We start from the raw sequence: 56,368 nt of genomic DNA, 5'->3' as shown, positions 1-56,368 counted from the left end.
CGTGCACTGCGCCCCGCCGTACTGACGCCCTCGGACGCGGCGCCAGCCCGGCTGGGTGCGGTGCTGCTGACCGCCGCCGCGCTGACGTTCTTGAACCCGCACGTATACCTGGACACCGTGGTGCTCCTCGGCGCGCTCGCCAATCAGCAGGGTGGTGGGCGGTGGCTGTTCGGGATCGGCGCGATGACGGCGAGCGCCGTCTGGTTCGTCACGCTCGGCTTCGGGGCCCGACGACTGGCCGGCGTCTTCGCGACGCCGAGGACGTGGCGCATCCTCGACGGCGTGATAGCCGCGACGATGGTCGTGCTCGGCGTCTCGCTCGCGCTCACCTGATGGCGTGCGTGTTGTCCAACTCGTGCTTGCCCTTGCGGGTGCGGCGCTCGAGGAAACCGGACGCCTTGGCGAGCGCCCTCGACACCTTGGTGTGCTGACCGTCGTTGCGACGCTGCAGGAATCGACTCAGGCGCGAGAGCACGAACGCCAGGACGGGAACCAGCAGGACGGTCAGGAGCCAACGCCGAACCGGGGAACTCAGGAGTGCGAGCACGTGCGGGTCACCGGCCGATCTTGGACGAGTTGCGCTTGCCGGTGATCCCCAGGTACCCGGCGATCATTATGATCGCCACGATGATTCCGACGAGGAACGGAATGATCTTGAAGCCGCCGTTCTGGTTCGAGTATCCGAGCTTGTACGCCACCCAGGTGCCCAGGAACGAACCGATCGCACCGAGGAGCACCGTCATGACGACGCCGATGTTCTGCTTGCCCGGCATGATCAGCCGTGCCAATCCGCCCACGATGAGGCCGACGACGATGGCGCCGATGATTGTTCCGATCATGATGTGTCCTTTGTTCACTCGGTCTGAAGCTGCGGCACGTATGTACCCGAAACGGCGACCCTCAATCCGCGTCTGCATCCGATTCACGGGTTAGCGACGACGCGCACCTGGGTAGCCGGGGTCGACGCGGACGTCACTCACGGCAGCGGCACCGCAGGCCTCAGGTGTCGAGCAGGCGCACCCCAGGACCGCGCGGGGTTGCCAACGTCCCGTCCCACCCACCACCGAAGGAGTACGACAGATGACCCGCACCACCCTCGTGTCCGCCCTCGGCGGGCTGGTCGCCGCGACGATCGCCATGGCGCCCGGCGCCTCGGCGCAACCCGATCCGTGCAGCCCCGACGCCATCAGGGGCACCGTCGACTCGGCCACCAGCCAGGCTCAGGGCTACCTCGACACCCATCCCGGCGCCGACCAGGCGGTGACTGCGGCCAAGGGCCAACCGCGGCCGGTCGCCGAGGCGAACCTGCGCGGATACTTCACCGCCAATCCCCAGGAGTACTACGACCTACGCGGGATCCTGGCGCCCATCGGCGACACGCAGCGGCAGTGCAACGTGACGGTGCTGCCTCCCGAGCTGGCGTCGGCCTACGACACGTTCATGGCGGGCTGACCGCAGCAATCCCGATCGCCGACTTCGACCTCGGTTAGCCATTACGCTCGGCCGCGTGCCCCACATCTGGTCGCGCAGGGCGTTCCTGGGCCGGTCACTGGTCCTGTCCGCCGGTGCCGCGGCGTTCGCCGCCGGTTGCAGTCCCGACAAACCAGGCGCCGTCGCCGATGACGGCTCGGTGACCGTCACCCACGTGTTCGGCGAGACCAAGATCCCCGGCCCGCCCACGCGGGTCGTCAGCGCCGGGTTCACCGAGCAGGACGACCTCCTCGCGCTCGGGGTCGTACCCATCGCCGTGACGGAGTGGTTCGGCGGCCAACCCTTCGCCACCTGGCCGTGGGCGCAGCCCAAGCTCGGGCCCGCCCAGCCCGTGGTGCTCAGCCTCGCCGACGGCATTCAGGTGGACCAGATCGCCTCGCTCAAGCCGGATCTCATCGTCGCGGTCAACGCCGGCCTGGACGCCGACACCTACACCCGGCTCTCCGCGATCGCACCCACCATCGCGCAGTCCGGCGCGGACGCCTTCTTCGAACCGTGGAAGACCCAGGCCGAGGTCATCGGCCAGGCGACGTTCAAGGTCGACGACATGCGCGCGCTCGTCACCGGCGTCGACGACGGCCTCGCGAAGGCGAAGACCGACAACCCCTCGCTTGCCGACAAGTCGGTGTACGTGGTGGGCGGCACGCTGTCCAGGGACCGCGCCGTCGTCACCCCGGCGGGCCCGCGGACCGAATACCTCACCCAGATGGGTCTGAAGATCCCCGACGGCCTCGGCGAGTACGTCGACGGCAGCAGCGCCTACCTTCCGCGCGACCGCTGGGCAGCCGTGCTCGATCAGGCCGACGCGCTGATCTGGACGACCGAGAACGACGCCGAGACCGCGGCACTGCTCGCCGACCCGACGTTCGCGGAACTCAAGGCGACCAGGACCAACCGCAACGTCCTCACCGACAGGGAGCTGGCGGGCGCCATCGCCTTCGGCACCGTGCTGTCCTACCCGGTGGTCGCGGACAGGTTGCCGCCGATGCTGGCCAAAGTGCTCGCCTGACACAATGTCCGGGTGACAGACGCCCTCGCGGACACCGACGAGCCCAGTTTCGCCAAGGTGGGCTCGGCCTACTACCCGGTGCTCGTCGCCGTGTTCACTGCGCTCGTCATCATCTCCAACGTCACCGCCACCAAGGGCGTCGCGTTCGGTCCGATCCTCACCGACGGCGGGTTCATCGTGTTCCCGCTGACCTACGTCATCGGCGACGTGCTGTCGGAGGTGTACGGCTTCAAGGCGGCCCGGCGGGCGATCATCCTCGGCTTCTCGATGAACGTGCTGGCGGCGCTGGCGTTCTGGGTGACGGTCTACCTGCCGGCCGCGGACTTCTACGAGAACCAGGCGGCGCTCGAGAACGTCGTGGGGGCCTACACCCAGCTCATCGTGGCGGGTCTCGCGGGCTTCATCGTCGGCCAGACGCTCAACGCGTGGGTCGTCGTGGCGATCAAGCAGCGCACCAAGGAGAAGCACCTGTGGGCACGGCTGGTCGGGTCGACGTTCGCCGGCCAACTCGGTGACACGCTGGTGTTCTGCGCCATCGCCGCGAGCGCCATCGGCATCACGACGTTCCGGGACTTCGCCGTCTACACCGCGCTCGGCTGGCTGTACAAGACCGCGATCGAGGTGGTGATGCTGCCGATCACCTACCGCGTCATCGGCCACATCAAGCAACGCGAACCGACCTACCAGCCCGCGGTCTGACGATGTCGGCCCTCGGCACCGTGCACGACTACGGGGAGCGCGCGCTGCTCCTGGAGTTCGACGGCATCGCCGAGGTGTTGGCGTGGACCGCCGCCGTGCGCCGGGCCGATCTGCCCGGTGTCCTCGACGTCGTGCCCGCCGCGCGAACCGTGCTCGTCGAACTGGCCTCGACCGCCGACGTCGAGCCCCTCCGGCGGCGACTGGCGACGCTGCCCGTCGACCCCGCCGACGCACGGTCGGGCGGCGACGGTGCCGACGTGGTGCTCGACGTCGTCTACGACGGACCCGACCTCGACGAGGTGGCCCGGCTGACCGGCCTCTCCGTCGACGACGTCGTCACGGCCCACACCGCCACGACGATGCGCGTCGGCTTCGGGGGCTTCGCGCCGGGGTTCGCCTACCTCGTCGGGGGCGACACCCGCCTGCACGTGCCCCGCCGGGCAGAGCCGCGCACCAGGGTCCCGGCGGGCTCGGTGGGGCTGGCCGGCGAGTTCAGCGGCGTCTACCCGCGTGAGACGCCGGGCGGGTGGCAGCTGATCGGACGATGCGACGCGACCCTCTGGGACGTCGACCGCTCGCCGCCCGCGCTGCTCGAGCCGGGTGCGCGGGTCCGGTTCCAGGCGATCGGCTAGAGCGGTGGTCACGCTGGAGATCCTCGCGACCGGGCCGTTGGCCCTGGTGCAGGACCTCGGCCGGCCGGGCTACGCGCACCTCGGCGTCACCCGGTCCGGCGCCGCCGACCGGCGCTCACACGCCCTGGCCAATCGGCTCGTCGCGAACCCCGATGACCGGGCCACCGTCGAGGTCACCCTCGGAGGGTTCGCCGTCCGCGTCCGCGGAGGTGACGCCACCATCGCCGTCACCGGGGCCGACGCGCGTCCATCGGTCGACGGAACGCCGTTCGGCAACAACGGTGTTCAGCATGTGCACGACGGGCAGGTGGTGACGCTCGACGTGCCGGTGACCGGACTGCGCACCTACGTCGCCGTACGGGGTGGCGTCGACGTCGCTCCGGTCCTCGGGTCGCGCAGTCACGACGTCCTGTCCGCCATCGGGCCCCGACCACTGCACGCCGGTGACGAACTTCCGGTCGGCGAGCACACCGCCGACTACCCCGAACTCGACCAGGCGCCCGTCGCCCCGATCGGCTCGGGCGTCCTCGACCTGCACGTGGTCCCCGGGCCCCGTGACGACTGGTTGGCCGATCCCGACCTGCTCGTCGCCACCGAGTGGACCGTCTCGGATCGGAGCGACCGCGTCGGGATGCGTATGACCGGCGAGCCGATGCCCGCACGGTGGCCCGACCGTCAACTGCCCAGCGAAGGCGCCGTCCGCGGAGCAATCCAGATGCCACCCAACGGGTTACCCGTGATCCTCGGTCCCGACCATCCCGTGACTGGCGGCTATCCGGTGATCGGTGCGCTGACCGAGTCGGCCGTCGACGACGCCGCCCAGCTGCGACCCGGCCGGCGCGTCCGCTTCCACTGGGCGCGGGCGCGCACCCGGTAGGTCCGTCACTTCGGTAGCCCGCCGGTGATAGAACAGGGTGTGCACACCGCGCGCCTGGTTCATACGTCCGACCTCGACGCCGAGACCCGTGACGGCGCCCGCCGGATGATCGTCGAGGCGTTCGCCGGCGACTTCACCGACGCCGACTGGCAGCACGCCCTCGGCGGCATGCACGCGCTGATCTTCGATCACGGCGCGCTGATCGCCCATGGGGCCGTTGTCCAGCGGCAGATGCTGCATGGCGACTCGACGCTGCGCTGCGGCTACCTCGAGGCCGTGGCGGTCCGGGAGGACTGTCGGGGGCGCGGCCTCGCGACGGCCGTCATGGACGCACTGGAGCAGGTGGTGCGCGGCGCGTATCACCTGGGCGCGCTGAGCGCCTCGGAGGACGGCAAGCCCCTCTACGCGGGACGCGGCTGGCTGCCATGGGGCGGCACCACGTCGACGCTGAGCCCGACCGGCGTCACCCGCACCCCCGAGGACGACGGCGCCATCTTCGTCCTTCCCGTCACCGTCGACCTCGACACCTCGGGTGAACTCACCTGCGATTGGCGCGACGGCGACGTGTGGTGAGCCGCAACGACGTTCGCGTCACCGCTACGGCCGAGCCGTCACGGGTGCGACGTCGAACTCGACGCCGTACTGGTTGAACGTCATCGGCAGCGGCCGACCGGGATACGGCCGCATGGACGAACGAAGCGTCAACCGCAGGCGCGACATCAAGTTCGCCAGCATGGTGCTGGTCGTCAGCATCACGACGTCACGCCCCGGGCACTCCCCCGGGCCGTCGCTGAACGGGATCAGCTGCGGGTACTCCTGCGCCCGCCCGTCGACCCAGACCTGCGGTTCGAATTCGTCGGCGAACGGCACGAGGTCGGCGTCGCGGTGGAACGCCGGCGCGGCGATCAAGACGGCGGCGCCACTTTCGACGCGGAAGCGCTCTGCGCCAGTGCCCCATTCGGTGTCGGCGATCATGTCCCGCAGCACTGCGGGCGTCGTCGGCCACAGGCGGATCGACTCCAGCACGCAGCCGCGCAGGTACGGGCGCACGGCGGGGGCGGAGGGGTCGCCGATCTCGGCAGTCGCCGCGGCGCGCTGCTCGGGATGAGTGGTCAGGAGTGCCAGCGCACGGATCGTGGCCATGCCCGCGGCGTCGTAGGCGAACAGCCACTGCGGCACCTGGCCGACGGGGTCGACGCCCGCCCGCGCCGGGATCTCGGCGAGCGCGCCGAGCAGGCTGTTCGGGTCGGGCGCCTCTGCGTACGCGTGCAGACGCTCCGTGAACCGGTCCCGTCGCCACGGGTGCGGCAGGCCCGCGAAGGACCAGTTCCCGGACGCCCGGAGCCGGCGCAGCTGGTCGGTGATCGCGGAGTCGTCGCGTGCGGCGTCACCGAGCACGACGCGCCTCACGACGCGCCACCACGCGGTCTCGAACTCCGCGGCCGTCAGGCGCCGGCCGGCCAGTGCCGACTCGGCGAGAGCTTCTGCCTCCTCGGCGACCACCTCCGTGATCGCGGGGGCGATCCGGTTCAGGGCCAGTCCGGTGTCGAGCGCCGCCTCGTTCAGTGCCCGTCGTTCCGCCCTGATCGCGCCGCGGCTGATCAGCACGCCACGCGGCTGGAACGGCCGCAGCGCCTGACGCTTCTCGCGGTTCGCGGGGTGGAAGGGGTCGGGCGTCTCGGCCAGGACGCGACCGACGTCCTCGGGATCGGTGATCACCAGCACGCGCCGGACCGGCAGCACCAGCTCGACGGGGCCGCGGCCGAACTCCGCCCGCAACGCCCGCATCCGTCGCAGCGCGCGACCATCGGCCTGCACCTTCTCGAGCACCGCCACCACGGGCTTGCGCCGCAGGATCACTCCCGCGGCCACCGACGCCAGGCCGAGATCGGCCAGGGTCGCGAGCGCCCGCGCCCCGGTGAGCTGGGGTCGCCGTACCGTCACTTCCGTCGTCGTCGCCACGGTCGAACCCGGTACCCGCGGGCGAGGCGGACAAACAACCGTCACGCGGTGGGGGTGATGCCCAACCGATCCGCGAGGAACAGCAGCGCCGCCGCGAAGTCGTTGTCCTTCGTCACCTCGCGCAGCCGCGGCCAGTCGACCTGTTCGCGGACGGCGCGCAACCGCGGCAGCAGCGGCTCGAAGTCGCAGTGGTGCTCGGTGAGTGCCAGCAACTTCTGCGTGAGCGCGGTCGTCGGAGAAAGCACCCGCATCGGAATCGCGAGCACGTCGTAGGTCTGCGACCCCTCTATCAGCGCGGCGTCGACGGGGACGCCGTTCACGCGGTGCAGGACGTCGACCAGTGCCCCGTTCCAGTAGGCCTTGAGCAGCCAGGACTCCAGCGGCCGCTCCACCGTGAACCCGGCACGGGTCAGGGTCTCGGCCACCGCATCGGCGTCGGACCCCTCGACCACCAGGTCGACGTCGTGCAGCGGTTCCGGGGCGCCGTGCACCCAGAGCGCGTAGCTGCCCGCCAGCGCGAACGGTCTGCCCTCCGCGGCCAGCGCGGACGCCGCCCGACGGAGCGCCTCCCGTAGTCCGGACCACGGATCCTGCTCGGGAGTTGGCTCGATGTGCGTCATGGTGGGTATCAAGTACCCATGCGGATGGCGACCTTCAACATTCTGCACGGCCGAAACCTCGACGACGGAGTGGACGTGGCCCGGTTCGCCCGGGTGATCGAAGACCTCGACGTCGACGTGCTGGCCCTGCAGGAGGTCGACCGCGAGCAGCCCCGGTCGGGCATGGCGGACCTCACCGCGGTCGCCGCCGAGGCGATGGGTGCCCGGTCGCACCGCTTCGTCGCCGCCATGTCCGGCGTTCCGGGAGCGACGTGGATGGCCGCCACGGGTGGGGAGAGTCCGGACTCCGCCGCCTACGGAATCGCCCTGCTGTCGCGGTATCCGGCCACGACCTGGCAGACCGCCCGGTTGCCCCGCATCCCCATCAAGGTTCCGGTGTACATCCCGGGAACCCGCAGGATCATCATCGTCGACGAGGAACCGCGATCGGTGATCATCGGCGCGTTCGAGACTCCTCTCGGCCCGCTCGTGGTCGGCAACGCCCACCTGTCCTTCGTGCCCGGCTGGAACCGCCGGCAACTGCGGCGGGTGATCGACGACATGCGGCGCTGCCCCGGCCCGCACGTGCTCACCGGCGACCTCAACATGACGCCGGCCGCGGTGCGCCGCTGGTCGCGGCTGCGCCCGCTGGCCGATGCGCTGACGTTCCCCGCCCACGGGCCCACCCGCCAGCTCGATCACATGCTGACCGACGATCCGGGCCTCGTCGTCACCGGAGTCCATGCTCCCGAGGTGCCGCTCTCGGACCACCGTCCCCTGGTCGTCGACCTGGAGCGTCGGTCGTGACCGCACCTCACACCCGCCCGGCGCATGCGGTGAGCCCATGTTCACGGCCGGGTCACCGGCTCCCGGTGGTGACATGCCACGGCAACGGCTGCGTAACAGCTCCGCAACACGATGTCTCTTCACTTGGGTCATGACTGAGCCGGGCGGGGCGCCACTGACGGGTTTCCGCGTGGCCGTGACCTCGGCACGACGTTCCGAGGAGCTGGCGACGCTGCTGCGCCGCCGCGGTGCCGCCGTGACCTGCGCCGCAGCGATCGCCATGGTGCCACTGCCCGACGACGACGAGCTGCGCCGGCACACGGAGGCGCTCATCGCGTCGGCCCCGGACATCGTGATCGCGACCACCGGCATCGGCCTCCGTGGCTGGATGGCCGCAGCCGACGGGTGGGGTCTGGCCGCCGACCTCACCGAGGCGCTGTCTGGTGCGCGGATCGTCTCGAGGGGACCCAAGGCCACCGGCGCGCTGCGGGCGGCCGGCTTGCCCGAGGAGTGGTCGCCGGATTCGGAGTCGTCGCGCGAGGTACTGCAGTACCTGCTCGAGGGCGGCATCTCCGGCCTCCGGATCGCCGTCCAGCTGCACGGCGCCACCGACGACTGGGATCCGTTCCCGGAGTTCATCGACGAGTTGCGTGCCGCGGGCGCCGACGTCGTCCCGATCCGCGTGTACCGCTGGCATCCCGCGCCGCACGGCGGTGCGTTCGACCAGCTGGTGCTCGACATCGGCGATCGCAAGTTCGACGCGGTGAGCTTCACCGCCGCACCTGCCGTCGCGTCGGTCCTGATGCGGGCCGCCGAACTCGGCGTCGAGGCAGACGTGCTGTCCGCGCTGCGCAGCGAGGTGCACGCGATGTGCGTCGGCCCGGTCACCGCGCGCCCCCTCGTCCGCCTCGGCGTGCCGACGTCGTCTCCCGAGCGGATGCGGCTCGGCGCCCTGGCCCGACACATCACCGACGAACTCCCGATCCTGCAGTCCCGCATGGTTCAGGTCGCCGGGCACACCCTCGAGATCCGCGGCACCTGCGTCCTCGTCGACGGCGTGGTCAAGGAACTGTCGCCCGCGTCCATGGCGACCGTCCGCGCGCTCGCCACCCGGCCGGGCGCCGTCGTCTCGCGCGTCGACCTGCTGCGGGCGCTACCCGGTAGCGGCAGCGACACCCATGCCGTCGAGACCGCGGTGCTGCGACTGCGAACGGCGCTGGGAGACAGGCAGATCGTCTCGACCGTCGTGAAGCGCGGCTACCGCCTGGCCGTCGACGACCCGGGCGCGGCATGATCCCCATCCTGGTGGCACACGGCACCCGCAAGCCCGGCGGCGTCGCGATGATCGCCGACCTCGCCGAGCGCGTCGGCCCGCTGCTCGGGACCCCCGTCCGCACGGCGTTCGTCGACGTCGTCGGGCCGACGCCGTCGGACGTACTGGCCGACGTCGCCGGTACCCCAGCGGTCCTGGTGCCCGCGTTCCTGGCGCGCGGCTATCACGTCCGCGTCGACATCCCCGCACACGTCGAGGCCTGCGGGCATGCCGACGTCACCGTCACCGAGGCGCTCGGACCCGCACCGCAGCTGATCCACGTGCTGTCCGACCGGCTGCTCGAGTGCGGTTGGCGGCCGGGCGATTCCGTCGTCCTGGCGGCCGCCGGCACCTCCGACGCCGGCGCGCTGCGGGATCTGCGCATCACCGCGGCGATGCTCTCGGCCGCACTCGGCGATCGGGTGGAGTTGGCGTACGCGGCGACCGGCGAACCGCGCGTGGCCGAGGCGGTGACCGCCCTGCGCGACGCCGGCGCGCGCCGGGTCGTCGTCGCGTCCTACCTGCTGGCGGACGGGCTGTTCCAGGACCGGCTGCGGGAGTCGGGTGCCGACGCCGTCGCCGATCCGCTCGGTGCGCATCCCGGCGTTCTGCGCCTGATCGCCAACCGGTTTCGCCGGGCGCAGGTGGCGACTGCGGCGTAGTGCTGGGGTCGCGCCGCGACTGTGGGCCCTATGTACGTGTTTCGGCGAATTTGCGTACGTAAGCCCCACACTCGTCGAGGAGCGTGGGCTAGGCGCTGATCTCGACCACGCCGGCCGCCGTCACGCGGGTGCGGTACACCGGCAGCGCCACGTCCGGCGCGTCGAGGCACTGCCCGTCCGCCAGCGCGAACGCCTGCTTCTTGATGGGCGTCTGCACGCAGGGCCGGCCCGACCGGTCGCCGACGATGCCGCGCGACATCACCGCCGCGCCGGAGAACGGGTCGACGTTGCCGACGGCGTGCAGCGTGCCGTCGTCGAGACGGAACAGCGCCACCTGTCGACCGTCCGGCAGCAGCACGCCTACCCCGCGGCACGGGATCAGACGGTCGTACGGGCAGGCGGCGATCCAGACGTCGACGCGGTGGTCGTCTAGCAGTGTCACGAGAACTCCTGTCAGCTCGGCAGTTTGGGCATGCCGATGGGTACCTTGCGGCCGGATCGCCGTTCGAACTCGATGGTGGGGTCGGCCTCCTCGGGCGCGTTGACGAACGACACGAACCGCGACAGCTTGTCCGGATCGTCGAGGACGCCCTTCCACTCGCATGCGTAGCCGTCGACGTGTCGCTCGACGGCCGCCTCGAACTCGGTCGCTAGGCCCAGGGAGTCGTGCACCACGACGTCGCGCAGGTGGTCCATGCCGCCGTCCAGCGCCTCGACCCACGGGGCGGTGCGTTGCAGTCGGTCCGCCGTGCGCAGGTAGAACATCAGGAACCGGTCGACGTAGCGGACCAGCGTCTCGTCGTCGAGGTCACCGGCCAGCAGTTCGGCGTGCCGTGGCGTCATGCCGCCGTTGCCGCCGACGTAGAGGTTCCAGCCGGTCTCGGTGGCGATCACCCCGACGTCCTTGCCGCGGGCCTCGGCGCACTCACGGGCACATCCGGAGACGCCCATCTTGATCTTGTGGGGCGCGCGCAGGCCGCGGTAGCGCAGCTCCAGGTCGATCGCCATCTGCACGGAGTCCTGCTGCCCGTAGCGGCACCAGTCGCTGCCCACGCAGCTCTTCACCGTCCGCAGCGACTTGCCGTACGCCTGACCGGATTCCATGCCGCCGTCGACGAGTCGGCGCCAGATCTCGGGCAGCTGGTCGACGGTCGCGCCGAACATGTCGATGCGCTGACCGCCGGTGATCTTGGTGTAGAGGCCGAAGTCCCGTGCCACCTCGCCGATCAGGATGAGCTGCTCGGCGGTGATGTCGCCACCGGGCACCCGCGGCACCACCGAGTAGCTGCCGTTCTTCTGGATGTTGGCCAAGAAGTGGTCGTTGCTGTCCTGCAGCGACGCCTGCTCACCGTCGAGGACGTGCTCCGAACTGGTGGATGCCAGGATCGAAGCGACGGTGGGTTTGCAGATGTCGCAACCCTTCCCGGTGCCGAACTTCTCGATCAGCCCTGAGAACGTGCGGATCTCGGTGGCGGCGACGATCTCGAACATCTCCGCGCGCGACTGACTGAAGTGTTCGCAGAGTGACGTCGACTGCTCGACCCCCTCCGCCTCCAGCAGCTGCTTCAGCAGCGGGACGCACGATCCACACGAGGTACCGGCGAGAGTGCACTTCTTGAGGTCGGCCACGTCGGTGCAGCCACCGCAGATGGCGTCCTTGAGATCGCCCTTCGTGACGTTGTTGCACGAGCAGATCTGGGCGATGTCCGGCAGTGATCCGACGCCGAGGCCGGACGAACCACCCTCTGCGGCAGGCGCGATCAGCGACAGCGGATCACCCGGCAGTTCGCTGGCCACCATCGGGCGCAGCACGCCGTACGCCGACGCGTCGCCGACGAGGATTCCGCCGAGCAGCGTCTTGGCGTCGTCGGAGAGCACCAGCTTCGCGTAGGTCTGCTTGACCGGGTCGTTGACGACGACGTCGAGGCAGTTGGGGGTCCGCCCGTGGGCGTCACCGAAGCTGGCGACGTCGACGCCGAACAGCTTGAGCTTGGTGGACATGTCGGCCTCGCCGAACTCCGCCTCACCGCCGAGCAGCCGGTCCGCGACGACCTCGGCGCTGGTGTAGCCGGGCCCGACCAGCCCGTAGCACCGGCCGTCGATGGCCGCCACCTCACCGATCGCGTAGACGTTCGGATCGCTGGTGACGCATGACCTGTCGGTGAGCACGCCGCCGCGCTGGGCCACGTCGAGACCGGCGTGGCGGGCCAGTTCGTCGCGGGGACGCACCCCGGCGGCGAAGACGACCAGGCCGGCGTCGATGGTGCTGCCGTCGTTCAGCGTCACCCGGACGGAATCGTCGTCCTGGGACTTGCGCAGCGGCTTGTTCTTCTGGATCGGCTGGATGCTCTCGGTGCTGACGCCGGTGTGCACCTCGATGCCGAGGCCGCGGACCATCCGGTTCAGCAGTGCCCCGCCCGCGCCGTCGAGCTGGGCGGCCATCAGGTGCGGTGACATCTCGAGCACCTGCGTCGACAAACCGAAGGCGCGCAACGCGTTCGCCGCCTCGAGACCGAGGAGCCCGCCGCCGATCACGACGCCGACCGGTGACTTCGACCCGCCGGCGGCCACCGCTGCCGCGCGGATCGCATCGAGGTCGTCGAGCGTGCGGTAGACGTGACACTGCGGCAGGTCGTGTCCGGGCACCGGTGGGACGAAGGCGTAGGAGCCGGTAGCGAGGACCAGCGCGTCATAGGGGACGCGACGACCCAGCGCCGTGGTGACGGTGCGTCCGGCCCGGTCGATGCGGGTGACGGCGTCGCGCAGGATCAGCTCGACGTGGTCGTCGCCGGCGTAGCCGTTGCCGGGCAGCGCCAACCGGGACCGGTCCCAGTGCTCGGTGTACCCGGTGAGTCCCACGCGGTCGTAGGCGGCGTCGGCCTCCTCGGCCAGGACGACGACGTGCCACTGGTCTGCGTCGTCGCGCGCCCGCAGAGCCTCGACGAAGCGGTGTCCGACCATGCCGTGGCCGATGACCACGACGCGTTTCGATGCGCGCATGACCAGAACGTAGGGACCCGACGTTGCAGCCATGTCGCGTCGTGTGACACGACCATCACGGTGTCCTCACCGCCCACGGCCGGTACTCGTGAGCCGTCCCGGCGCCTCAGCGGTAACAGCGGTCCCGTCGTGATCGATGACAACTGCAGACACCACACGCCTCGCTAGACCCATGGAGAACACATGCGCTGGAAGTCCGCAGCGGCCGCCGCCGTCCTCGCCGTCGCGACGCTGTTCGCCGGCGCAGCCCCCGCAGGCGCGCCCGCCACGGCCGCCGCCCAGCCGGCGGGCAAGGACTTCAGCAAGCCGGCCATCGTGATCCTCGGGTACGGCCTGACCCCGCAGGGCGCGATGCGGCCCATCCTCTACACCCGCGTCCTCACGGGCCTCGCCGTCGCCCAGAGCTATCCGCAGGCACCGGTGATCGTCACCGGCGGCAACGCACGCAACGGCCAGACCGAGGCGGGGGCCATGGCGAACACGCTGATGATGCTGGGCATGCCCGCCAGCCGGATCATCGTCGAGGACCGCGCGAACAGCACCGTGCAGAACGCCCAGTTCTCCGTCCCGCTGGCCAAGAAGGCCGGCGCCACCGGCATCATCCTGGTGACCTCGTCGACCCACCAGGGCCGGGCCGATCAGAACTTCGCGGACGCCGGCGGCAACGTGCTGGCCACGGTCAGCTTCCCCGACGGCGATCCGGGCACCAACATCACCCAGCTGGTGCGCGACGTGATGAGCCCGATGACCTGAGGCGCGCCGGCTGCTACTGCCAGCGACCGAGGATCTCCTTCGCGCGGACGGCGAGTGCGCCCTGCCAGAACGGCCCGAAGCTGATGCGGCCCACGCCGAGCGGCCCGAACGACGCGGGATCGTCCTGATCGGGCTGTGCGATCGCGTTGACCGGGAGCGGCAGCTCGGCCACCAGCCGCCGGTACGTCTCGTCGTCGTGCCGACCCACCGGGTAGAGGCTGTCGGCGCCGGCGTCGGCCGCCAGCTTGAGTCGGGACACCGCGCGGTCGAAGCGGTCGGCCTCGTCGCCGTCCTGACGTAGGAAGAGGTCCGTGCGGGCGTTGAGCACCACGTGCACGTCGGCGGCGTCGGCCGCCCTGCGGAGGTCGCCGATGAGTGCCGCGTGCTCCTCGGCCGAGCGGATGCGCTTGCCCTCCTTGTGCACGGTGTCCTCCACGTTGAGCCCCACCGCGCCCACCGAGAGCAACCCCTCGATGATCCGCTGAGCCGGCTCGCCGTACCCGGACTCGACGTCGACCGACAGCGGGACGTCGACCGCACCGGTGATCTGCGCGACGCGCGCGAGGAGGTCGTCGAACGACATGCCCTCGCCGTCCTCCTTGCCGATCGAGTCGGCCACGGGATGACTGCCGACCGTCAGCGCGCTGAAGCCGGCGTCGACCGCGAGCTTCGCCGACCAGGCGTCCCACACCGTCGGCAGCACCACCGGCGTGCCCGGCACGTGCAGGGCCAGCAACGTGGCCGCGCGGTCCTTCAAGGCTGGCGTGAATTGCTGCTCCGGCACCTTGTCTCCTTCGATCAGTAACGTGACTCGTGTCACTCCGAACGGGGTGATGTGGCTAGCATCGCTTGCGTAATGTGATTCAAGACACCCTTCAGCCCAAGGAGGTCATCTCGTTGTCCACGACCACTGAACTCGACCAGCTCCACGAACTGATCAGCGGCATGCGCCGCTGCGTCACCTCGCTCGCATCACGCTACGGGGATACGCCGGCGATGCGCCGCATCGTCAACGACGCGGAGCGCATCCTCAACGACATCGATCGGCTCGACATCGATGCCGAGGAGTTGGATCTATCTCGCGGGGTAGTACACACCCATCATCACGTCGGCGAGAAGATCGGCATCCCGGATACGCAGTACGCCAGCGACTTCTGGCAGGACGTGGACGACGAGGGGCCCCTCACGTCACCCTTCGACTGACACCCAAGGTCCCCCGGGACGCATTCGAACTACAGTGAGGCACAGCACGTGAGCGCACCCACCGATGACCGCAAGGGCACCGGCGTCTTCTCCTCGACGCGCGCGCAGATCCCGGAGCGCACGCTTCGCACCGACCAGTGGTGGCGCTCGCCGATCGTCACCGACCTCGGGTTCGCCGCATTCGTCATCTACGCGACGGTGCGGGCGTTCATGCGCGACGACTTCTTCGTCGAGAAGTACCACTACCTGACGCCGTTCTACTCTCCCTGTCTGAGCAAGGCGTGCGGCGAGGCCAGTGAGTTCTGGCCGCAATTCCTCCCGACCTCGGGCCCGTTCTCGCTGCTGCCGTACGCGCTGCTGTCATTGCCCTTCCTGCTGCTGTTCCGGATCACCTGCTACTACTACCGGGGCGCCTACTACCGCTCCGTGTGGCAGTCGCCGACGGCCTGCGGCGTAGCCGAGCCGCGTGCCCACTACACCGGCGAGACACGCTTCCCGCTGATCCTGCAGAACCTGCACCGCTACTTCTTCTACATCGCGGCGATCATCTCGCTGATCAACACCTGGGACGCGATCAAGGCGTTCCACTCCGAGGACGGCCCCGGCGGTTTCGGCTTCGGTCTCGGCAACGTCATCCTGGTCGTCAACGTCGTGATGCTGTGGGTGTACACGCTGTCCTGCCACACCTGCCGCCACGTCGTGGGCGGGCGGATGAAGCACTTCTCCAAGCATCCGATCCGGTACTGGTTCTGGACCAAGGTGAGTGTCCTGAACACCCGGCACAAGCTGTACGCGTGGATCACCCTCGGCACGTTGATGCTGACCGACTTCTACGTGATGCTGGTTGCCAGCGGCACGATTTCCGACCTCAGATTCATTGGCTGACAACTCAATACAAGATCAAGCGAGGATGTAACAGATGGCTTCGGATGAAGCTCAGGTGGAGCGGCACTCCTACGACGTCGTCGTGATCGGCGCCGGCGGTGCGGGTCTTCGTGCGGTGATCGAGGCGCGCGAGCGCGGACTCCGCGTCGCGGTGGTCACCAAGTCGCTGTTCGGCAAGGCCCACACCGTGATGGCCGAGGGCGGCTGCGCGGCGGCGATGCGCAACGTCAACACGAAGGACTCCTGGCAGGTCCACTTCGGCGACACCATGCGCGGCGGCAAGTTCCTCAACAACTGGCGGATGGCGGAACTGCACGCGCAGGAAGCTCCGGACCGGGTCTGGGAACTCGAGACCTACGGCGCGCTATTCGACCGCACCAAGGACGGCAAGATCAGCCAGCGCAACTTCGGCGGGCACACCTACCCCCGCCTCGCGCACGTCGGCGACCGCACCGGACTCGAGATCATCCGCACCCTGCAGCAGAAGATCGTCTCGCTGCAGCAGGAGGACTTCAAGGAACTCGGGGACTACGACGCCCGCATCCGGGTGTTCCACGAGTGCTCGGTCACCGACCTGATCAAGGACGGCGACCGCATCGCCGGCGCCTTCGGCTACTACCGCGAGACCGGCAAGTTCGTCGTGTTCGAGGCGCCCGCGATCGTGCTGGCCACCGGCGGCATCGGCAAGTCCTTCAAGGTGTCGTCGAACTCGTGGGAGTACACCGGCGACGGCCACGCGCTCGCGCTGCGCGCTGGCTCGGGTCTGATCAACATGGAGTTCATCCAGTTCCACCCGACCGGCATGGTCTGGCCGCTGTCCGTGAAGGGCATCCTGGTCACCGAGGGCGTGCGCGGTGACGGTGGCGTGTTGAAGAACTCCGAGGGCAAGCGGTTCATGTTCGACTACATCCCCGACGTCTTCAAGGGGCAGTACGCCGAGACGCCCGAGGAAGCCGATCAGTGGCTCAGGGACAACGACTCCGCACGTCGCACGCCCGACCTGCTGCCCCGTGACGAGGTGGCGCGCGCCATCAACACCGAGGTGAAGGAAGGCCGCGGCACCCCACACGGCGGCGTCTACCTCGACATCGCCTCACGCATGCCCGCCGAGGAGATCAAGCGCCGTCTGCCGTCGATGTACCACCAGTTCATCGAGCTGGCGGAGGTCGACATCACGAAGGACGAGATGGAGGTCGGGCCGACCTGCCACTACGTCATGGGCGGCATCGAGGTCGACCCCGACAGCGGCGGCGCGGCCACCCCCGGCCTGTTCGCCGCAGGCGAGTGCTCGGGCGGCATGCACGGTTCCAACCGCCTCGGCGGCAACTCGCTGTCGGACCTCCTCGTCTTCGGCCGACGCGCCGGGATGGGCGCCGCGGACTACGTGCGGTCGCTGTCGTCGGACCGGCCCACGGTCACCGACGACCACATCGAGGCTGCGACGACGCTGGCGCTGGTGCCGTTCGAGCGCAAGGAGAACCCCGAGAACCCGTACACGCTGCACGCGGAACTCCAGCAGTCGATGAACGACCTCGCGGGCATCATCCGCAAGGAGGACGAACTGCAGGAAGTCCTCGCCAAGATCGACGAACTCAAGCAGCGCTACCTGAACGTCACCGTCGAGGGCGGCCGGGTCTTCAACCCCGGCTGGCACCTCGCGATCGACATGCGAAACATGCTGCTGGTCAGCGAGTGCGTCGCCAAGGCGGCGCTGCAACGCACCGAGAGCCGCGGCGGCCACACCCGCGACGACTTCCCGCAGATGGACAACAAGTGGCGCAACGCGCTGCTGGTCTGCAAGACGGTCAACGACGGCGTGGGAACCGAAGCGGTCGCACCCGAGGTGACCGTCACCCGCGAGGAGCAGACGCCCATGCGGCCGGACCTGCTCGAGGTCTTCGAGCTGTCCGAACTCGAGAAGTACTACACCGACGAAGAACTGCACGACCATCCGCAACGGAAGGGCTGAACCATGGCGGCATACGACGCGAGCCTGCGAGTCTGGCGCGGAGACGACACCGGCGGCGAACTGAAGGACTACACCGTCGAGGTGAACGACGGCGAGGTGGTGCTCGACATCATCCACCGCCTGCAGGCCACCCAGGCGGGCGACCTCGCCGTGCGGTGGAACTGCAAGGCGGGCAAGTGCGGATCATGCTCGGCGGAGATCAACGGTCGGCCGCGCCTGCTGTGCATGACGCGGATGTCGACGTTCGGCGAGGACGAAACCGTGACGGTGACGCCGCTGCGGACATTCCCCGTCATGCGCGACCTCGTCACCGACGTCTCGTTCAACTACGAGAAGGCGCGCGAGATCCCGTCGTTCACACCACCCAAGGACCTGCAGCCCGGTGAGTACCGGATGCAGCAGGAGGACGTGAACCGCAGCCAGGAGTTCCGGAAGTGCATCGAGTGCTTCCTGTGCCAGAACGTCTGCCACGTCGTGCGCGACCACGAGGAGAACAAGGAGAACTTCTCCGGGCCTCGTTACCTGATGCGGATGACGGAGCTTGACATGCATCCGCTCGACACGCACGCCCACCGCGCGGAGGAAGCTCAGGACGAGCACGGGCTCGGCTACTGCAACATCACCAAGTGCTGCACCGAGGTGTGTCCCGAGCACATCAAGATCACCGACAACGCGCTGATCCCGATGAAGGAGCGCGTCGCCGACCGCAAGTACGACCCGGTCGTGTGGCTCGGCAACAAGCTCTTCAGGCGCTAGCCGTCAGATGTCGTAGACGCGGCGGACGACCGTCCGGAACAATTCGACGCCTGCGTCCTTGACGGACTTGGAGCACAGGACGTTGACGATCATGCCTCGAACCAGCCCGTAGTAGTCGCACGAATCCTCGGGATCATCCCTCTGCGTCACCGCGAAGGAATCGCTGGCCATCGAACTCGGTGCGTCGGCAAGGCTCTGCTCGAACGGCTCCGTCGTCGACTCGATGACCTGTCCGTTCTGAGAGACCGTATAGGTCACCTGCGCGCTCTGGCAGCGTGTGAACCAGTCCCGGAACACTCGCAGACTGACCGGGTCCTCCGCGGGGAACACGGACACGAAGAACCCGCCGGAATCCTCGGCGTTACCGCCCGGGTCGTCCACCGGGTACATGCTCAAGTCGACCGGGTATCGCCCATACCGGGTGGTGTCACGGCGATCGAGATTGTGCTCGATCTGCTCTAGGGGGTCCTTGCCGCATTCCGGCGGAGTGACCGTCTTGTCGTAGTCCTTGGCGGGGTCGATGTTCAGGTTGAGGGTCGACTTGCTGTAGTCCGTGTCGGTGTAGCCCGGCGGGTAGAGCGTCCTGGGCTTGATTCCATTCTTGATCACGGTCGGGGGTTCGTCGCTGAGCAGCGGCTTGTCCACGATCTCGAAGCGCGGCGTGGCAGGAGTGATCGGCTCGGGCTTCGCCGCCCACAGCATCGTGCCGCCGAGGAGCACGACGACGAGCGCGACGATGCCGCCGATGATCAACCAGCGCTTGGTGATTCGGCGAGGCGCTTTGGTCGGGGGTGTCTCGAACGACCAGCCGTCGCCCGGGCCGATTTGCGGGTTCATGGCAACGGCCCCGACGTCGAGCAGAGCGCTGCCGCGAGGTCACCGAGCGGAGTCCCGTCCGTGGTGCAGAAGCTGGGTGCATTCGGGTCCGCCTCGACCGGGCCCGGGAACTGCGGTCCGTCGTCGGTCTCGCCGCCCTGCTCACCGGGCACGGAGCCCGAACCTCCCTGCGACGGTCCCTGGCCGCCGCCCTGCGACTGCTGCGGCTGCTGCGGCTGCTGCGGCGTCGACTGGCCCGACCCCTGAGCGACCTTCGCGGCCCGTTCCTTGTCTCGCACGGTGATGCAGTCCCGCATCGCCGAGTCGTCTTCCTCGTACGGGCAGGGCTTGATGGTCACCGTCTGCGGCGGCGGCGGTGGCAGGATCGTGCCCCCGGGCGCCTTGATGTAGTCGAACCCCTCGGGCGTCTGGGTGATGTATCCGGCCTTCAGCGACGCCAGCTTGGCGTTCAGCCGGTCCGGAGTCTGAATGACGAAGTCTCGCACCACCGGAGAGCTGGCCGGCGTCGTCGAGAAGCATTCCCTGTCGTCGAGGGCCGCCGTGGATGCCGGCTCGAGCAACGCAAGCGCCCGAATGAAGTTGCCCTGTCGCAGTTCGGAGTCACTGACGGTCTCCGAGGTGATCGCGAAGTTCGCCCGAGGTGGACACGAGTCGGGCTCCGCCCGATGCGCAGCCGTGAACTCCTCGAGTGCGGTCGGAAGGTCGCGTTCGAGCATCGCCAGATCGCCGGCCGCGAGGCGTTCTCGGAAGCCACGACCGATGTTCCCCATGCCGATCCACCCGAGTGTCGATGCCATGGCCGCCTGATCCTGCGCTGCGAACTGCGCGGGTAGCCGATTTCCGAGGATGCCGACGCTGGCCAGCTTGAACGCCAGCAGCGACAGCAGCAGCAGTCCGGGGATGGACCACAGGAGCAGTCTGCGCCGGAGGCGAAGCCGGCCCGGGCGGACCACGGGCGGCGCCTCGTCCTCGGTTCTCTCCGCCAGCGTTCGCGTCATGACCGGACTCCTCCGTTGCGGCGCCGAATCCAATGCCGCGCAAGACCGTACAGCTCCACTCCGAACAAGGCGGCGGCGATTCCGGCGAACAGCCAGTAGTACTCGATCCGATTCGGGTGCGGGACGTCTGGGGTGACGTCGAAGACCGGGGCGGCCACCGGCACGTCCGTCACCAGTGCGTCGGCGGGCAGGCTGCCCTCCTCGCGGTGGAGATAGGGCACGTCGATGCTGTCGGCCGCAGCCTCGAGTGCGGTTGCGTTGAGCTCGTAGTGGGTGGTCTCCGAGTCGAACGAGTACTTCCCGTCCTGATGCTCGACGTCGGCGCCCTCCTCCGTGCCGTAACCGAGCACCGCACCCCCGGACACCAGACCCTTCGGAACGTCGAGCGCGCCCGAGTCCGAGTCGCTGCTGCCACCCAGGACGTAGACCACGTTCGCCGCACCCGGATACTCCTGGGCGCCGCGGTTCAACTGCTCGGACAGCACGGAACCCGGCGCGGCGACGTCGACGCCGGTCTCGCCTTCGTACTGGGCGTCCACACCGCCGTAGGGGGTGAACTGCGCGAGGAACGGGATGAGGCTCCAGGTGTCCGGCGACAGCGGCCACTCCACGCGCGCGGAGTCGCCGTAGGAGACCAGCCCGAACCGTGCGGTCGGGTGCGCGCCGAGGATCGTCTGCAGATCGGCCCTGACACCCTCCAGTCGCGTCTTGGATCCGTCGAAGTCCTTCGCGTCGAGTGCCAGTGATCGATCCACCACGAGGAAGACGTTCATGTTGGCTTCCTCTGCGAGGTCCGCCAGCCGCGGTGGCCGCTCCGCGTCCGACTCGTCTCCGGGGCGCGTGGCCGCCGTTCCCAGGCACAGGACGGCGAGAACCGCCATCGCGAACCGGAACCACGTCCGACGATCGGGTCGGCGGCCCCGACGGCGGCTGACGGCAACCAGGGCGCCCACACGGAGGAGGATCGCTATCACGACGAGCACGACGATCAGCCAGATCGGGAACACCGGAGCGAGAGTCACATTCACAGCCGCATCCCCCACCTCAGCGCCGCCAGTGCGATCGACGCGACCAGCGCGAGCTGTAGCAGGAGGTCCGGGACGTCCCAGTCGAACGGCAACGCCGCCGACTGCTGCACCTGGTCGAGCGCAGACGGAGGTGGGTTGTCCAGAATCTTCTCGACGGCCTTCGAAATTTCCTCCTGCTGCTTGTCGGCCTTTCCTCGGTCTGCGGCCTCCTCGGAACTGAGCTGCGTGTACTCGATGTGCTGGCCACCCGTGTCACCGACCAACTTCTCGACGAACCCGAGTGGCTGGGTGCTCATCTCGGGTACGACCGCGTTGACCTGGATGCCCGCCGTCTTCACGGTGTCCTCAAGGGTCGCCTTGGAGAACAACGGTGTAGCCGCCGGTGGAGTAAAGGAAAAGGTGTAGGTGCCCGGGTCGTCCGGCAATTCGGCGTCACCGAAGTACAGGATCATCCGGCCTCGACCGTTGTCCGAACCGACGGCCGGCAACCCCGTGGCACACATCGCCAGGGTGTCCAGCACCGTAGGCGTGAAGGCCGGCGGGCCGCTGCCGTAAGCCGGCGCTTTCGCTTCAAAGTAGCCGAGCCGGTCGACGTAGTCGTAGCCGTTCTTCGGCGCGTCGACCTCCTTCATCACGCCGACGATCTCCCCGAAGCGTTCGGCCACCCATTCCCGGTCAGCGGTCATGGGGAACGCGCGGTAGAGCGAGTTGGTCATGCCGATTCGCTGGTTCCCGAACGTCTCCACGATGCCGCCGAGCGTCTCGAACAAGGGACGCAAGTCGCTGAGAGTACCGCCGTACAACGACGAGCCCGGGCCGAAGCACAGCATGATGTCGACGTGCGGGGTGTTCGTGTCGTCCGCCCTCGGATCGTAGGTCCAGGTCGGCCGCGCGGTCGCCCCGATCAGGGCTGCGGTGGCCACGATGGACACCACCAGAGCCGCGGCGGACACCCGCTCGTGTAGGCGCAGCGCCCGTTGATACTCGGGGAGGGACGTCAGCCGGTACGACCGGGCCAACAGCGGCAGTTCACCCTGCCACCCGTGGCGTGTCCGCTTGATCGCGAGGAAGCCGACGACCCCGATGGCGACGACGACGAGGACCAGCAGCAGCGGCCATCTCAGGTCCACGTCGCCACCGCCGTCCGTGCGGCATCGACGACGGCTGGCACCGTGCGTGGGTCGACCTCGTTGAACTGGCCCGGATACGCCATCAGCAGGACGTTCAGCGCGGCCGGTGACAACGGACTGTTCGCGACGTCCGTCGCAGTCATCTCACGGGCCTGATATCCGGTGCGGAACCTGACGTACAGACGAAAGACTCGACTGATGTCGTGGAACGCGTCGCGCGTCGTCACGAGTCCGTCGCGATGCGATCGCTCGATCCCGTTCAACGTACGAATGAACTTGAACCGCAGCACCTTGAACGTCACGGTGCGGATGACGGGGATCCCGCGAAGGACGTCCACCGGCAACGTCCACACCCATACTCCCGCGATCCACGCCGCGATGAGGAGGACGACGAACAGCGCACTCACCACCCACCACGCGGAGTACGTCAGGGGGCCGAAGAGGTAGTCGACGTAGTTGGCGTCCTCAGGCACGTCGACCCTCCTGCTGCGCGAGCGCAGTGAGAGCCGGACCGACATCCCGAATCGACGCGATTCGCACGCACGGACTGCCGAGGCGCGCCGTGAACTGTTGCCACTGAGCATGTCTGGCAGCTTCGGCGCGACGGTAGGCGTCGAGGACCTTCGCACCCAGCAGCGGCGGGGCCACCAGCGCTCGAGCGGTGCTGACGTCTATGACCTCGTCGGCGCCGTCGGGACGACCGATGACGTCGAGGTCCTCGACGAGGATCCAATGGATGGCGTTGCGCGAACGGACCGCCATGGCGGCCTGCTCCAACTCGGGCGTCACCTCTGGTTGGTCGCAGACGACGTACACGGCATAGCGCTTGTCGAGGTTGGCCGCGACGAACTCGAGCTGCTTCACCACGTTCGAGGGGGTGCCGATCTCGATGTCGGCGTCGTTCACGAGGTTCAGCACCTGCTCGAGGTGATCCTCGCCCATCTTGCCGGGCTCGATGGACGAGCCGCGCTCGTCGCCGTAGACGAGGCTGATCTTGTCCGACTGTGCACACGCGACGAGGCCGACGGCACCGAGTGCGTAGACCGCCAGTTCGCGCTTGCGTTCCCCGCTCGGTGCGAGCGCCAGCATGTTCGCCCCGACGTCGGCGACGAGGAGGAACTCCTGCGCCTTCTCGGCGACGTAGCGGCGTACCACCAGATGCGTGTTGCGTGCCGACGCCCGCCAGTCGATGTCGCGGACGTCGTCGCCGGCGACGTACTCACGCAAGTCCACGAAGTCGTCGCTACGGCCGAACTGCAATGACGTGTGTCCGCCTTCGAGGACCTTGCGGGATCGCATCCGCATCCCGACCGATCGCGGATCGAAGTCGAGTTGGGTGCGGACCCGATTGAGAATCTCTCCCATGGTCTACGGCGTCGGAACGCGATGCAGGATGCCGTCGACGAGGAATTCGGGGGTGATGCCTTCGGCGGAAGCCTGGTACTTCAGCACGATCCGGTGCCGCAGCACGCGCGTCGCGACGGCCTTGACGTCATCGGGCACCGCATAGGGCCTGCCGTTGATCAAGGCGTGTGCACACGCCGCCCGGCACAGCGCGATCGTCGCACGGGGGCTGGCGCCGTACTGGATGAGATCGGCCAGCTTGGGATCGAGCACGTTGCGCGGCGTCCTCGTCGCAGCGGCGATGTAGGTCGTGTACTTGACGATCGACCGGTCGATGAACACGCGCTTGAAGACCGACTGCAGCCAGAGGATCCGGTTGAGGTCGACGGCCGCGCCATTGGAGGGCGCATCGATCACTCCGCTGGCCACCCGCGCGATCACCTCCTCCTCCTCGTCGATCGTCGGATAGGTCAGGACGTCCTTCAACATGAACCTGTCCATCTGCGCCTCGGAGAGCTGGTAGGTGCCCTCCTGGTCGATGGGATTCTGCGTCGCCAGGACGAGGAAGGGGTTGGGCAGCGCGTAGACGTTGCCGCCGATGGTGGTCTGGCGCTCCTCCATGGCCTCGAGCATCGCGCTCTGCGTCTTCGCCGACGAACGGTTGATCTCGTCGAGCAGGACGATGTTGGCGTGCACCGGCCCGAGGGACACCTTGAACTCGCCGGCCTTCTGATCCCAGATCTGCCCGCCGGTGATGTCACTCGGCAACAGGTCCGGCGTGCACTGGATGCGCTGGAACCGCGCGTCGAGGCTCTGGGCCAGGGTCTTGGCCGCGGTCGTCTTCGCCAGCCCGGGGACACTCTCCAGGAGCACGTGGCCGGAGGCGATCAGGCCGATGAGCAACGATTGCTGCAGTGTGTTCTGGCTGACGATCTTCGCGGCCAGTGCAGTCTTCACCTGACCGATCACCTCAGCGGCGCGCTGCATGTCCTCGTGCGAGAGCTGAGGCCCCGACAGCTGCATGAACTCTCCCCCGTCGTACCCACCCCGGACCGGGTGAGGCTAACACACGAGGGTTCCTGTCAAGACTTTCGAATGCCGTTAGCCAACAGAAGGTTTCGTTGCCGGCGGCGGGATCCTACCGCCCCGGTCGGGGGCGCGAGCGCACCAGTTCCTCGGCTCGGCCATGCGCGTCGAGACTTGGGCGTACGCTCGAAATGAGCAGCAGAAAAGCGTCGAAGGGCAGGCCCATGGCCGCAGGAGAAACGACCAGCGTCAACAACATCCGCACCGCGATCCGCGAACTCTCCGCACGGGCCGAACTGGCTCAAAAGGAGGGCCGGACGACCGACGCGGCAGAGATCGAACAGCGCATCCAGCACTACCGCGAGGAACTCGGCGCGCGCCCCTGATACGGGGACGTCTCGGTCAGGCGCCGAGGCGACGGAACGTGCTGCGGTGGAAGACGATGGGCGCGACGTCCTCGTGGACGGTGATGTCACTGACCCGGAGGACGACGATCGTGTGATCGCCCGCTGGGACCAGCTGTTCGATCGCGCTTTCGAGCCAGACGCTGGTGCCGTGGATGAAGACGGCGCCGCTGTCCCGTGACTCCGTCTCCAGTCCGGCGAACCGGTCGCCGGTCTTGGCGGCGAGGGTCTTGGCCGCAGCGTCGTGCGCCTCGCCGAGCACGCTGATGCCCAGGAACGGCACGTCCGCCAGCTTGGGCCACGTCGTCGAGGTGTTCTGCACGCAGAACGACACCAGCGGCGGGTCCAGCGACACCGGCACGAAGGTGCTGGCCGCGAGTCCCACCCGCACGCCGTCCACCTCGGCGGCGATGGCGATCACCCCGGTGGGGAAGTGCCCGAACGCCTCGCGCAGGGACGCCGGACTGATATCGGTACTGCTCATGGCCTCTTCATCTTCACACGTGCGCACGGGCGGCGGCCGCTGGTGTCCGCCAGCCTTCCATGATCCCCCCGCGCTGACGCTCCCGCCAGAGTCCGAATCTCGATGAACGCAAGGTCGATGGCCAACCGTTGACGTTCGCGCGCAACGACGTTGGCGGCGGGTCAGTCCGCCCAGCGGGTCGCTTCGACCTCGCTGGGCAGCGGCGCGTGCAGTGGCACGTCGAGGCCGTCGTAGATGCCCGGCTTCTGCGTGGACAGCCACTCGATGGCCCCGAGCAGGCGGTTTGCCGCCGTGGTGTTGCCGCCGTCGGCCCGGGTCCCGCCGGGAACGTCGCCGCGGGTGACGATCGTCAGCTGTGGATCGCCGTCGATGATCACCCGGTGGTCGCCGACTCCCTCGTCGGGCTGCGGCCAGTCCGGCGCGCATGCCGGGTCGATGCGCGTGACGTGCTCGACGATGACGCGCTGCTTGCCGCCGGCCCAGCCGATCACCTTGAGGAAGAAGGCACCCTGGGTGCCCTTCTCGAACCGTCCCATCACGGTGTCGACGTCGGCGTCGAGCGGTCGCCTCTCGACCTCCTCGGTGATCTCGTCGATCTCCAGGCCGAGGCCGCGCCCGATCAGTCGGATGTTGCCGCCCCACACCATCGTGGGGATGGACGGCAGGAGCATCATCGGCACCTCCGCCATCGCGCCGCCGAAGCCACACGACACCCGCACCGCGTACGGCTGGTCGTAGGTGGAGTAGTCGAAGATCTCCTGGCAGCGGATGGCGTGGATGCGGGTGCACAGCCCGGCCGCCAGCACGGCCAGGGCATCGTTGGCCCAGCCGGGGTCGACGCCGCTGACCAGCAGCGTGGCGCCACCTTCCTCGGCGGCGGCGGTCAGCCGGTCGACCCACTCCTGCGGCGCCGACGCCGGGTCGTAGAGCGAGTACAGCGACGGCGTCACCACGTGTTTGCCGGCCCGCAGGCAGCGTTCGATGTCGTTCAGGGCCTCGTCGGGACGGATGTCGCCGGACGCCATGTAGGCGACGGCGTCGCATCCTGCGAGGACGGCGTCCACGTCCAGGCTGACCGCCACGCCCGTCGGGCCGTCGACCTTCGCGAAGTCCGCGGCATCCCGGTCCGCCTTGTCGGGCGAGGAGGTGATGACGCCGGTCAGTCGGAGACCCGGGAACGCCGTCGCCGACCTGATGGCCGTGGCGCCCATGTTGCCCGTCCCCCACACCGCTACACGCCTCATCCGGCACACCCTAGTAGGCGTGCTGGTGGCACTCGTGGCAGACATCACATCTCCCCAAAAGCCCAGTTCACGGCTACCAACCAACCGTTTGGGCAGTCGTCGCCGACCACCCGGTTACTTAGCTGACGAAAATTTGCTCGCCATCGCTTTGCGCGGAGGTTACCGAGCGGTATAGTCGTAGGCAGTTACTGGTGGGTAACTTAGACGAAGTACCCAACCGACGTACCGAATCTCATCGAGGAGACAGCGTGAGCCACTACAAGAGCAACGTCCGTGACCAGGTATTCAACCTGTTCGAGGTCTTCGGCGTCGACAAGGCGCTCGGCCAGGGCAAGTACGCCGACCTGGACCAGGACTCGACGCTCGACATGCTGGCCGAGATCGCCCGGCTGTCCGAGGGCCCCATCGCCGACTCGTTCGCCGAGGGCGACCGCAATCCCCCGGTCTTCGATCCCGACGCCCACACCGTCACGCTGCCCGCGGCCTTCAAGAAGTCCGTCCGCGCCATCACCGACGGCGGCTGGGACAAGATCGGCCTCGACGAGGAACTCGGCGGCATGCCGATGCCCCGCGCCGTGCAGTGGGCCCTGATGGAGCACGTGCTCGGCGCCAACCCCGCCGTCTACATGTACTCGATGGGTGCCGGCTTCGCGCAGATCATGTACAACCTCGGCACCGAGGAGCAGAAGAAGTGGGCGGTGCTGGCCTCCGAGCGCGGCTGGACCTCCACCATGGTTCTCACCGAGCCCGACGCCGGCTCTGACGTGGGCGCCGGTCGCACCAAGGCGATCGAGCAGGCCGACGGCACCTGGCACATCGAGGGCGTGAAGCGCTTCATCACCTCCGGTGACGCCGACGACCTCGGTGAGAACATCCTGCACCTGGTGCTGGCCCGCCCCGAGGGCGCCGGACCCGGCACCAAGGGCCTCTCGCTGTTCTTCGTGCCGAAGTTCCACTTCGACCCCGAGACCGGTGAGCCCGGCGAGCGCAACGGCGCCTTCGTCACCAACGTCGAGCACAAGATGGGCCTCAAGGTCTCCGCGACCTGTGAGCTGTCGCTCGGCCAGCACGACGTCCCGGCCGTCGGCTGGCTCGTCGGCGAGGTGCACGAGGGCATCGCGCAGATGTTCGAGGTCATCGAGCAGGCCCGCATGATGGTCGGCACGAAGGCGATCGCCACGCTGTCGACCGGCTACCTGAACGCACTCGAGTACGCCAAGTCGCGCGTCCAGGGCTCCGACATGACCCAGATGACCGACAAGACCGCACCCCGGGTCAGCATCACCCACCACCCGGACGTCCGTCGGTCGCTGATGACTCAGAAGACCTACGCCGAGGGACTGCGCGCGCTGTACCTGTACACCGCCACGTTCCAGGACGCCGAGGTCGCGCAGGCCGTGCACGGTGTCGAGCAGGACCTGGCCACCAAGGTCAACGACCTGCTGCTCCCGATCGTCAAGGGCGTCGGTTCCGAGCAGGCGTACGCCAAGCTGACCGAGTCGCTGCAGACGTTCGGCGGGTCCGGCTTCCTGCAGGACTACCCGATCGAGCAGTACATCCGCGACGCGAAGATCGACTCGCTCTACGAGGGCACCACCGCCATCCAGGCGCAGGACTTCTTCTTCCGCAAGATCGTGCGGGACAAGGGCGTCGCGCTCGGCTACGTGGCCACCCAGATCGAGTCGTTCATCAAGAACGAGTCCGGCAACGGCCGCCTCAAGGCCGAGCGTGAGTTGCTCGCCACGGCGCTGGCCGACGTGCAGGGCATGGCCGCCACGCTCACCGGCTACCTGATGGACGCACAGACCAACCCGAGCAGCCTGTACAAGGTCGGCCTCGGCTCGGTTCGCTTCCTGATGAGCGTCGGCGACCTGGTGCTCGCGTGGCTGCTGCAGGAGCAGGCCGCCGTCGCGATCTCCGCGCTCGACGCCGGTACCTCCGGTGACGACCGCGCCTTCTACGAGGGCAAGATCGCCGGTGCGTCGTTCTTCGCGAAGAACTTCCTGCCGCTGCTCACCAGCACCAGGACCGTCGTCGAGAACATCGACAACGAGGTCATGGAGCTGGACGAAGCGGCCTTCTAAGACCGCTACCGCTCAGGGCCCCCGCTTCGGCGGGGGCCCTTTGCGTTGGGTCTGGGCCTTGCGTACGGGAAACGGGGTTCTTGCGTACACAGCCCCCATACTCGGCGGGCTACCGGGTGAGGACCGCGCGGGTGTACAGCAGGTGAAAGCCGCTGCGCTGCACGTTCTTCTGCGACGTCGACCCAGGGGCGGTGGTGACGACGGCGACGTCGCATCCCGCGTCCGCGGCGTCCCGCAGCCGGGCGGCCAACAGCGCGGACTGCACGCCCCTGCGGCGATGCCGCGGTGCGGTCGCGGCGCCCGTGAGCTGGGCGATGCCCTCGGCCATCCGCATGCTCCCGCCGCCCGCGACCTCCCCGTCGCGCAGCGCCACGTAGGGGGCGGCGCCCGCCGCGACGACGTCCCGCATCGCTCGGTCGACGACGTCCCGGGGGAAGTCCTCGTGGCTGGGCACGCCCTCGCCGTCGGGATGCGCGAAGCCGTCGACGACGACGTCCACCCATGCGCCGACTTCGGCTTCGTCGGCGGGGCGGACCTCGACATCGGGAGCCGACCCGTCGGCGGGCAGCTCCCGGCCCAGCACGTTCTCGAAGCCGGCCAGCCGGTAACCCCGATCGGCGAGCAGCGCCACCACCGCGGGGTTGGCGAGGGACGACAACTCGACCGAGACCGGGCCGTGCGCCAGCAGCCGGCGTTCGACGTCGTCCCAGTCGTCGGGCACGCCGCCGAACCCGAGGCCGACGACCTTGTTCATGGGTGACCCGTCCTCGGCGAAGCACCCGTAGCCGCCCGCGACGGGTAGCGCGAGGCCCGCGGCGCCACGGCGGCGGGCACCCAAGGTGGCCGCGGAGATCAGGCCGGCCTCGGCCGCCTCGATGCGGGCCGCGAGCGCCGTGCCACAGAACAGGTCGGTCACGCGGAGATTGTGCACGAGCGCGGGGCCGACGGTCGAGTGGTTTCTCCGCCGACGACCGTGAACGGGACGACGCCCGACGGCCCTACGGCGTCGCGAGGTTCACGCTCGGCGGCCGAGGGCTACGCGTAGGCCCGCAGCAGCGCCCGGGTGCGGGCACGGCCTTCGGGCGACCGGTCGAACGTCGCGGCGACGTACTCGTCGACCCCCGCGGCGCCCAGCTCGTCGAGCCTGCCCCGCACCGTGTCCTCGTCGCCGATGATCGCGGCGTCCTCGGGTCCGGCGAAGCCCTCGCGGTCGAGCATCGCGCGGTAGGAGGGCAGTTGGCCGTACATCGCGAACTGTTCGGCGGCCTGCCTGCGTGCGCCGTCGACGTCGTCGGTGACGCTGATCGGCAACGCGGCGACCACCCGCACGTCGCCCTCGGCCCGGCCCGCGTCGGCCGCCGCCTGCCGCAGCGTCGGTCCGACGTGCCCGGACAGCGTCGCCGGTCCGGTCATCCACGTGCAGGTGCCGGACGTGCGGCGGCCCGCGAGCTTGAGCAGCTGCGGCCCGAGCGCGGCGACGTAGACGTCGGGCGCCGACGCACCGGGGATCATCAACGCGCCGCGCGTCGTCAGGATCTCCCCCGACGCGGCGGCGGGCTCCCCGGCGAGCAGCGGCAGCAGCCCGTCGAGGAACTCGTTGAGCCTGCGCACCGGCCGGTTCCACGGGATTCCCCACATCCCCTCGGTGACGGCCTGGTGCGTCATCCCGAGGCCGAGGGTGAACCGGCCGCCGGAGGCCAGGCTGACGGTGAGCGCGCGCTGCGCCATCTGCATCGGATGCTGGTTCTGGATCGGCACGACGCCGCTGGCGACCTCGATGGTGTCGACCTCGCGCAGCGCCACCGCCAGGATCGTCAAAAGATCCGGCTCGTAGGGCAATTGGCTCATCCACACCCGTGCGAAGCCTTCGTCGCGCAGCATGGCGAGATTCGCGATGGTGACGTCGATCGGCGACTCGCCGCCCGCATCCTGGAGCTGTCCGAACATACTGATCTGCATGACTGGTATCGAACCATGACGGCCGACCTGACCCGGCTGGGGAACTTCGGCCCCAACTGGTTCGCCTCGGTCATGGGGACCGGCATCGTCGCGACGGCGGGTACGACGCTGCCCGTGCACGTGCCGGGGCTGCACGTCTTCTCGCGCGGGGTGTGGGTGGTCGCGGCCGTCCTGCTGGTGGTGCTGATCGTCGCGGTGTCGGCGCAGTGGTTCCGCCATCCGACCGTCGCGCGCGGGCACGCGCACAACCCGCAGATGGCCCACTTCTACGGCGCGGCACCGATGGCGTTCATGACCGTCGGGGCAGGCGCGCTGCTGGTCGGCCGGGACATCGTGGGCGAGCGGGTCGCGGTGGACCTCGCGTGGGTGCTGTGGACGACGGGCACGCTCGGCGGCCTGTTCACCGCCATCTCGATCCCCTACCTCATGTTCACCCAGCTCAACGTCGGACCCGACGCGGCGTTCGGCGGCTGGCTGATGCCCGTGGTCCCACCGATGGTGTCCGCCGCGACCGGCGCGCTGCTGATCCCGCACATGGCGCCCGGCACGGGCCGCGAGACGATGCTCTACGGCTGCTACGCGATGTTCGGCCTCTCTCTGATCGCGGGACTGATCATCATCTCGATGATCTGGAGCCGGCTGGCCCACTACGGCACGTCCGGCACGGCGCGGGTGCCGACGCTGTGGATCGTGCTCGGTCCGCTGGGACAGGGGATCACCGCGGCGGGCCTGCTGGGGACGCAGGCCGCGCTGGCGGTGCCGGCGGAACTGGCGTCCGGCATGGCGATCTTCTCGATTTTGTTCGGCGTCCCGGTGTGGGGCTTCGCCGTCCTGTGGATCGCGCTGGCCACGTCCCTGACCGTGCGGACGATGCGGCGCGGCATGCCGTTCGCGCTGACGTGGTGGAGCCTGACATTCCCGGTCGGGACATTCGTCACCGGCACCACGCAGCTCGCCGTGCACACCGGGCTGCCCGCGTTCCACGTCGCCGCCGCGGTCGCCTACGCGTGTCTGCTGTGCACGTGGGCGCTGGTGACGGTTCAGACGACGCGCGGCAGCCTGGGCGGCACGCTGTTCCAGCCGCCGGCCTCGTCGGGGCCGATCACGGCGAAGAAGGATCAGCCGGCGGGGAGTACGGGGCCGGCCGCGACGAGCAGCTGATCGACGAGTTCGACCGGGTGCGACAGCATCGCCGTGTGCCCGCCGGGGGCGACCAGCGGTTCGATGCCGAGCCGGTCGGCCACCATCGCCCTCGTGAACGGCTCGGGGAAGAGACGGTCGTCGCGCAGCAGGACGAAGGACGTGGGTAGGTCGGGTAGCCCCGGTCCCGGCCACGGCTCCCGGGACGGCGTCTCGGATTGGACGCGTTCGACCTCCTCGGCCACGATCGCCGGATCGACACCGTCGTAGAACACCGCGTCCATGTCGTCCGGGTCCCACCCACCCCGATCCGCGGCGGCGCGCTGCGCCTCGGCGCACCCGGTGGCGGACCACCAGTCGTCCGGGCGTTCGCCGGGCCGCGGGACCATCGCCGAGACGTAGACCACCGCTGCCGCGTCGACCAGCGGACAGGCCAGAGGCGCGGTGAATCCACCGAAGGAGTGCGCGACGACGATCGGTCGGTCGCCACCGGTGTGCCGGGCGGCCACCGCGTCGGCGTAGGCGGCCAGATCGGCGGAATCGTCCTCGCAGGGCAGGTCGACCGCGATGCCGCGATGCCCGCGTCGTGCCAGTTCTGCCACCACGAAGCGCCAGTAGGACGGATCGGAACCGCCGCCGGGGATCAGCAGGAACGTCGCCATGGGGTCACGCTACGACGGGCCGCGCGGCGCCGGAACGAGCCCGGAAAAGAAGAGTGCCCCGTGTTGCCGTCGGGTCGGGGGGTCAGACGGCAACACGGAGCTATCCAGTACATCGGCCCGTCCTCGCGCGGCGTTACAGCTCGTGGAAAAGAACTTTCGCGATGTTTCCCGCCGTCGAGATCTGCGGGAGCGTCGTTCCACCGGCACGCGAAACGACCCTGGTGCAGATCTCGCGCTGACGTCCGCGAGACCCACACCAGGGTCGTGATCGGTGCAGCGAGGCTCAGGCCTCCAGGATGGCCGTGACGCCCTGGCCACCCGCAGCGCAGACGGAGATCAGACCGCGCACGGGCTTGCCGGTCTCCTTCTTCTTCTCGGCGAGCTGCTTTGCCAGCTGGGCCACGATGCGTCCGCCGGTCGCGGCGAAGGGATGGCCGGCGGCGAGCGAGGAACCGTTGACGTTGAGCTTGGACCGGTCGATCGAGCCCAGCGCACCGTCGAGACCCAGGCGGTCCTTGCAGTACTCGTCGGACTCCCAGGCGGCCAGCGTCGCGAGGACCACCGATGCGAACGCCTCGTGGATCTCGTAGAAGTCGAAGTCCTGCAGCGTCAGCCCGTTGCGGCTCAGGAGTCGCGGCACCGCGTAGGTGGGAGCCATGAGCAGTCCATCGGGACCGTTGACGTAGTCGACCGCGGCCGTCTCGCCGTCCACGAAGTAGGCCAGCACCGGCAGGTTGCGCTCGGCCGCCCATTCCTCGGTGGCCAGCAGCGACACCGACGCACCGTCGGTCAGCGGCGTCGAGTTGCCCGCGGTCATCGTGGCGTCGCCGTACTTCACCCCGAAGACGGGCTTGAGCTTGGCGAGCTTCTCGGCCGACGAATCGGCGCGCAGGTTGTTGTCGCGGTAGAGCCCCAGGAACGGCGTCACCAGGTCGTCGAAGAAACCGCGGTCGTAGGCGGCAGCCATGTTGCGGTGGCTGGCGGCGGCCAGTTCGTCCTGGTCGACGCGCTTGACGCCCATTTCCTTGGCCGTGATGGCGGCGTGCTCACCCATGGAGAGACCGGTGCGAGGTTCGCCGTTGGTGGGGATCTCGACGCCGATCGCGGCGGGCAGCTTGCCGACCAGCTTCAGCCGGTCGACGTTCGACTTCGCCCGGCGCAGGCCGAGCAGGACGCGGCGCAGGTCGTCGCCGAACGCGATCGGGGCGTCCGACGTGGTGTCGACGCCGCCGGCGGCCGCCGAGTCGTACTGGCCGAGTGCGATGGCGTTCGCGACGGCGATGGTCGACTGCAGACCGGTGCCGCACGCCTGCTGCAGGTCGTAGGCCGGCGTGTGCGGGTTGAGCGCCGAGCCCAGCACGCACTCGCGCATCAGGTTGAAGTCGCGGCTGTGCTTGAGCACCGCGCCGCCGACGACGGCTCCGAGACGCTCACCGGAGAGCTGGAAACGGTCGATGAGTCCGTCCAGTGCCGCGGTGAACATGTCCTGGTTGGAGGCGTTCGCATAGGCGCCGTCGGACCGGGCGAAGGGAATGCGGTTGCCGCCGAGGATGGCTACCCGGCGGGCGTTCTTGGTGTCGGCCACGTCTACCTCTTCTACGTCGTGTTCTGGCTGTGAATGGGCGTCGTTCGGATCCGTGCGGTGTTTGGCTCGGCGGTACCCGGGTCATCAGGGTGTCGGGGGTCATACTACCCACCGTTATTACTCTGGAGTAAGTTCGGTGGTCGACACCGACCATCATCCGCTCACGACACGTCCTTTCGAAAGGCTCAGCGAAGTGGCTAGCGACCTGTTCTCCCAAGTGGTCAACTCCGGCCCCGGATCCTTCCTCGCCAAGCAGCTCGGCGTGCCCCAGCCGGAGGAGCTGCGTCGCTACCGCGCCGGCGAACCACCGCTGCCCGGCTCGCTGCTGATCGGCGGCGAGGGCCGCGTCGCCGAGCCCCTGCGCGCGGCACTCGCCGAGGACTACGACCTGGTCGGCAACAACGCGGGCGGCCGCTGGGCCGACACGTTCGGCGGCCTGGTCTTCGACGCGACCGGGATCACCACGCCCGAGGGCCTGAAGGCTCTGCACGACTTCTTCACGCCGGTGCTGCGCAACCTCGCCGCCAGCGGCCGCGTCGTCGTGATCGGCACGACCCCCGACCAGACCACCGGCGTCGACGAGCGCATCGCCCAGCGCGCGCTCGAGGGGTTCACCCGCTCCCTGGGCAAGGAGCTGCAGCGCGGCGCGACCATCGGCCTGGTGTACCTCGCGGCCGACGCCAAGCCCGCCGCGACCGGACTGGAGTCGACGCTGCGCTTCCTGCTCTCCGGCAAGTCCGCCTACGTCGACGGTCAGGTCTTCTACGTCGGCGCAGACGACGCGACCCCGCCCGCCGACTGGGACAAGCCGCTCGACGGCAAGGTCGCGCTGGTGACCGGCGCCGCGCGTGGCATCGGCGCCGAGATCGCCAAGGTGTTCGCCCGCGACGGCGCCCACGTCGTCGCCATCGACGTCGAGCAGGCCGCCGAGGCGCTGGCCGAGACGGCGACCAAGGTCGGCGGCACCGCGCTGACCCTCGACGTGACGGCGGCCGACGCCGTCGACCGCATCACCGAGCACCTGCGCGAGCACTACTCCGACGTCAACGGCGGCAAGGCCGACGTGTTGGTCAACAACGCGGGCATCACCCGCGACAAGCTGCTCGCCAACATGGACGACGCCCGCTGGGACTCCGTTGTCGCGGTGAATCTGCTTGCCCCGCAACGCCTCGCCGAGGGACTGGTGGAGAACGGCACGATCGGATCCGGCGGACGCGTCGTCGGGCTGTCGTCCATGGCCGGCATCGCGGGCAACCGCGGCCAGACCAACTACGCGGCCACAAAGGCCGGCATGATCGGTCTGACCCAGGCGCTGGCACCGGTGTTCGGCGAGAAGGGCGTCACCATCAACGCCGTCGCACCGGGCTTCATCGAGACCAAGATGACCGAGGCCATCCCGCTCGCGACCCGCGAGGTGGGCCGTCGACTCAACTCGCTGTTCCAGGGCGGCCAGCCCGTCGACGTGGCCGAGGCCATCGCCTACTTCGCGAGCCCGGCGTCGAATGCCGTCACCGGCAACACCATTCGCGTGTGCGGCCAGGCCCTGATCGGCGCGTGACGACATGACCGAACAGCCCAGCGGACTGCTCAACATGGTGCGGGCGGCGGCGGGAGCACTGCCGTTCGTCCCGCGGGGGAGCGCGCTTCCCGATCGCACCGTACGCCTCGAGGGACTCGCGATCGACCAGGCCAACGTCGCGGCCTACGCCCAGGTGACCGGGCTGCGGTTCGACGACTCCGTGCCGCTGACGTACCCCTTCGCGCTCACCTTCCCGTCGGTGATGTCGCTGGTGAGCGGGTTCGACTTCCCTTTCGCCGCAATGGGTTCGGTGCACGTGGAGAACACGATCACGCAGTACCGGCCGATCGGCGTGACCGACGTCGTGGACGTCGACGTGCACGCCGAGAACCTGCGCGAGCACCGCAAGGGGCTGCTGGTCGACATCATCACCGACGTCCGGATCGGCAACGACGTCGCCTGGCACCAGGTCACAACGTTCCTACACCAGCAGCGCACCAGCCTCTCCGACGAGCCTCGCGCCGAGCCGAAGAAGCAGCCGAAGCTGCCACCGCCCAACGCGGTGCTGTCCTTCAGCCCAGGCCAGATCCGGCACTACGCCTCGGTGGGCGGCGACCACAACCCGATCCACACCAGTTCGATCGGCGCGAAGCTGTTCGGCTTCCCCACCTCGATCGCGCACGGGATGTTCACCGCCGCAGCCGTACTCGGCAACGTCGAGGGCCAGCTGCCGGACGCGGTGACCTACACGGTGAAGTTCGGCAAGCCCGTCCTGTTGCCCGCCAAGGCCGGCCTCTGGGTCGACCGGACCGGTGACGGGTGGACGCTCGCGCTGCGCCACCTCTCGAAGGGCTACCCCCACCTGACGGCGACGGTCACGCCGCTGTAGTCGGCCCGCCTCGCCGAAACTGCGGTGAGGTCGCGATCTCGCGCGAAATTGCGATCTCCCAGCAGTTTCGGCGGTGCGATGCTCAGGGGAGGGCGTGCGCGTCCGACGGCCGGCCCTTGAGACCGCGCCAGAACAGGTTGATCATCAGCTCGGCGGCGTCGTGCACGTCGGTGTCCCCGGTGCTGACCCGGTTGGCGACGGCCTCGCCGGCGCCCACGAGGGCGACGGCCATCATGTCGAAGTCGGTGTCCGGCTCGGGGTTTCGCGTGCCCGACAGCAGCAGCCTGCCGACGAGGTCGATGATGCGCTCACGACCCTCGCGCACGGTGTGGGCGAACGCCTGCGAGCTGGTGGCCTGGGTGTACAGCACGATCCACGACGCCCGGTTCTCGTCGATGTAGCTCAGGAACGACACCACTGCCGTGCGCAGCAGTTCCCGTGCGGGCTGGGTGAAGTCGATGTCGCCGCGCACCGTCTCGACGAAGCGGGCCACCTCGCGGTCGAGGCACGCGCCGAACAGTTCCTCCTTGGAACCGTAGTACAGGTACAGCATCGGCTTGGAGATCTCCGCCTGCGCGGCGATCGCGTCCATCGACGTCTCGTGGTACCCGTTCACCGAGAACATCTGCACCGCAGCGTCGAGCATCTGCTGCTCGCGTACCGCGCGCGGCAATCGCTTCGTTCCACCTGCCATGTGATCAGGGTAAACAATCGGTGCCCGTCGAGCCGCCGGGACGCGACCTGCCGGCTCAGGGCAGCAGTTCGGCCCGGCGTTGCTGCTCCCACAGGGCCATGCGGGTGCGCGCGGGTTCGCCGACGGCGTCCATCACCAGCGGGATGAGCAGCTCGGTGAGCAGGAAGCCCGCGGCCATGCTCTGGTACACCGTGCCGACCGTGCTCGATGCGGCCAGCACCACCTCCGCGTCGGGCGCCACCGGGCAGGCCAGGTCGTCGGTGACGAGCACCACGGACGCACCCGCGCGGTGTACGTCGGCGGCCAACTCGGCGGCACTGCGCTGATACCGGTGGTAGTCGAACAGCACCACGACGTCGCGGCGGGTCAGCTCCATCATCGAGCCGAGGTCGCGACCCCGCGGATCGGTGAGCAACCGCACGCCCGGCCGCAGTTGCTCGAGGTGCGCCGCCAGGTGCGCCGCCAGGAGGTGCGAGAAGCGCCCGCCGTAGAGGTGGACGGAGCGACCGACGTCGGACAGCAGTGCCACCGCGGCGTCGAGCGCCGACTCCGGCAGCAGCGCGAGCGTCTCGACGGCGCGGTCGTTCTGGCCGCGCGCCTGCCGGAGCAGTCGGTCGAGCAGGCCACCCGCGGCCGGCTCGTCCGGTAGCCGCGTGATCGGCCCGCTGGACTGCGACGTCAGCTCGGCGCGCAGCGCCACCTGCAGGCCCGCGAAGCCCTCGAACCCGAGCGACTGGGCGAAGCGCAGCACGGTCGGCGGGCTCACCTCGGCGCGCTCGGCAAGTCGTGCGGCGCTGACCAACCCGGCACTGGGGTAGTCGGCGAGTAGCGCGCGTCCCACCCGTCGTTCCGCCTTGCTCAGCGTCGCGAGCGCGGCGTTGGCACGCGCGGCCACGCTCTCGTCGGACATCGACGTCAATCTGCCACGAGGGGATGCCGGGTCGTCGACAGATCGCTCAGGGCGATCGCGGTGACGCATTCCGGCTCCAGCGGTTCCCAGGCCAGCGAGCCGAATCCGGTGGAGCCGACGACCAGGGTGTCGGGCGTCGGTCGGGCGACCCGCAGGGCGAAGTAGTCCTCGAGGTGCTCGGCGGGCAGCTCCGCGGCGGTGATCTCCTCGACGTCCTCGTCGAGCAGCCGGCTGTGCGCGTGGGCGTGCACCACGATCAGCTGGTCCTCGCCCAGCAGGAGGGCGTTGAGGCTCGCGTCCGGGTACACCTCCCGCAGCTGCGACACCGCACGTCGGACCGCTTCGGCGAGAGTCGGTGCGGACCGGCGGTGCTGACGGATCAGGCCGAAGTAGCGCTCGCTGTCCGTGGTTCCTCGCAGCGATGCGGTGACGTCGTCGTCCAGCAGCTCACCGAGCGGGCCGATCGGCTTGATGGAACCGTTGTGCGCCATCGCGATGCCGTCGGCAAGGAACGGGTGCGAATTGCGCGGCTCCACCGCCAGTCCGTTGGTGGCCCACCGCAGGTGCACCACGGATGCCTCGGCCCGGTGGTCATGGGTCGCGGCGGCGAAGTCCGGGTCGTGCAGTGCGTTGTCGGCAGAGACCTGCACCCGCGGATCGATCGGTGTGTCGCCGGGGGACGTCCGGTCCGCCGTGGCGACGCCCCAGCCGTCGCCGTGCACCTTGGTCAGCGCGAGGAAGTCGGCGAGCACCTCACTGCCCACGGCGTCGACGACCGAGATGGCGGAGGTGGAGACGACACCCAGTAGCCGGCACATACCAGGCATCCTCCGGTCAGTCGTCTAATGAATCAAACGAGATCTGCGAAATTTAAACATCCTGAAACATTCATGACATAGCTTTCTCGAAGACTCGACAGTGCGAACCACCCCCGCGGAAGGAGTCCGGATGCCAGTCGGCGGTGCCGAGGGTGAACGGTCGTCGGTCGGCGACCGGATCGACGAGCTGGTCGCCGACCAGGTCGTCCTGGTCGTGGGATCGATCACCGATCCCGCCGGGGTGACCCGCGGCAAGTACGTCCCCGTGCGGCGGTTGCGCGACTTCCAGCGCTCCGGCATGGGTGTCTCACCGTCGTGGAGCGTCTTCTGCGTCGACACGGGCATCGCCTTCACCCCCGCCATCGGCGTGGCCGGTGACCTCAGGATCCGCATCGATCCCGCCGAGGCTCGGCTGATCGGCGACGGAATCGCCTGGGCGCCCGGGTCACTCGGCGATCAGCAGGGCGCACCCGCGGCGCTGTGCACGAGGTCGCTGCTCGCACGCGCCGAGGCGGCGGCGGCCGAACGCGGCCTCACCGTGCGCGTCGGCGGCGAACTGGAGTGCACGATGCTGGCGGCCGACGGCAGCCCGGCGTCCACTGAACCCTGGTCGCCGTATGGCATCCGCACCTCGCTCGATCGCTCCGCCTTCCTGGTGGACCTCGCGACCACCGCCGAGCGCGCCGGGCTCGCCGTCGAACAGATCCACACCGAGTACGGCCACGACCAGCTCGAGGTGTCGCTCGCCCCGGACACCCCCGTCGCCACCGCCGACGCCGTGATCCTTGCGCGCATCGTGCTCGGCCGCGCCGCGGCGCGTCACGGGCTGCGAATCTCGTTCTCCCCCGTGCCGTTCGAGGGTGCGGCCGGCAACGGGGCGCACCTGCACCTCTCGCTGGCCGACGCCGAGGGCCCGTTGTTCTCCGGCGGCAGGGGGCCGCACGGGATCCGGCCGGACGGCGGTTCTGCGATCGCCGGCGTGATCGACACCCTGCCGGACCTCATCGGCGTCTACGCCGGGTCCGCCGTCTCCCCGCTGCGGCTCAAGCCCGGCAACTGGGCGGGTGCATCCGCGTGCTGGGGTCTCGAGAACCGCGAGGCCGCAGTGCGTTTCATCGCCGCGACCCCCGGCAGCCCGCACGGGGCCAACGCCGAACTCAAGCTCGTCGACCCCAGCGCCAACCCGTACCTCGCCACCGCGGCGTTCCTCTCCAGCGCGCTGCGCGGCATCGACCGCGAACTCGACCTCCCCGACGAGATCCCGGTCGACCCGTCGACCGTCGCCGCCACTCCGCCGCCACTGCCCACGGCACAGGTCGAGGCCGTCGACGCCCTCGAGAACTCAGCGGTTGCGGCCGACCTGCTGGGCCCCGAGATGGTCGAGGCGCTCGTCGCGGTGCGACGCCACGAGATCCGCACCTTCGGCGATCTGTCGCCGGCAGAGATCACCCAGGCGCTACGCCTCGCATGGAGCTGTTGACCCCACCCGAACGGAGACGACGATGAGCACGAACGTATCTGCCGACCAGCCCTCGGGCGAGGCTCAACTGCCTCACCGGCGACTGCCGTTCTGGGTCGCGCTGGCGATGTCCGTGGCCCTGGTCGGCCCCACCCTGGCCATGTCCGGCAACGGGCAGGGCCTGATCGCGACGGTCGGCAAGGCCATCCCCCTGGTGTTCCTGATCGGCCTGATCGGCGTGTCGCTGGTGGGCTACAGCTTCATTCGGCTGACCCGCCACCTCAACCACGCCGGCTCGGCGTACGGACTGGTCGGCGGCACCATCGGTCCGCGTGCCGGGTTCTTCTCCGGCTTCGCGATGCTCGGTGCGTACGTCGGCTTCGCGATCGGCACATTGGCGCTCACGGCGGCGTTCACCAACGCCTTCATCGCGCAGCTGCAACCCGACGACGAGACGCCCTACCAGGTGCCCTGGTTGGCGGTCGTCGTGGTCGGCGCGATCATCTCGTTCCTGCTCGCCGGCCGCGACATCCGGCTGCTGGCGAAGATCCTGCTCGTCATCGAGGGCATCGGCATCCTGTCGATGGTCGTGCTGGTGGTCGTGATCTTCGTCAAGGGCGGTGCGCCGACCACCGGCGTCGACTTCAGCGTCTTCACGTTCGACGGCGTCTCCGCCTCCGCGGTGATCAGCGGCGTGGTCGCGGCCTTCCTCTCCTGGGCGGGATTCGAGGCGTGCGCGTCGATGGGCGAGGAGACCGACGATCCGGGCCGCAACATCCCCCGCGCCCTGGCGGGCACGCTGGTCTTGACAGGCGTCCTGTTCGTCGTGGTGATGTTCGCCCAGGTGATCGGATTCGGAACGGACGCAGCGGGTCTCGAGGCGTTTCAGGGGTCGGGCAACACGCTGGGCGATCTCGGCAGCAGCTACGTCGGGCAGTGGTTCAGCCTGCTGATCATCTTCACGGCGACGGTCGCGGCGTTCGGCTGCCACCTCGCCACGTCCGCGACGTCGGGACGCATGCTCTACGCGTTCGGTCGCGACGGGTTCGGTCCCAAGGCGCTGGCGAACATCCACGAGGGCACCGGCGGGCCGCGCCTCGCCACCTGGCTGGTGGTCGGCGTCGCGCTGGTGGTCGACCTGGTCTGCGGCGCACTCAGCTGGCCCGACATGGGCACCGGCAACCCGGCGATCGACACCTACTTCCTGTTCGCCGTCGCGGGCTCGGTGTGCCTGATGGTCTGCTACCTGCTGGTCGAGATCGCCGCCGCCTGGTTCACCACCGCACCGAAGTTCGCGCGGGTGCACGGCGGCAAGGGCAAGGTGCTCGGACTGGTCCTGCCACTGCTCGGTGCCGTCGTGATCGCGGTGGTGCTGTGGTTCAACGTCAAGGACGCCGAGACGTGGTCGGCCGCTCCACTGCTCGGACTGTATTGGTGTGCAGTCGGTCTGGTGATCGCCATCGCCGCTTCGCGCATCGCGAAGCGGGTCGGCGAGTCGCTGAGCCGAGAGCTGGACCTGACGGCCGCCGCCGCCGACCACGGACCCGCGGCCGGCAGATGAGCACCCTCTACGCGCGTGACGAGGTGGCCCTCGCGGGCATCGAGAAGCTCCGCTTCTTCCCGCTCGAGGTCGTGTCGGGTCACGGCTCGACACTGGTGACCCCCGACGGCCGGGAGCTCATCGACCTCTCGGCCACGTGGACGGCCTCCGGTCTGGGACACGGCCATCCGGCCATCGTCGAGGCGGTGAGCCGCGCGGTCCGCACCGCTCCGGGATCGGGTGGCCTGTCGGCCGTGCATCCCGATTCGGTGGGGCTCGCCGAGGACCTGCTCGCGCTGGTGCCGGGGACCGGCGAGCGGCGGGTGTACCTCGGGCACGCCGGGTCGGACGCGAACGACGTGGCGCTGCGGGCGTGCCGGCACGCCACCGGCCGGCGCACCGTCCTGGCGTTCGAGCACGGCTATCACGGCGGCGTCGGCGTCGCGATGGGTGTCTCCGGCGTACACGTCGACGCGGGCATGCCCGCCGACCCGGACGCGGTGTTCATCCCGTACCCCAACCCGTTTCGGCCGGCCGAGGGCGATCGCTCCGATCAGGCGGCCGTCGACGCGGACGCCGCAGCCAGCCTGGCCCGGGCCGGGCAGGCGCTGGCGGACCACTCGATCGCGTGCCTGATCGTCGAGCCGATCCTGTCCGACGGCGGCCTCGTCGTCCCACCCGACGGGTTCCTCCGCCGACTGCACGAACTGTGCCGGGCGCACGGCGTGCCGATGATCTGCGACGAGGTCAAGATGGGCCTCGGTCGGCCGGGCACGCTGCACGCGTTCGAGCACGACTTTCGTGACCCCGCGGCCAATCCTGAAATCGTGACGTTCGGCAAGGTGCTGGGCGGCGGGCTGCCTCTGTCGGCGGCGGTAGGGCCGGCGGAGATCCTGGACCACCCGCCCGCCGCGGCCCTGCTGACCACGGCGGGCAACCCCGTGTGCGCCGCCGCGGGACGCGCCGTCCTCGCCACGATCGTCGGCGACCGACTCGCCGAGCGTGCCGCTACCATCGGTGCGCTGCTGTCGGATTCGTTGCGCGCGCTGGCCGGGTCCCCCGGCGCCGACCGCATCGGCGACGTCCGCGGACGGGGCCTCGCGATCGGTGTCGAGCTCGTCGACCCCGCGACCGGTGAGCGCGACCCGAGACTGGCCGCGCAGGTCGTCTACCGTGCGTGGGAGTTGGGTGCGGTCGTCTACTACGTTGGCGGGAACGTCCTGGAGATCACGCCGCCGCTGGTGCTCGAGGAAGCCGAAGCCGGCCGCGCGGTCGAGATCCTCGGTGCGGCGATCGCCGACGCCGCCGCGGGACGCGTCGACGCCGAGGAGGTGGCCAGGTATGCCGGTTGGTGAGTTGCAGGACGTGTTCGGCGGGGTGGACGTCCCCGACGTGCTCGCCGACCACCTGCGCACCGTCACGCTGATCGACCACCACGTGCACGGCGCCTACGACCAACCCGTCGACCGGGCCGGTTTCGAGGCGGCGATCAACGAGGGCTCGACGGATCCGGTGCCGGACTTCATGACCCAGTTCGACTCCCCGCTCGGGCTGTCCATCCGGCGGTGGTGCGCACCGCTCATCGGGCTCGATGCGTTGGCGAACGCCGACGACTACTGGGCGCGCCGCAGCGAGTTCTCCCCCGACGAACTGGCCCGGGTCATGCTGCCCGCCGCGGGCGTGTCCCGCTGGATCGTGGACACCGGGTTCAAGGGCGACCTCATCACCACGCCGGAGCGGCTGACCGATCTCAGTGGAGTGCCGTCGTCGGAGATCCTCCGGCTGGAGCGGCTCGCGGAGGACCTGCTGGAGGGCGGGACGTCGCCGGAGGACTATCCGGACGCACTGCGGGCGGCGCTGCGGGCCGCCGCCGACTCCCCGGACGTGGTCGGCACCAAGACGATCGTCGCCTACCGCACCGGCTTCGACGTCGACTGGTCGCGGCCCGACGACGCCGACGTCGTCGCCCACGCCCGCGACCTCGGCGCACGGGCCCACCCGCTGCGCCTCGACGACCCCCTGTTGATCGCGTTCGGGGTGCACGAGGCCGCCGCCCACGGCCTCCCGATCCAAGTGCACGTCGGATTCGGGGACCGTGATCTCGACCTGCACCGCACCGACCCCATGCTGCTGTTGCCGTTGCTGCGCACCATGATTCCCGTCCCGGTGCTGCTGCTGCACTGCTATCCGTTCCAGCGTCAGGCCGGGTACCTCGCGCAGGCGTTCGACCACGTGAACTTTGACGTCGGTCTGGCCATCAACTACCTCGGCGTCCGCTCGACCGGCTTGGTTGCCGAGGCCCTCGAGACCGCGCCCTTCGCGAAGCAGCTGTACTCGTCGGACGCGTTCGGCCCACCGGAGCTGCACGTGCTGGGCTCGGTCCTGTGGAGGCGTTCCATGGGGCTGGTGCTCGGCGAGTGGGTGCGCGCGGGTGACTGCACGGAGTCCGACGCCGTGCGGATCGTCGACATGATCGGTGTCCACAACGCCGAACGCGTCTACGGCCCGTGACGCACGCGTCGGCGCCCCTGTTCGACTCGTTGCGACGATTCGTCGAGCGCGACCAGGCGCCGTTCTTCAGCCCCGGCCACAAGGGCGGCCGGACGCTGGACCCCTGGTTTCGCGACCACATCGCGGCGATCGATCTGAACAACCTCCCCGACACGGACACGCTGCACTGCCCGGAGGGGCCGATCCTGGAGGCCGAGAGGCTGATCGCCGACGCCTGGGGCGTGGGTGAGAGCTTCATCCTCGTGCAGGGGTCCACGTCGGGCAACGTGACCGTGGCGCTGTCCGCGCTGGAGCCCGACGAGCCGGTCTTGGTGGCGCGCAACGCGCACAAGTCCGTGCTCGCCGGGCTCGTCCAGGTGGGCGCGCGCCCGGTGTGGCTCGAGCCGCGGTGGGACGCGAGGTTCGGCGTCGCGCACGGGCTGGACGTCGCCGTGGTGGAGCGCGCCTTCGAAGACGTCAGCGCCAAGGCACTCTGGGTCCTGCACCCGACCTACTACGGCACCACCGGTGACGTCGCAGCGATCGGCGACGCCTGCCGCCGGCACGGCGCCAAGCTGCTCGTCGACGGCGCGCACTCACCGCACTTCGCGTTCCACCCCGACCTGCCTACGCCGGGTGAGCGGGCAGGCGCGGCGGCGACCGTCCAGTCGGTGCACAAGATCCTGTCCGGGCTGAGTCAGGCCGCAGTGCTGCACGTCGACCCGGCCCAGCTCGACACCGCGTCGGTGCGCCGCGCACTGCAGCTGGTGCAGACCACCAGTCCGCACTTCGCGATCATGGCGTCGATCGACCTGGCGCGGCGCGAGATGATGCTGAGCGGGCGTGCCCTCCTCGAGGAGACCCTCGACCGCGCCCGGCGCACCGCCGAGCGGATCGGCGCGGTCCCGGGCCTGCGGGTGCTGCGGCCGGACGACCTCGACGGCCCGGGCACCGGTCTTCACCAGCTCGACGAGACGAAGCTGCTCATCGGCACCGCGGGGCTGGCGGCCGACGCCCGCGACGTCGTCGCGCGGCTGAACCGCGAGTACGGCGTCCAGCCCGAGTTGAGCGGCGCCGGACACCTGCTGTGCATCACGACGATCGGGAACACCGACGCCGACGTCGACCGGTTGGTGGCGGGTCTGACGGAGATCGCGGCCGACGTCGGCACGCGGCCGGAGGACGACGACGCCGGGCTGATGGCCGACCTGCTGGCGGTGCGTCCGGCGACGGTGCTCACCCCGCGCGAGGCGTTCTTCGCACCCGAGGTCGCGGTGTCCCTGTCCGAGGCGAGCGGTCGGGTCGCCGCCGAGGCCGTCACGCCCTACCCACCCGGCATCCCGCTGGTGATGCCGGGCGAACGGTTCGACGACGACGTCATCGCACTGCCGCGGGCGCTGCGCAGTGCGGGCAACCCGATCAGCGCGTCGGACCCGACGCTGGAAGAGGTGAAGGTCGTCCGCTGATCAGCAGCGCGGCGAGCGGCCCTTGGTCCCCGACACCCGCAGCACCGACCCGTCCACCCGGCCCATGTCGAGTTCGCCGCCGTTGACGGCGCTCTCCAACCTGTCGAGCACCGCGGGCACCTCGTCGGTGGTGATCCACAGCGCCACGTCGGCCCCGGCCTGCAGGGACTTGAGCACCGCGTCGGCGACGCCGTAGCGCTGGTTGATCGCGCCCATGCTGGACAGGTCGTCGGTGTACACGAGGCCGCCGAACGGAGCACCGCCGTACCCGCCCGAGCGCAGCAGGTCGTACGCCGCGGGGCTCAGGCTGGCGGGCAGGTCACCGGTGAGCCCGGGCACCTGCATGTGGCCGACCATGACGGCGACGTTCCCCTGCGTGGTCAGCGGACCGTAGGGCACCAGGTCGCTGGCCTTCAGCGCGTCGAGCGGCGGCGTGACGACGCCGCCGACGTGGGAGTCGCCCGAGGCGTGGCCGTGGCCGGGGAAGTGCTTGAGCACCGGCAGAATTCCCGCGTCTCGTAGACCCTGGGCGTAGGCGCCCGCGTACTCGATGACTGCCGCCGGGTCGGACCCGAAGGAACGGTCGCCGATCACCTCGTCGTCGGACTCGTCGGTGACGTCCACGACGGGTGCGAAGTCGACCGTGATGCCGAGGCCGCGCATCGCCTGGCCGCGCTGGAAGGCGATCGCCCGGACCTGCTCGGGAGTGTTCGTCTGGGCCAGCACCCGCGGCGAGGGCTGCACGCCGATGACCGACTTCAGCCGGGACACCCGGCCGCCCTCCTCGTCGACGCTGACGCTCGGCGGCAGGGGTGACGCCGTGTCGAGGAGTGCAGGCAACGTGCCGTCGGACAGCATGCCGAGGTCGGTCCAGCTGCCGATCATGATGCCGCCGACGTGCTGCTGGTCGACGACGGCCTTGGCGTCGGCCGCTCCGGTCACCCCGACCGTCAGCAACTGGGCCAGCTTGTCGCGCGTCGACAGCGACGCCAGCAGCGCCTCGCCGTCACCGCACGCCGGGGCGCCCGGCGTCGCGGGCAGCGTCGTGGAGGTCGACACCGGCGTCGGCTCGGCGGCGCTCGTGGACTGCGTGGGCGTCGCGCCACCGGACCCGCACGCCATGGTCATCGCGGAGGCGGCAACCACGGCACAGAGGGCGCGAGACGCAGTTCTGGTCGGTGCGAGGGACGGAACCATGGTCACCGAGGCTAACGGGTCGCCGTGCTAGTTTGGCCGGGTGGATCGGTTCGTCTTGCCCGCAGCGGCCAGCATCGTGGTCGGTCTGCTCCTCGGGGCGGCCGCCATCTTCGGGCTGACGCTGATGGTCCAGCAGGACACCAAGCCCCCGCTGCAGGCGGGCGATCCGGCGTCGTCGGTGCTCAACAGGGTCGAGTACGGCGACCGTACGTAGCATCCCGCCGACCACCTCCGCAGTGTCCCGCCGCTGGCTGTGGATCGTCGGTGCCGCGGCACTCGTCCTGGCCTTCGCGCAGGCCCCCGGCCAGATCGCACCCGACACCAAGCTGGACCTCACCGCCAACCCGCTGCGGTTCCTGTCCCGCGCCGCGCACCTGTGGAACGGTGACCTCCCGTTCGGCCAGGCCCAGAACCAGGCGTACGGCTACCTCTTCCCGCACGGCGCGTTCTTCCTCGCCGGCGACCTGATCGGCCTGCCCGGCTGGGTGACCCAGCGGTTGTGGTGGGCCCTGCTGCTGGTGGTGGGCTTCTGGGGACTGCTGCGGGTCGCCGAGGCACTCGGCATCGGGACGCCGACGTCCCGAGTGCTCGGCGCGGTCGCGTTCGCGCTGTCGCCGCGGGTGCTGACCACGATCGGGGCGATCTCCTCGGAGACGCTGCCGATGATGCTCGCGCCGTGGGTGCTGCTGCCGGTCATCCTGGCGCTGCGGGGTGATCCGAGGCTGCGCACGCTCGCGGCGCGCTCGGCGCTGGCGGTCGCGCTGATGGGTGCGGTCAACGCGGTCGCGACGCTGACGGGGTGCCTGGCCGCGATCGTCTGGTGGGCCGCGCACCGGCCCAACCGGCTGTGGTGGCGCTTCACCGGATGGTGGGCGCTGTGCGGGGTGCTGGCGGTGACGTGGTGGGTGGTCGCCCTGGTGCTGCTGGGCCGGATCAGCCCGCCGTTCCTCGACTTCATCGAGTCCTCCGGCGTGACGACGCAGTGGCTGTCGCTGACCGAGGTGCTCCGCGGCACCTACTCGTGGACGCCCTTCGTCGCACCCACCGCCACGGCCGGATCGTCGCTCGTGACCGGCACGGTCGCGGTGCTCGCGACCACGCTGGTCGCGGCGGCCGGGATCGCCGGTCTGGCCCTGCCGTCGATGCCCGCGCGGGGCCGGTTGATCACGATGCTGCTGACCGGGCTGACCCTGCTCGCCGTCGGCTACTCCGGCGGGTTGGGATCGCCGATCGCGCACGAGGTGCAGCTGTTCCTCGACGCATCGGGCACGCCGCTGCGCAACGTGCAGAAGCTCGAACCCCTGCTGCGCCTGCCCCTCGCGCTGGGCATCGCCCACCTGCTGGGCCGGATCCCGCTGCCCGGCAGCGCTCCCCGCACCCGCTGGGTGGCCGCGCTGACCCACCCGGAGCGGGACAGGCGCGTCGCCGTCGGCGTCGTGGTCCTGGTCGCCCTAGCCGCGGGCACCTCCCTGGCCTGGACCGGACGCCTCAGCCCGACGGGCGGTTTCACGGCCATCCCCGGCTACTGGCACGACACCGCGGCCTGGCTGGACGAGCACAACGCGCCCGACCCCGGCCGGGTGCTGGTGGTGCCCGGTGCGCCGTTCGCCACCCAGGTGTGGGGCAACAGCCACGACGAGCCGCTGCAGGTGCTCGGCTCGAGTCCGTGGGGTGTCCGCGACTCGATCCCGCTGACCCCGCCGCAGACCATCCGGGCACTCGACTCGGTGCAGCGCCTCTTCGCTGCGGGCAGGCCGTCCGCCGGACTCGCCGAAACGCTTGCGCGCCAAGGCATCCGCTACGTCGTCGTGCGCAACGACCTGGACCCCGAGAGTTCGCGGTCGGCGCGCCCGCTACTGGTGCACCGCGCCCTCGACGGATCGCCCGGTCTGGAGCGGGTGGCCGAGTTCGGCGACCCGGTTGGCCCCGGACTGCTCGCCGGGTTCATCAGCGACAGCGGACTACGCCCGCCCTACCCCGCGGTCCAGATCTACCGCGTGACCGCGTCGACGCCGACCCGCCCGTACCTCGCCGACGCCGACGCCATGGCCCGCGTCGACGGTGCGCCCGAGGCCCTGCTGCGGCTCGACGAACGCCGAAAGCTGTTGGGCGAACGGCCACTCGGGCCGATGCTACTCACCGCTGACGCCGAACGCGCCGGCCTGCCGACCCCCCTGGTCACCGTCACCGACACCCCCGCCGCGCGCGAGACCGACTACGGCCGCGTCGACGACCACTCGTCGGCGATCCGCACCCCCGACGACCCGCGGCGCACGTTCAACCGCGTGATGGACTACCCGGCGCCGGGCACCGACCTCGTCTACGGCTCGTGGCCGGGCGGGCGTCTCACCGCGTCGAGTTCGGCGGCGGACTCGACCGCGCTGCCCAACGTCGCACCCGCCACCGGGCCCGCCGCGGCCATCGACGGAGACTCGTCGACCAGCTGGGTCTCCAATTCACTGCAGTCCGCACTCGGGCAGTGGTTGCAGGTGGACCTCGACCGGCCGATCACCAACGCGACGGTCACGCTGACCCCGAGCGCGACGGCCGTGGGGGCGCAGGTCCGCCGGATCGAGGTGTCCACCGCGACCGGCACGACCACGTTGCGGTTCGACGAGGCCGGCACCCCGGTGACCGTCGCGCTGCCGTACGGCGAGACCCCGTGGGTGCGGTTCACCGCCGTGGGCACCGACGACGGTTCGGCGGGCGTCCAGTTCGGCATCACCGACTTCTCCATCACCCAGTACGACGCGTCCGGATTCGCCCAGCCCGTCAACCTGCGTCACACGGTCGAGGTGCCCGGTCCGCCGCCGAACAGCGAAGTGGCGCAGTGGGATCTGGGATCCGACCTGCTCGGCAGGCCGGGCTGCGCGGACGGGCCCGACGCCGTGCTGTGCGCGGCCGCGATGGCGCTGTCCCCCGAGGAACCGGTCAACCTCAGCCGTACGCTGACCGTCCCGGAGGCGACGACCGTGACGCCGACGGTGTGGGTGCGCGCCCGACAGGGGCCGAACCTCGCCGACCTGATCCGTCCGCCCGGCACCACCCGCGCGGTGGGCGACGCGGACCCGATCGACGTCCTCGGCTCGGCCTACGCCGCCACCGACGGCGACCCGCGCACGTCGTGGACGGCACCGCAGCGGGTGGTGCAGCACCGCACCGGAGCGAACCTGGAACTGCGCCTGCCGCGGCCGACCGAGGTGACCGGCCTGCGCCTGGCGCCGAGTGCGTCCGCGCTGCCGGCCCACCCGACGCTGGTGGCGATCGACCTCGGTGACGGCCCGCAGGTCCGTGCGCTCGACCCCGACGGCGGCGTCCAGACCGTCGCCCTGCATCCCCGCACCACCGACGTCGTCACACTGTCGCTCCTGGACTGGTCGGACGTGATCGACCGCACCGCACTGGGATTCGACCAGGTGAAGCCACCCGGGCTGGCGGAGGTGACGGCGCTCGACGCCCGCGGACTGCCCATCGCCGCCGCCGATGCCGCCCGCAACCTCGACCGGACCATCAGCCTGCCGTGCGGCAGAGGGCCCATCATCGGCCTGGCGGGACAGTTCGTCCAGACGTCGGTCGACGCCACGGTCGGCGACCTCCTCGACGGGCGGCCGGTCGCCGCGCGGCCGTGCCGAACCACCCCCATCGTCCTGCCCGCCGGTCAGCAGGAACTGCTCGTCAGCCCCGGCTCGGCCTTCGTCGTCGACGGCGTCCGGCTCGCGGGCCCCGAGTCGTCCCTGGTGCGACCCGCCCCGACGACGGTGGCCCGGACCGGCGAGTGGACCAACGACCGCCGGGTGGTCGACGTCGCCGCCGGTGCGGGTGAGCGCGTGCTGGTGGTGCCCGAGAGCGTCAACCCCGGCTGGAGCGCCCGCGGCCCGGACGGGACGGTGCTGACCCCGGTGACGGTGAACGGCTGGCAGCAGGGCTGGGTGGTGCCCGCGGGCACCTCGGGCGCGGTCACGCTCGAGTTCGCCTTCAACACGCCCTATCGGGTGGGGCTGTTCGGCGGGCTCGCGCTGCTGCCGCTGCTGGCGCTGCTGGCGCTCTGGCCGGTCCGCCGACGCGTGACACTCGACGCCGCACGGCCGTGGGCGGTCCGGCCCGCGGTCGCCGGTGCCGCGGTGCTCGTCGTCGGCTGGCTGGTCTCCGGGTTCGTCGGCGTCGGCGTCGTCGGCCTGTGCCTGGTGGCACGGCGTCTGCTGCGGTCGTGGCGATGGCTGGACCGTGCCACGCTGGTCGTCTCGTCGGGCGGGTTGATCCTGGCGGGGGCGGCGCTGAGCCAGCACCCGTGGCGGTCGGTCGGCGGGTACGCCGGGCACGACTGGCAACTGCAGCTGCTGGCACTCGTCGGCGTCGCCGCGCTGGCCGCGTCGGTCGTGTGGCGGGCACCCGGCGACCCTGCCTGAAACCGCCACGGCGCAATCGATTCCGCGCGTAGCATCGCCTACGTCGACGGGAGCAGCGATGCAGACGGTGAACACCGCGGCCGGCGCGATCGCGACCGCCGACCTGGGCGTGGTGCTCATGCACGAGCACGTCTTCATCATGACCACCGAGGTCGTCCAGAACTACCCCGAGGGCTGGGGTGACGGCGGCCGACGCGAGGCCGACGCCGTCGCCCGGCTCGACGAACTGAAGGCCCGCGGCGTCGACACCATCGTCGACCTGACGGTGATCGGGCTGGGGCGCTACATCCCCCGCATCGCCCGCATCGCCGCGCGCACCGAGTTGAACATCGTGGTGGCCACCGGGCTGTACACCTTCAACGACGTGCCGATGCACTTCCACTACCGGGGTCCCGGCGCTCCGCTCGGCGGGCCCGAGATCATGACCGAGATGTTCGTCCGCGACATCGAGCACGGCATCGCCGACACCGGTATCAAGGCCGCAATCCTCAAGTGCGCCACCGACGAACCAGGCGTCACCCCCGGCGTCGAGCGGGTGTTACGCGCCGTCGCCCAGGCGCACCGCCAGACCGGGGTGCCCATCTCCACGCACACCCACGCGGCGTCGCGGCGCGGACTCGACCAGCAGCGCATCTTCGCCGAGGAGGGCGTCGACCCGTCCCGCGTCGTCATCGGGCACTCCGGTGACACCACCGACATCGGCTACCTCGAGGAGCTGATCGCCGAGGGGTCCTACCTCGGCATGGACCGGTTCGGCGTCGACGCGTTCCTGTCCACCGAGGACCGCGTCGCGACGGTCGCGACGATGTGCGAGCGCGGCCACGCCGACCGAATGGTGTTGTCGCACGACGCTTCCTGCTACTTCGACGCGTTGCCCGAGGAGACGCTACCGATCGCCATGCCCAACTGGCACTACCTGCACATCCACGACGACGTCATCCCGGCGCTGCGGGCGCGCGGCGTGACCGACGAGCAGCTCACCACGATGCTGGTCGACAATCCGCGGCGCATCTTCGCCACCACGGGCGGGTACTGACGGCGCCGACCCGACGATCGAGAACATCACGATGTTCTGGTCGCGGTGCGGGTCCCGGAGGCTGTCGCAGGCCAGCGTCAACGCGCCGAGTTCGGGATGGTCGAGCCGCTTGATCATGTGCGTCACGGTGACGACAGTGGCGTCGTCCCACAGCTCGGCGAACTCGGCGCTGCCGGACAGCAGGTCCGAGATCAGCTCGCGGGTCCTCGGGTCGCGGGGGTAACGCGCTGCCGTCGCACGCAACTGGCCCGCCACGATGCGGGAGAACTCCGCCGCCTCGGTCATGCCGTAGTGCTGCACGACGTTCCCCGTCGGCAGGAAGTGCCGCCGTGCGACGTTGCGCTCGCTCGGCGGAAGCGCACCGAAGTCCTCCAAGAGGGTCACGGCCTGGGCGTTCCAGGCCAGCACGTCGAAGCGCGCGCTCAGCACGATGGCGGCGGTGCTGCCGAGACCCTGGACGAGGTCCGCGACGCTCGGCGTCACCTCCACACTGGGCACCGCACCCCGCGGGACGTCGCGACCCACCAGCAGGAATAGGTGCCGCCGCTTGTCGTCGTCCAGTCGCAGTGCGTCGGCTATCGCCTCGACCACCTGCTCGGACGGGCCGCCGCCGCGGCCGCGCTCCAGGTTCGTGTAGTGCTCGACCGAGACGTGCGCCAGTTCGGCCACCTCGGAGCGCCGCAGCCCCGGGGTGCGCCGGCCATCGCCGCCGAACCCGAAGTCGCTGGGATCGAGGCCTTCTCGCGCCGCCCGCAGGAACCTTCCGGCCGCCTGTCCGTCCATCCCTCGATAGTGGCACGGTGTGCGCATCGCCGTCACCAGTCGACGACCTCGCCCTGATCGCTGAAGAACTGGCCGGTGCGCCACTCGTCGGCCAGGGCGATGGCCACGATGGCCGCGGCGCCCTCGGCCGGATCCCCCGCTCCCGGCGTGGGAGCGCCCTTGCTCAGCCCGGTGGCCCGGTATCCCGGGCTCACCGACAGGACCGAGATCTTCTCGTGGACCAGCTCTTTGGCGTAGAGCACCGTCAGCATGTCCAGCGCGCTCTTGGAGGCCTGGTAGGCGGCCACGGCGACGTCGGTGTGCGGCCAGTCCGGATCGTTGACCAGCCGGGTCGACCCCAGTTCGCTGGACACGTTGAGGATCCGCGGCCGCTGCGACGCCCGCAGCAACGGCAGGAACGCATTGGTGACGGCGGCGACGCCCGCGGTGTTGGTGTCGAACGTCTCGAGCAGCGAGGCCCGGCTCACCGCGGTGGGGGGTTGAGCATCGCCGACGATGGCGGCGTTGTTGATGAGGATGTCGACCCGTCCGTATCCCTCGGTGACGCGGGCGACGGCAGCGGTGATGGTCGCGTCGTCGGTGACGTCGAGGGTCAGTGGGTCGACCTGGAGTCCACGGGCGTCGAGTTCGGCGGCGGCCTTCTCCCCGCGGTCGGGATCGCGCGAACCCAACAGGACGCGGACGCCGGCGGCGGCGAGTTGTTCTGCGAGATGGCGGCCGATGCCGGCATTGGCGCCGGTCACCAGGGCAACGGGGGAATCAGATGTGGTCATGGATCCATCACAGCGCGGCCGAGGCGGTCGAGGGAGGCAGAGCCGATACCACCCTGACCGGGAATACGGCCGCGCTCAGCCGGTCACCGGGCGCGGGCGGGCTCCGTGGCGTCGGTGACGGAGCTGTCCAGCGGGGACGGCCGACGGGACAGCTCCCACCGCCGCAGCGCCTGCCGGCACGGCGACTCCACCAGCGCGTAGCTGACCGCGGCGATCGCGAAGCCGAACAGCAGCGTCAGCACCAGCACCACCGGCATGTGCCCGTTGAAGGCGAACTCGCCGATCACGGGGAACACCATGGCGAGCGCGGCGAGATGCCACACGAACAGCCCGTAGGACCAGCGGCCCAGCGTCACCATCACCCGGCTTCCCAGCCAGCGGTGCGGGGTGTCGGGGCGGTCGAGCACCAGCGGCGCCAGCAGCGCGGCGGCCATGACGGCGCCCATCGCGGTCTTGACCACGAACTGTCCGACGGTGCCCGGGGTGAGGCCCTCGGGTCCGGCGATCGGCGACGCCGCGACCGCGAACGTCACCACGACGACTGCGGCCATCACGAACCGGCGCCGCGCCAGTCGATGCACCAGGCCGACGGGGCTGACGGTCAGCTCGGCGATCAGCATCCCCGCGGCGAACCAGGAGAAGAAGGCGGGCGGCCAGTTCAGCGGGTTCACGCCGTAGGGCGCGCTCAGCGGGAGCAGCCCCCACGCGAGGCTGGCGACCGCCACGGCGGCGATGACCGGGATGCGGGCGCGCACGGGCAGCCGGCGGGCGAACAGGGCCAGCAGCGGTAGCGCCAGGTAGAAGCTGACCTCCACCGACAGGCTCCACATCTGCGTGAGTCCGGCGGTCAGGGTCAGCGGGACGTAGATCTGCGTCAGCGTCAGGTTGGCCAGCCACACGGTCGCGTCGGCGTTGACGTCGGGCAGCAGCGTCAGGATGACCACTACGGCGACGAGGTACCCGGGCATGATGCGGACGATGCGCGACCGCAGGTAGTGGCCGGTCGGGGGACGGTGCCGCAGCCCGCGGGCCGCCGCGGCGTGACCGCGCCAGAGCAGGAAGCCCGACAGCGCGAAGAAGACGGCGACCGCCAGGTCGAACCGGCCGAGCACCCGTCCGGTGAATCCGGTCGTGTGCCCGGTCTGGAACGCGACGTGGGTGACGACGACGCCGATGGCCGCGCACGCCCGCATGCCCTCGACGGCGGGCAGGAAGCTGCGCCTGCCGCTGACCTCGGTCCCGTCGTCCACCGGGTTCAGTGTGCCCGACGGCCTGCGGCCGGGGCTCGCGTTGGGTACCAACCTGGGCCGGACTGTTAGGGTCAAGCGGGTTTGCCTTGCAGACGTCGAGCGGAGTGCTCGCCCGGTGATTAAAGGAGCACGGTTTGAACCGCGCTGTGGCGCTACGTATTGCGGCGTGCGGGCTGATGGGCCTGGGTGCTGCCCTCCTCATCGCCGCGCTTCTGCTGTCCACCTACACCAAGGGCAAGATCGCCAAGATCCCCCTCGACATCGATGCCACGCTGGTCAGCGACGGCACCGGCACCTCGTTCGACCCCGCCTCGCTGGTCGGTGAGAAGTTCGTCGTCAACGAGAACGTCCCGCTGGTCCTGCAGAAGGAGATCAGCGTCGAGGCGCCGTCCAACGCCGACGTCGTCACGCTGCAGGTCGGCGACACGCTGCGCCGGACCGACAAGCAGCAGGACAACGGCCTGCTGCTCGCGCTGGTCGACACCGTCACCCTGGACCGCAAGACGGCCCTCGCGGTGTCGAGCGACACCAACCCCGGCGGTTCGGTGCAGAAGCCGCGCAGCATCGACGACGAGGCGCCGCCCACCAACGTCGCACTCCCCCACGACGGGTTGTCGT

At 69.9% G+C, this 56,368-nt stretch carries 55 protein-coding genes and 1 pseudogene (2 of these 56 cut by a window edge); 29 read left to right on the top strand and 27 right to left on the bottom strand.

Annotation, left to right across the window (positions count from 1 at the left end):
• Positions 1-333: the 3' portion of a LysE/ArgO family amino acid transporter gene (locus G6N64_RS08180; RefSeq protein WP_163796442.1), read on the top strand. It extends 267 nt beyond the left edge of the window; only the last 333 of its 600 coding nucleotides appear in the window; the start codon falls outside the window, past its left edge; it ends in the stop codon at positions 331-333.
• Here G6N64_RS08180 and G6N64_RS08175 read toward each other — a convergent pair.
• Positions 326-547: a hypothetical protein gene (locus tag G6N64_RS08175; protein ID WP_163796441.1), complete on the bottom strand. Its 222-nt coding sequence runs from the start codon at positions 545-547 to the stop codon at positions 326-328. The two genes, G6N64_RS08180 and G6N64_RS08175, sit on opposite strands and share 8 nt — an antisense overlap.
• Before the next feature lie 7 nt (positions 548-554).
• Positions 555-839: a GlsB/YeaQ/YmgE family stress response membrane protein gene (locus G6N64_RS08170; protein WP_163796440.1), complete on the bottom strand. Its 285-nt coding sequence runs from the start codon at positions 837-839 to the stop codon at positions 555-557.
• A gap of 241 nt (positions 840-1,080) precedes the next feature.
• On the opposite strand from G6N64_RS08170, the gene G6N64_RS08165 reads away from it, so the two are divergent.
• The 6 genes from G6N64_RS08165 to G6N64_RS08140 are packed head-to-tail and all read left to right on the top strand — an operon-like array spanning position 1,081 to position 5,281.
• Positions 1,081-1,452 (top strand): heme-binding protein, encoded by a 372-nt coding sequence (locus G6N64_RS08165; protein WP_163796439.1) that lies wholly within the window; start codon positions 1,081-1,083, stop codon positions 1,450-1,452.
• A gap of 55 nt (positions 1,453-1,507) precedes the next feature.
• Positions 1,508-2,500 carry an ABC transporter substrate-binding protein gene (locus G6N64_RS08160; protein WP_163796438.1) on the top strand — a complete coding sequence of 331 codons (993 nt, stop codon included), beginning with the start codon at positions 1,508-1,510 and terminating at the stop codon, positions 2,498-2,500.
• A 12-nt stretch (positions 2,501-2,512) separates the two neighbouring features.
• Positions 2,513-3,199 (top strand): queuosine precursor transporter, encoded by a 687-nt coding sequence (locus G6N64_RS08155; RefSeq protein ID WP_163796437.1) that lies wholly within the window; start codon positions 2,513-2,515, stop codon positions 3,197-3,199.
• 2 nt (positions 3,200-3,201) lie between these two features.
• Complete coding sequence (locus tag G6N64_RS08150; protein ID WP_163796436.1) at positions 3,202-3,831, top strand: 5-oxoprolinase subunit B family protein; 630 nt, start codon at positions 3,202-3,204, stop codon at positions 3,829-3,831.
• 4 nt (positions 3,832-3,835) lie between these two features.
• Positions 3,836-4,708, top strand: coding sequence for a 5-oxoprolinase subunit C family protein (locus G6N64_RS08145; RefSeq protein ID WP_163796435.1), 873 nt, complete (start codon positions 3,836-3,838; stop codon positions 4,706-4,708).
• Between the two features lie 27 nt (positions 4,709-4,735).
• Positions 4,736-5,281, top strand: coding sequence for a GNAT family N-acetyltransferase (locus G6N64_RS08140; protein WP_163801521.1), 546 nt, complete (start codon positions 4,736-4,738; stop codon positions 5,279-5,281).
• Positions 5,282-5,305: 24 nt separating this feature from the next.
• Here G6N64_RS08140 and G6N64_RS08135 read toward each other — a convergent pair whose 3' ends face one another.
• Positions 5,306-6,652 carry a cytochrome P450 gene (locus tag G6N64_RS08135; protein WP_163796434.1) on the bottom strand — a complete coding sequence of 449 codons (1,347 nt, stop codon included), beginning with the start codon at positions 6,650-6,652 and terminating at the stop codon, positions 5,306-5,308.
• 59 nt (positions 6,653-6,711) lie between these two features.
• Positions 6,712-7,290, bottom strand: coding sequence for a nucleotidyltransferase family protein (locus tag G6N64_RS08130; protein ID WP_163796433.1), 579 nt, complete (start codon positions 7,288-7,290; stop codon positions 6,712-6,714).
• Between the two features lie 18 nt (positions 7,291-7,308).
• On the opposite strand from G6N64_RS08130, the gene G6N64_RS08125 reads away from it, so the two are divergent.
• From G6N64_RS08125 to G6N64_RS08115, 3 genes are all read left to right on the top strand, one after another.
• On the top strand, positions 7,309-8,076 hold the full coding sequence (locus G6N64_RS08125; RefSeq protein WP_163796432.1) for an endonuclease/exonuclease/phosphatase family protein: 768 nt from the start codon (positions 7,309-7,311) through the stop codon (positions 8,074-8,076).
• Between the two features lie 130 nt (positions 8,077-8,206).
• On the top strand, positions 8,207-9,349 hold the full coding sequence (locus tag G6N64_RS08120) for a uroporphyrinogen-III synthase (RefSeq protein WP_163796431.1): 1,143 nt from the start codon (positions 8,207-8,209) through the stop codon (positions 9,347-9,349).
• Complete coding sequence (locus tag G6N64_RS08115) at positions 9,346-10,029, top strand: sirohydrochlorin chelatase (protein ID WP_163796430.1); 684 nt, start codon at positions 9,346-9,348, stop codon at positions 10,027-10,029. Before G6N64_RS08120 ends, G6N64_RS08115 begins: the two co-directional genes overlap by 4 nt.
• Positions 10,030-10,117: 88 nt before the next feature.
• On the opposite strand, the gene nirD is transcribed toward G6N64_RS08115, so the two are convergent.
• Together nirD and nirB are read right to left on the bottom strand one after the other, a co-directional pair.
• Positions 10,118-10,471 (bottom strand): nitrite reductase small subunit NirD, encoded by a 354-nt coding sequence (gene nirD / locus G6N64_RS08110; RefSeq protein WP_163796429.1) that lies wholly within the window; start codon positions 10,469-10,471, stop codon positions 10,118-10,120.
• 11 nt (positions 10,472-10,482) lie between these two features.
• Positions 10,483-13,029 carry a nitrite reductase large subunit NirB gene (gene nirB, locus G6N64_RS08105; RefSeq protein WP_163796428.1) on the bottom strand — a complete coding sequence of 849 codons (2,547 nt, stop codon included), beginning with the start codon at positions 13,027-13,029 and terminating at the stop codon, positions 10,483-10,485.
• Positions 13,030-13,212: 183 nt separating this feature from the next.
• Between nirB and G6N64_RS08100 the strand changes: the two genes are divergently transcribed.
• Complete coding sequence (locus tag G6N64_RS08100; protein ID WP_163796427.1) at positions 13,213-13,782, top strand: YdcF family protein; 570 nt, start codon at positions 13,213-13,215, stop codon at positions 13,780-13,782.
• 13 nt (positions 13,783-13,795) lie between these two features.
• Here G6N64_RS08100 and G6N64_RS08095 read toward each other — a convergent pair whose 3' ends face one another.
• Entirely contained in the window at positions 13,796-14,566 is a 771-nt protein-coding gene (locus G6N64_RS08095) for an isocitrate lyase/PEP mutase family protein (protein WP_163796426.1), read from the bottom strand.
• Between the two features lie 113 nt (positions 14,567-14,679).
• Between G6N64_RS08095 and G6N64_RS08090 the strand changes: the two genes are divergently transcribed.
• From G6N64_RS08090 to G6N64_RS08075, 4 genes are read left to right on the top strand one after another with little or no spacing between them, the layout of a single operon-like run.
• A complete protein-coding gene (locus G6N64_RS08090; protein ID WP_163796425.1) occupies positions 14,680-14,985 on the top strand; it encodes an Rv0250c family protein in 306 nt (101 codons plus the stop codon).
• A gap of 48 nt (positions 14,986-15,033) precedes the next feature.
• The gene (locus G6N64_RS08085; RefSeq protein ID WP_163796424.1) at positions 15,034-15,870 is read left to right on the top strand and encodes a succinate dehydrogenase subunit SdhC; all 837 of its coding nucleotides are present in this window, start codon (positions 15,034-15,036) and stop codon (positions 15,868-15,870) included.
• 34 nt (positions 15,871-15,904) lie between these two features.
• Positions 15,905-17,839, top strand: coding sequence for a fumarate reductase/succinate dehydrogenase flavoprotein subunit (locus tag G6N64_RS08080; RefSeq protein ID WP_163796423.1), 1,935 nt, complete (start codon positions 15,905-15,907; stop codon positions 17,837-17,839).
• Positions 17,840-17,842: 3 nt separating this feature from the next.
• Positions 17,843-18,595 carry a succinate dehydrogenase/fumarate reductase iron-sulfur subunit gene (locus G6N64_RS08075; RefSeq protein WP_163796422.1) on the top strand — a complete coding sequence of 251 codons (753 nt, stop codon included), beginning with the start codon at positions 17,843-17,845 and terminating at the stop codon, positions 18,593-18,595.
• Between the two features lie 3 nt (positions 18,596-18,598).
• Here the strand turns inward: G6N64_RS08075 and G6N64_RS08070 are convergent, their stop codons facing one another.
• The 7 genes from G6N64_RS08070 to G6N64_RS08040 are packed head-to-tail and all read right to left on the bottom strand — an operon-like array spanning position 18,599 to position 24,955.
• On the bottom strand, positions 18,599-19,432 hold the full coding sequence (locus G6N64_RS08070) for a hypothetical protein (RefSeq protein ID WP_163796421.1): 834 nt from the start codon (positions 19,430-19,432) through the stop codon (positions 18,599-18,601).
• Positions 19,429-20,430, bottom strand: coding sequence for a hypothetical protein (locus G6N64_RS08065; RefSeq protein ID WP_163796420.1), 1,002 nt, complete (start codon positions 20,428-20,430; stop codon positions 19,429-19,431). The genes G6N64_RS08070 and G6N64_RS08065 overlap by 4 nt, the downstream gene beginning before the upstream one ends.
• A complete protein-coding gene (locus tag G6N64_RS08060; protein ID WP_163796419.1) occupies positions 20,427-21,458 on the bottom strand; it encodes a vWA domain-containing protein in 1,032 nt (343 codons plus the stop codon). Before G6N64_RS08060 ends, G6N64_RS08065 begins: the two co-directional genes overlap by 4 nt.
• Positions 21,455-22,588: a hypothetical protein gene (locus G6N64_RS08055; RefSeq protein WP_163796418.1), complete on the bottom strand. Its 1,134-nt coding sequence runs from the start codon at positions 22,586-22,588 to the stop codon at positions 21,455-21,457. Before G6N64_RS08055 ends, G6N64_RS08060 begins: the two co-directional genes overlap by 4 nt.
• Complete coding sequence (locus tag G6N64_RS08050) at positions 22,579-23,061, bottom strand: hypothetical protein (protein WP_246231034.1); 483 nt, start codon at positions 23,059-23,061, stop codon at positions 22,579-22,581. Before G6N64_RS08050 ends, G6N64_RS08055 begins: the two co-directional genes overlap by 10 nt.
• A complete protein-coding gene (locus G6N64_RS08045) occupies positions 23,054-23,953 on the bottom strand; it encodes a DUF58 domain-containing protein (protein ID WP_163796416.1) in 900 nt (299 codons plus the stop codon). The genes G6N64_RS08050 and G6N64_RS08045 overlap by 8 nt, the downstream gene beginning before the upstream one ends.
• Before the next feature lie 3 nt (positions 23,954-23,956).
• Positions 23,957-24,955 carry an AAA family ATPase gene (locus G6N64_RS08040; RefSeq protein WP_163796415.1) on the bottom strand — a complete coding sequence of 333 codons (999 nt, stop codon included), beginning with the start codon at positions 24,953-24,955 and terminating at the stop codon, positions 23,957-23,959.
• Positions 24,956-25,182: 227 nt separating this feature from the next.
• Between G6N64_RS08040 and G6N64_RS29900 the strand changes: the two genes are divergently transcribed.
• Positions 25,183-25,344, top strand: coding sequence for a hypothetical protein (locus G6N64_RS29900; protein WP_174266775.1), 162 nt, complete (start codon positions 25,183-25,185; stop codon positions 25,342-25,344).
• Positions 25,345-25,360: 16 nt separating this feature from the next.
• Here the strand turns inward: G6N64_RS29900 and G6N64_RS08035 are convergent, their stop codons facing one another.
• Entirely contained in the window at positions 25,361-25,846 is a 486-nt protein-coding gene (locus G6N64_RS08035; protein ID WP_163796414.1) for a flavin reductase family protein, read from the bottom strand.
• Between the two features lie 161 nt (positions 25,847-26,007).
• The gene (locus tag G6N64_RS08030) at positions 26,008-27,090 is read right to left on the bottom strand and encodes an NAD(P)H-dependent amine dehydrogenase family protein (protein ID WP_163796413.1); all 1,083 of its coding nucleotides are present in this window, start codon (positions 27,088-27,090) and stop codon (positions 26,008-26,010) included.
• Between the two features lie 248 nt (positions 27,091-27,338).
• On the opposite strand from G6N64_RS08030, the gene G6N64_RS08025 reads away from it, so the two are divergent.
• On the top strand, positions 27,339-29,174 hold the full coding sequence (locus G6N64_RS08025) for an acyl-CoA dehydrogenase (protein ID WP_163796412.1): 1,836 nt from the start codon (positions 27,339-27,341) through the stop codon (positions 29,172-29,174).
• 109 nt (positions 29,175-29,283) lie between these two features.
• On the opposite strand, the gene G6N64_RS08020 is transcribed toward G6N64_RS08025, so the two are convergent.
• Positions 29,284-30,081, bottom strand: a complete 798-nt coding sequence (locus G6N64_RS08020) for a GNAT family N-acetyltransferase (RefSeq protein ID WP_163801520.1) — start codon at positions 30,079-30,081, stop codon at positions 29,284-29,286.
• A gap of 128 nt (positions 30,082-30,209) precedes the next feature.
• Positions 30,210-31,133 carry a TIGR03564 family F420-dependent LLM class oxidoreductase gene (locus tag G6N64_RS08015; RefSeq protein ID WP_163796411.1) on the bottom strand — a complete coding sequence of 308 codons (924 nt, stop codon included), beginning with the start codon at positions 31,131-31,133 and terminating at the stop codon, positions 30,210-30,212.
• A 15-nt stretch (positions 31,134-31,148) separates the two neighbouring features.
• On the opposite strand from G6N64_RS08015, the gene G6N64_RS08010 reads away from it, so the two are divergent.
• A complete protein-coding gene (locus G6N64_RS08010) occupies positions 31,149-32,294 on the top strand; it encodes a TDT family transporter (RefSeq protein ID WP_163796410.1) in 1,146 nt (381 codons plus the stop codon).
• Here G6N64_RS08010 and G6N64_RS08005 read toward each other — a convergent pair.
• Positions 32,252-32,935, bottom strand: coding sequence for an alpha/beta hydrolase (locus G6N64_RS08005; RefSeq protein WP_163796409.1), 684 nt, complete (start codon positions 32,933-32,935; stop codon positions 32,252-32,254). The genes G6N64_RS08010 and G6N64_RS08005 overlap by 43 nt on opposite strands.
• 283 nt (positions 32,936-33,218) lie before the next feature.
• Positions 33,219-34,520, bottom strand: coding sequence for an acetyl-CoA C-acetyltransferase (locus tag G6N64_RS08000; protein ID WP_163796408.1), 1,302 nt, complete (start codon positions 34,518-34,520; stop codon positions 33,219-33,221).
• A gap of 193 nt (positions 34,521-34,713) precedes the next feature.
• Between G6N64_RS08000 and G6N64_RS07995 the strand changes: the two genes are divergently transcribed.
• The gene (locus tag G6N64_RS07995; protein WP_163796407.1) at positions 34,714-36,078 is read left to right on the top strand and encodes a 3-oxoacyl-ACP reductase; all 1,365 of its coding nucleotides are present in this window, start codon (positions 34,714-34,716) and stop codon (positions 36,076-36,078) included.
• Between the two features lie 4 nt (positions 36,079-36,082).
• Complete coding sequence (locus G6N64_RS07990; RefSeq protein WP_163796406.1) at positions 36,083-36,928, top strand: MaoC/PaaZ C-terminal domain-containing protein; 846 nt, start codon at positions 36,083-36,085, stop codon at positions 36,926-36,928.
• An 82-nt stretch (positions 36,929-37,010) separates the two neighbouring features.
• Here G6N64_RS07990 and G6N64_RS07985 read toward each other — a convergent pair whose 3' ends face one another.
• The 3 genes from G6N64_RS07985 to G6N64_RS07975 are packed head-to-tail and all read right to left on the bottom strand — an operon-like array spanning position 37,011 to position 39,350.
• Entirely contained in the window at positions 37,011-37,622 is a 612-nt protein-coding gene (locus G6N64_RS07985; RefSeq protein ID WP_163796405.1) for a TetR/AcrR family transcriptional regulator, read from the bottom strand.
• Between the two features lie 55 nt (positions 37,623-37,677).
• Positions 37,678-38,532: a MurR/RpiR family transcriptional regulator gene (locus G6N64_RS07980; RefSeq protein WP_246231032.1), complete on the bottom strand. Its 855-nt coding sequence runs from the start codon at positions 38,530-38,532 to the stop codon at positions 37,678-37,680.
• Positions 38,533-38,537: 5 nt separating this feature from the next.
• Positions 38,538-39,350 carry a class II glutamine amidotransferase gene (locus G6N64_RS07975; protein ID WP_163796403.1) on the bottom strand — a complete coding sequence of 271 codons (813 nt, stop codon included), beginning with the start codon at positions 39,348-39,350 and terminating at the stop codon, positions 38,538-38,540.
• Between the two features lie 130 nt (positions 39,351-39,480).
• Here G6N64_RS07975 and G6N64_RS07970 point away from each other — a divergent pair, with 130 nt between their 5' ends.
• From G6N64_RS07970 to G6N64_RS07950, 5 genes are read left to right on the top strand one after another with little or no spacing between them, the layout of a single operon-like run.
• On the top strand, positions 39,481-40,830 hold the full coding sequence (locus G6N64_RS07970; RefSeq protein WP_163796402.1) for a type I glutamate--ammonia ligase: 1,350 nt from the start codon (positions 39,481-39,483) through the stop codon (positions 40,828-40,830).
• Between the two features lie 22 nt (positions 40,831-40,852).
• On the top strand, positions 40,853-42,370 hold the full coding sequence (locus G6N64_RS07965) for an APC family permease (RefSeq protein WP_163796401.1): 1,518 nt from the start codon (positions 40,853-40,855) through the stop codon (positions 42,368-42,370).
• A complete protein-coding gene (locus G6N64_RS07960; protein WP_163796400.1) occupies positions 42,367-43,704 on the top strand; it encodes an aspartate aminotransferase family protein in 1,338 nt (445 codons plus the stop codon). The genes G6N64_RS07965 and G6N64_RS07960 overlap by 4 nt, the downstream gene beginning before the upstream one ends.
• The gene (locus G6N64_RS07955; RefSeq protein ID WP_163796399.1) at positions 43,691-44,860 is read left to right on the top strand and encodes an amidohydrolase family protein; all 1,170 of its coding nucleotides are present in this window, start codon (positions 43,691-43,693) and stop codon (positions 44,858-44,860) included. Before G6N64_RS07960 ends, G6N64_RS07955 begins: the two co-directional genes overlap by 14 nt.
• A complete protein-coding gene (locus G6N64_RS07950) occupies positions 44,857-46,305 on the top strand; it encodes an aminotransferase class I/II-fold pyridoxal phosphate-dependent enzyme (RefSeq protein WP_163796398.1) in 1,449 nt (482 codons plus the stop codon). The genes G6N64_RS07955 and G6N64_RS07950 overlap by 4 nt, the downstream gene beginning before the upstream one ends.
• Here the strand turns inward: G6N64_RS07950 and G6N64_RS07945 are convergent, their stop codons facing one another.
• On the bottom strand, positions 46,306-47,502 hold the full coding sequence (locus G6N64_RS07945; RefSeq protein ID WP_174266774.1) for a glycoside hydrolase family 3 N-terminal domain-containing protein: 1,197 nt from the start codon (positions 47,500-47,502) through the stop codon (positions 46,306-46,308). It lies immediately after the preceding gene.
• Between the two features lie 40 nt (positions 47,503-47,542).
• Here G6N64_RS07945 and G6N64_RS07940 point away from each other — a divergent pair, with 40 nt between their 5' ends.
• The 3 genes from G6N64_RS07940 to G6N64_RS30190 are packed head-to-tail and all read left to right on the top strand — an operon-like array spanning position 47,543 to position 52,944.
• Positions 47,543-47,716 (top strand): DUF2613 domain-containing protein, encoded by a 174-nt coding sequence (locus G6N64_RS07940; protein WP_163796397.1) that lies wholly within the window; start codon positions 47,543-47,545, stop codon positions 47,714-47,716.
• A gap of 22 nt (positions 47,717-47,738) precedes the next feature.
• Positions 47,739-51,908: an alpha-(1->3)-arabinofuranosyltransferase gene (locus tag G6N64_RS07935; protein ID WP_197748339.1), complete on the top strand. Its 4,170-nt coding sequence runs from the start codon at positions 47,739-47,741 to the stop codon at positions 51,906-51,908.
• A gap of 58 nt (positions 51,909-51,966) precedes the next feature.
• Positions 51,967-52,944, top strand: a complete 978-nt coding sequence (locus G6N64_RS30190) for a phosphotriesterase family protein (RefSeq protein ID WP_163796396.1) — start codon at positions 51,967-51,969, stop codon at positions 52,942-52,944.
• A gap of 30 nt (positions 52,945-52,974) precedes the next feature.
• On the opposite strand, the pseudogene G6N64_RS07925 reads toward G6N64_RS30190, so the two are convergent.
• The 3 genes and pseudogenes from G6N64_RS07925 to G6N64_RS07915 all read right to left on the bottom strand — a co-directional run.
• A pseudogene (locus G6N64_RS07925) lies at positions 52,975-53,727 on the bottom strand (helix-turn-helix transcriptional regulator); the annotation flags it as partial.
• Positions 53,728-53,759: 32 nt separating this feature from the next.
• Positions 53,760-54,500 carry an SDR family NAD(P)-dependent oxidoreductase gene (locus G6N64_RS07920; protein ID WP_163796394.1) on the bottom strand — a complete coding sequence of 247 codons (741 nt, stop codon included), beginning with the start codon at positions 54,498-54,500 and terminating at the stop codon, positions 53,760-53,762.
• A gap of 83 nt (positions 54,501-54,583) precedes the next feature.
• The gene (locus G6N64_RS07915; RefSeq protein WP_163801517.1) at positions 54,584-55,693 is read right to left on the bottom strand and encodes an acyltransferase family protein; all 1,110 of its coding nucleotides are present in this window, start codon (positions 55,691-55,693) and stop codon (positions 54,584-54,586) included.
• A 191-nt stretch (positions 55,694-55,884) separates the two neighbouring features.
• Between G6N64_RS07915 and pgfA the strand changes: the two genes are divergently transcribed.
• On the top strand, positions 55,885-56,368 hold the 5' portion of the coding sequence (pgfA, locus tag G6N64_RS07910) for a cell envelope lipid trafficking protein PgfA (protein ID WP_163796393.1). 725 nt of this gene lie beyond the right edge of the window; only the first 484 of its 1,209 coding nucleotides appear in the window; it begins with the start codon at positions 55,885-55,887; its stop codon lies beyond the right edge, outside the window.

This window comes from Mycolicibacterium sediminis (assembly GCF_010731735.1).
Classification (GTDB): domain Bacteria; phylum Actinomycetota; class Actinomycetes; order Mycobacteriales; family Mycobacteriaceae; genus Mycobacterium; species Mycobacterium sediminis.
The sequence above is the reverse complement of the archived record's forward strand: the minus strand, read 5'-3'. Positions and strand labels throughout refer to the sequence as shown.

Bases quoted from the DNA above. Each gene is read 5' to 3' on its own strand.
- G6N64_RS08170 (WP_163796440.1), bottom strand. From the start codon at position 839: ATGATCGGAACAATCATCGGCGCCATCGTCGTCGGCCTCATCGTGGGC.
- G6N64_RS08165 (WP_163796439.1), top strand. From the start codon at position 1,081: ATGACCCGCACCACCCTCGTGTCCGCCCTCGGCGGGCTGGTCGCCGCG.
- G6N64_RS08150 (WP_163796436.1), top strand. From the start codon at position 3,202: ATGTCGGCCCTCGGCACCGTGCACGACTACGGGGAGCGCGCGCTGCTC.
- G6N64_RS08130 (WP_163796433.1), bottom strand. From the start codon at position 7,290: ATGACGCACATCGAGCCAACTCCCGAGCAGGATCCGTGGTCCGGACTA.
- G6N64_RS08125 (WP_163796432.1), top strand. From the start codon at position 7,309: ATGCGGATGGCGACCTTCAACATTCTGCACGGCCGAAACCTCGACGAC.
- G6N64_RS08120 (WP_163796431.1), top strand. From the start codon at position 8,207: ATGACTGAGCCGGGCGGGGCGCCACTGACGGGTTTCCGCGTGGCCGTG.
- G6N64_RS08115 (WP_163796430.1), top strand. From the start codon at position 9,346: ATGATCCCCATCCTGGTGGCACACGGCACCCGCAAGCCCGGCGGCGTC.
- nirB (WP_163796428.1), bottom strand. From the start codon at position 13,029: ATGCGCGCATCGAAACGCGTCGTGGTCATCGGCCACGGCATGGTCGGA.
- G6N64_RS08100 (WP_163796427.1), top strand. From the start codon at position 13,213: ATGCGCTGGAAGTCCGCAGCGGCCGCCGCCGTCCTCGCCGTCGCGACG.
- G6N64_RS08080 (WP_163796423.1), top strand. From the start codon at position 15,905: ATGGCTTCGGATGAAGCTCAGGTGGAGCGGCACTCCTACGACGTCGTC.
- G6N64_RS08075 (WP_163796422.1), top strand. From the start codon at position 17,843: ATGGCGGCATACGACGCGAGCCTGCGAGTCTGGCGCGGAGACGACACC.
- G6N64_RS08070 (WP_163796421.1), bottom strand. From the start codon at position 19,432: ATGAACCCGCAAATCGGCCCGGGCGACGGCTGGTCGTTCGAGACACCC.
- G6N64_RS08065 (WP_163796420.1), bottom strand. From the start codon at position 20,430: ATGACGCGAACGCTGGCGGAGAGAACCGAGGACGAGGCGCCGCCCGTG.
- G6N64_RS08045 (WP_163796416.1), bottom strand. From the start codon at position 23,953: ATGGGAGAGATTCTCAATCGGGTCCGCACCCAACTCGACTTCGATCCG.
- G6N64_RS08040 (WP_163796415.1), bottom strand. From the start codon at position 24,955: ATGCAGCTGTCGGGGCCTCAGCTCTCGCACGAGGACATGCAGCGCGCC.
- G6N64_RS29900 (WP_174266775.1), top strand. From the start codon at position 25,183: ATGGCCGCAGGAGAAACGACCAGCGTCAACAACATCCGCACCGCGATC.
- G6N64_RS08035 (WP_163796414.1), bottom strand. From the start codon at position 25,846: ATGAGCAGTACCGATATCAGTCCGGCGTCCCTGCGCGAGGCGTTCGGG.
- G6N64_RS08030 (WP_163796413.1), bottom strand. From the start codon at position 27,090: ATGAGGCGTGTAGCGGTGTGGGGGACGGGCAACATGGGCGCCACGGCC.
- G6N64_RS08015 (WP_163796411.1), bottom strand. From the start codon at position 31,133: ATGCAGATCAGTATGTTCGGACAGCTCCAGGATGCGGGCGGCGAGTCG.
- G6N64_RS08010 (WP_163796410.1), top strand. From the start codon at position 31,149: ATGACGGCCGACCTGACCCGGCTGGGGAACTTCGGCCCCAACTGGTTC.
- G6N64_RS08005 (WP_163796409.1), bottom strand. From the start codon at position 32,935: ATGGCGACGTTCCTGCTGATCCCCGGCGGCGGTTCCGATCCGTCCTAC.
- G6N64_RS07990 (WP_163796406.1), top strand. From the start codon at position 36,083: ATGACCGAACAGCCCAGCGGACTGCTCAACATGGTGCGGGCGGCGGCG.
- G6N64_RS07985 (WP_163796405.1), bottom strand. From the start codon at position 37,622: ATGGCAGGTGGAACGAAGCGATTGCCGCGCGCGGTACGCGAGCAGCAG.
- G6N64_RS07980 (WP_246231032.1), bottom strand. From the start codon at position 38,532: ATGTCCGACGAGAGCGTGGCCGCGCGTGCCAACGCCGCGCTCGCGACG.
- G6N64_RS07975 (WP_163796403.1), bottom strand. From the start codon at position 39,350: ATGTGCCGGCTACTGGGTGTCGTCTCCACCTCCGCCATCTCGGTCGTC.
- G6N64_RS07970 (WP_163796402.1), top strand. From the start codon at position 39,481: ATGCCAGTCGGCGGTGCCGAGGGTGAACGGTCGTCGGTCGGCGACCGG.
- G6N64_RS07965 (WP_163796401.1), top strand. From the start codon at position 40,853: ATGAGCACGAACGTATCTGCCGACCAGCCCTCGGGCGAGGCTCAACTG.
- G6N64_RS07960 (WP_163796400.1), top strand. From the start codon at position 42,367: ATGAGCACCCTCTACGCGCGTGACGAGGTGGCCCTCGCGGGCATCGAG.
- G6N64_RS07955 (WP_163796399.1), top strand. From the start codon at position 43,691: ATGCCGGTTGGTGAGTTGCAGGACGTGTTCGGCGGGGTGGACGTCCCC.
- G6N64_RS07945 (WP_174266774.1), bottom strand. From the start codon at position 47,502: ATGGTTCCGTCCCTCGCACCGACCAGAACTGCGTCTCGCGCCCTCTGT.
- G6N64_RS30190 (WP_163796396.1), top strand. From the start codon at position 51,967: ATGCAGACGGTGAACACCGCGGCCGGCGCGATCGCGACCGCCGACCTG.
- G6N64_RS07920 (WP_163796394.1), bottom strand. From the start codon at position 54,500: ATGACCACATCTGATTCCCCCGTTGCCCTGGTGACCGGCGCCAATGCC.
- G6N64_RS07915 (WP_163801517.1), bottom strand. From the start codon at position 55,693: ATGCGGGCGTGCGCGGCCATCGGCGTCGTCGTCACCCACGTCGCGTTC.